Below are 57,671 nucleotides of genomic sequence, written 5' to 3' on the forward strand. Positions count from 1 at the left end.
CCCTGTCACTTACTTATGTAAGCTCCCGGGGACTTACTCACTTGCCGCCTTGCTACAACGCCAATGACTTTGGGTAAATATATCCTTCGCGTTTGATGCTGTAGCTGCGTTGGTTTCGCGAGTGCGCCCCGGTCACTTACTTATGTAAGCTTCTGGGGATTCGCTCTCTTGCCGCCTAACTGCCTCGTCAATTACTTTGGGTATATATCCACATCATGGGTATAATAGCTCGGCCATTAAACGGCTCCTGAATTGCTCAGGGGCCGTTTCGTATTCTAAAAACAGCAAGAATGGTCATTCTTTTTGTTGTAAGAAATTGAATTTTAATGATTTGCATTATGGCGATCGGTTGTTTAATTCCTTTGGGAATCGACACTTGTTGGCTGTAAAAAAATGAGGCTTCAAAAAATGATACCTGTCGTCGCGCTAGTTGGGCGCCCGAATGTGGGTAAATCCACCTTATTTAACCGTTTGACCAAGACGCGTGATGCGTTGGTGGCGGATTTCCCCGGGCTAACGCGTGACCGCAAGTATGGTCGTGCCGAGATCGAGGGTAACGAATTTATTATTGTTGATACCGGTGGTATCGATGGTACCGAAGATGGCGTTGAAACCCGCATGGCGGGGCAATCTTTGCTGGCAATTGAAGAAGCAGACATCGTGCTGTTTATGGTCGATGCCCGTGCAGGCGTGATGCCTGCAGATCAGGGCATTGCCCAGCATCTTCGCAGCCGTGAAAAAGCGACCTTCCTGGTAGCAAACAAAACCGACGGTCTCGATGCAGACAGCGCAACTGCCGATTTTTACTCCCTTGGTCTGGGCGAAGTTTATGCTATCGCCGCTTCCCACGGTCGTGGCGTAACTCAGCTTATCGAGCACGTATTAATTCCATTCGTCGGTGAAAAGCCTGAAGAAGTTGAGCTGAGCGAAGAAGAGGCCAATGCGGCCTATTGGGCAGAGAAGCTTGGCGATGAAGACGCAATCCCGGAAGACGTTGAAGACGACTTCGACCCGACCACTTTGCCAATCAAGCTGGCGATTGTTGGGCGTCCTAACGTAGGTAAGTCAACACTAACCAACCGCATCCTCGGCGAAGACCGCGTTGTGGTTTATGACATGCCTGGCACCACGCGTGACAGTATTTATATCCCGATGGTTCGTGATGAGCGCGAATACGTGCTGATTGATACCGCCGGTGTGCGTAAGCGCGGCAAAGTCACTGAAACCGTCGAGAAATTCTCGGTTATCAAAACCTTGCAAGCTATCGAAGATGCCAACGTAGTTATGTTGGTTATTGACGCACGCGAGGGTATTTCTGATCAGGATCTCTCTCTGCTCGGCTTTATCCTCAATAGTGGGCGCTCACTGGTCATCGTGGTGAATAAATGGGACGGCCTGTCTCAGGAAGCCCGCGATGCCGTGAAAGATGCCCTCGACATGCGTCTGGGCTTCATCGACTTTGCTCGTATCCACTTTATCTCCGCGCTGCACGGCAGCGGCGTAGGTAACCTGTTTGAATCAGTTAACGAAGCCTATAATTGCGCGACCAAGCGCGTTGGTACCTCTTTGCTGACTCGAATCATGCAGATGGCTGCAGAAGATCACCAGCCGCCTCTGGTTAACGGACGTCGCGTTAAGCTGAAATATGCTCACGCCGGGGGTTATAACCCGCCTATCGTGGTCATCCACGGTAATCAGGTAAAAGACTTGGCCGACTCTTACAAACGTTATTTGATGAACTATTTCCGCCGTTCATTAGAAATCATGGGTACGCCAATCCGTATTCAATTCAAAGAGGGTGAAAACCCGTTTGAAGGTAAGCGCAACCCTCTGACGCCAAACCAGATGCGTAAACGTAAGCGTCTGATGTCGCACCTGAAAAAGAAATAAACACCCTAAATTTATGCCGTTCTTTTCAGAGCGGTGTGATGCTTGTTAAAGGCTAGTGCCTTGGTAATAAACTGCATTTTGATTTTTGGACTCTGGTCTGAAACATCGAGATGCAGTTTTTTTTACCGATTTTTACCGCTAAGCCCCCGTTAGTTCGCAAGTTAACCCAGGTGCATCTCCCCGACCAAGGCTCTCCTAAAAGCACTAATGAGTATAGGAACTATAATTTCGCAGTAGTCCCTTTTTTAGTAAGTCTTTTAAGGAGAGTTTTAATGTCGGACCACAAAGATAAAGCAGTAAGCAAACCAGGTGATGGTAATAACCAAGCTGTATCCGCTGAGCCACATCTTAACGATACCGCACCGCAGGGTGCTCCGCTAAAACCTCAGAACAGCATTAGTCCTCCTGGCGCAGAGCCTACCGCGCCAGGCTCAGACAAAAATCCGTCTACTACCAGTGAGAAACTCGAACAGCTCGACGCCTTCCGCGATGATCCACAGGGTCAGGCGTTACGCACCGATCAGGGTATCCGAATTTCCGATAACCAGAATTCCCTAAAAGCGGGTGTCCGCGGCTCTACCTTGCTTGAAGATTTTATGCTGCGGGAAAAAATCACCCATTTTGACCATGAACGTATTCCTGAAAGAGTAGTACATGCACGCGGCGCGGCGGCACACGGTTATTTTCAGGTTTATCAGTCTCTTGAGGCATTAACCAAAGCAGGTTTTCTGGCAGATCCCGGACTTGATACGCCAGTGTTTGTGCGCTTTTCAACCGTGCAGGGTTCAAAAGGCTCTGCTGATTCAGTAAGGGATATCCGCGGGTTTGCCACCAAATTTTACACCCAGGAAGGCAATTTCGACCTGGTCGGTAATAACACGCCGGTATTCTTTATTCAGGATGCGATTAAATTCCCGGATTTCGTTCACGCCGTGAAACCTGAACCTCACAATGAAATTCCGCAAGGCCAAAGCGCGCACGACACCTTCTGGGACTATATTTCGCTGCAGCCTGAAACCCTGCATAACGTGATGTGGGCAATGTCCGATCGCGGTATTCCGCGCAGTTATCGCATGATGGAAGGCTTCGGGATTCATAGCTACAAAATGATCAACGCGGAAGGGAAAAGTCATTTTGTGAGATTTCATTGGAAACCAACCTGCGGCGCGGCTTCACTGATTTGGGATGAAGCCCAGGTATTGACCGGCCGCGACCCTGATTTCCATCGGCGTGAGCTGTGGGAATCTATTGAAGCGGGCGACTTCCCGGAATATGAGCTGGGGCTGCAGATTATCCCGGAAGAGGACGAGGACAAGTTTGACTTCGATATTCTCGATGCCACCAAGCTGATCCCCGAGTCCCTGGTGCCAGTACAAATTGTTGGCAAGATGGTGCTGAACCGCAACCCTGACAACTATTTCAGCGAAACCGAACAGGTAGCATTCTGTCCGGGGAATATTGTCCCAGGTTTAGATTTCTCGGACGATCCTCTGTTACAGGGCCGTTTATTCTCTTATCTGGACACCCAGATCAGCCGTCTTGGTGGGCCTAACTTCCATGAGATCCCGATCAATAAACCCGTTTGTCCGTTCCACAATCACCAGCGTGATGGTATGCATCGGATGGGGATCTCTGGCGCAGCGAACTACGAGCCAAATTCGATTAATAACAACTGGCCGCGAGAAACGCCTCCGGCGAAAAAACACGGTGGTTTCGAGACCTCTCCACAGCCGCTGAACGGTGAGAAGATCCGCCGTCGTAGCGATTCATTTGCGGATTACTATTCGCAGCCGCGACTGTTCTGGCTTAGCCAAACTCCTTACGAGCAGGATCATGTGGTAGGCGCTTTCAGCTTTGAATTAGGCAAGGTTGTACGCCCGTGGATCCGTGAGCGCGTGGTCGATCAACTAAGCTATATTGATCATTCCCTGGCCACTCGGGTAGCAGAGAATCTTGGGATTGAGCTAAGTAAAGCACAGCAAGAGTACGCGTTGCCAAAAGCCGTAAACGGTCTAAGCAAAGATGATGCGCTGAGCCTGTACGGTAATCGTGAACATCCGGTTAAATCACGCCAGGTAGCGCTGCTGGTAGCCGACGGCGTATGCGGTGATTCAGTCGCGACGATTACCACTGAGCTTAATGCCCTGGGGATACACAGCAAAATCTTTGCGCCGCGACTGGGGAAAATTAAAACCCTGCAAGGTAAAGAGATTAATGCGGATGGCACGATTGAAGGCAATCCATCGGTATTGGTTGACGGCGTTATTGTCCCTGCCGGTAAGGCTAGCATCGAGGTGCTGAAAAAAAATGGTAACGCCAAAAACTATATTTTACAGGCCTTTAAGCATCTTAAAGCCATCGGCTTGCAGGGTGAGGCGCTAAGTTTGTATGAAGCGCTGCCGTTGCCAACTCCTGATGAGGGCGTGCTTGTCGATAGTGATGCCAAACTGGTTACTGATAAATTTATCGAAGCCTTGAAAAAGCACCGAGTGTGGTCAAGAGAAACGGCTGCGGCAGAAGTGCCTGCTTAAGGATAATTAATTACAGATGTTTTATAAGCTCCCTCATTACGAGGGAGTACTTTATATCAATCTTTTATTTGTATTGTAAAAGTACAGTTTTCCGGAGCTGTTTTTTCGCAGGTAATTTTCGTTAACCCTAGGCTGGATGTTTCATCTTGCCCAATGGTACCCGTGGTGGTAATTATCAGATGTTTTTGACTATCAATATTTAAACCCATTTCAGAGGGTTTCTCATGCCCGGTTATTTTTTGGGTGCAATACTGAAATTGTGCAACCCCCGTTTTATTATCTTGAACAATAAGTGTCTGTGTAAATGGAATGACTGTTTTACTGTCAGGGTTTTTGCCCGGTAAAATACCTGACCATTCACCTGATTCGGCTGAGGCGCGAAATACAGTATTTTTGGCATCGCCAATACTTGGTGTTGCAGGGCAAGCTTGCTTTTGGCTATGTGCGGCAGCCTGATGCGAGGCGATCGCCAATAAAACAGTTAGTAGAATATACTTAAATCTATTCATTTTTGAGGTTCCTAAAGTAATAAAATTATCTATGATATTGCTCGCTAATAATTAATCTGATTAATTTTGTTTTGTTATTTTTTTTGCTTGGTGGGTTAACGGGAGCACTATACCACTAACATTATCTTGCGGGTTTTAAAAGGAGGGGGGATTGTTTAATGTTATGGGTTTGTTTACTGTAAAAATAATTAATAGACAAAGATATAATGTAATTTAATACTAATTATCTTATATTTAATTAGGTGGTTAATTGTGATGTGTTCAATATAAATTATTACCTCGAAAAGGGCGCAAGGGCGAGAAAACATCAAGCGACATGCTTTATTGATGGTTTTCGCCGCGGGGATCTTTATTGACTAATCCCTGAAATTACCGTCCCTTTCAGAACACCTTACTCGGTTTTTTTTGCCGCAGCCGCGCGTTTACGAGGCTTCTTCTCGGCAGGCTTTTCTTCCAGGTGCAGACTTTTGACTTCGCTTTCTATCCAGCCATCGGCCAGTCGCGTTTTTAACATCTCTCCCGCCGCCGTCTGCGCGGTTTTCTTCAACAATGCGCCCTGAGGGGTCGTGGTGACGCTATAACCGCGAGCCAGCGTTGCCAGAGGGCTTACCGCCTCCAGTTGCGTCACAGCAGTACTAAAATTCTGACGATGTTCCCCAAGCTGCGCTGTCATTGACTGCTGCAGGCGATACTGTAGCTTTTGCACTCGCTGCTGCAACTGGTGGATGCGACGCTGTGGTTGATGCTGATTCAGGCGCTGCTGGAGATTCTGCGCACGGCGCAGCAGGCGACGCAGATGATTTTGCATTGCCTCGTCCATGCGGCTAAGCAGTTTGAACAGCGCGGTTTGCTGGCGCGCCAGACGCAAGTGAGGATGTTGCTGCTGAAGCCGATGATTTAAACGTGTAAAACGCTGGGTCATCTGAGCCAGATAGTAATCCATCGCCATTTCAAGTCGCTGCTGCTGTGACTGAATCTGACGCAGCAGTTCAAGCTGGTTACGGCTGATCAGTTCGGCAGCGGCAGAAGGCGTTGACGCGCGCAGGTCGGCGACAAAATCGGCGATAGTGACGTCAGTTTCATGACCCACGGCGCTGACAATCGGCAAGCGACTGTTATATATCGCTCGTGCAACGCGTTCGTCGTTAAAGCTCCATAAATCTTCCAGCGAACCACCGCCGCGCCCGACTATCAGCACGTCGCATTCCTGACGCTGGTTGGCCAAAGTAATAGCTTTAACAATTTGCAACGGCGCATCGACACCTTGCACCGCCGTCGGGTAAATCACCACCGGCAGAGAAGGATCGCGGCGTTTCAAAACCTGAAGAATATCGTGCAGGGCGGCACCGCTGGCCGAGGTGATGACCCCGACACATTTGGCCGGAGAGGGCAGCGGTTGCTTGTGCTCGATATCAAACAGACCTTCCGCAGACAAGGTTTGTTTCAACTGCTCAAACTGTTGCTGCAACAAGCCATCACCGGCAGGCTGCATGCTTTCGGCGATTAGCTGAAAGTCACCGCGTGGTTCGTACAGAGTGATGGAGGCGCGAACCAATACCTGCTGACCATTTTGCGGACGGAAAGTGGTGCGGCGATTGCTGTTGCGAAACATCGCGCATTTGACCTGGGCGCGCGCGTCTTTTAGCGTGAAATACCAGTGGCCGGAAGAAGGTTGGGAGAAGTTGGAAATTTCGCCGGAGAGCCAGACCTGACCCATTTCGTTTTCCAGCAACTCGCGAACCGTCTGATTTAGGCGGCTTACGGTAAAAATGGGTGGCGAAGAAGGTAGCGGCATGTGACCCAGATCAAATTCGAAAACAGAGACTTAATCAATCGATACTACAGCCGAAAATGAAGTATTCAAGAGTTTTTTTAAAATAATGTGAAATAGTACTAGAGCAAACGATTGAGTGCCTGTATACTCTCGCTGCAATATTTTATCTTTTCCGCATCCACCTTGGTGAGATATTGCCTATGTTACGTTTAAAGAAAGAAGCACTCACGTTTGACGACGTTCTCCTCATTCCAGCTCACTCCACAGTTCTGCCTAACACGGCCGATCTGAGCACGCAGCTGACTCAAAAAATCCGTCTAAATATTCCTATGCTCTCTGCAGCAATGGATACCGTTACCGAAGCGAACCTGGCAATTGCCCTGGCTCAGGAAGGCGGGATGGGGTTCATTCACAAAAACATGTCCATTGAACGTCAGGCCGAAGAAGTTCGCCGCGTTAAGAAACATGAAAGCGGCGTCGTTGCCGATCCAAAAACCGTAACACCTTCCACGACTCTGCGTCAGGTTAAAGAACTCACCGAAATCAACGGCTTTGCCGGTTATCCTGTTGTGACCGAAGGCAACGAACTGGTCGGTATTATTACCGGTCGTGACGTTCGCTTCGTGACCGATTTGGAGCAACCAGTCACCGCGGTTATGACGCCGAAAGAGCGTCTGGTTACCGTTAAAGAAGGCGAAGCGCGCGAAGTTGTTCTGCAGAAAATGCACGAAAAACGCGTCGAGAAAGCTTTGGTTGTCGATAGCCAGTTCCACCTGCTGGGTATGATCACCGTTAAAGATTTCCAGAAAGCAGAGCGTAAACCTAACGCCTGTAAAGACGAAAACGGCAGCCTGCGCGTAGGCGCTGCGGTTGGCGCTGGTGCCGGTAACGAAGAGCGTATCGACGCCCTGGTTGCTGCTGGTGTTGACGTACTGCTGATCGACTCCTCGCATGGTCATTCCGAAGGCGTTCTCGGACGCATCCGCGCAACCCGCGAAAAATATCCTGATCTGCAAATCATCGGCGGCAACGTTGCAACCGGCGAAGGTGCTTTGGCACTGGCTCAGGCTGGCGTGAGCGCAGTTAAAGTGGGTATCGGCCCTGGTTCAATCTGTACGACTCGTATGGTTACCGGCGTTGGCGTTCCACAGATCACTGCAGTTTCCGATGCAGTTGAAGCGCTGGAAGGCACCGGTATTCCGGTTATCGCTGACGGCGGCATTCGTTTCTCTGGCGACATCGCTAAAGCTATCGCTGCTGGCGCAAGCTGCGTGATGGTCGGCGGTATGCTGGCAGGCACCGAAGAGTCCCCGGGTGAAATCGAGCTGTACCAAGGCCGTTCATTCAAATCTTACCGCGGCATGGGTTCTCTGGGCGCGATGTCCAAAGGCTCTTCTGACCGTTACTTCCAGAGCGATAACGCCGCTGACAAACTGGTACCGGAAGGTATCGAAGGTCGCGTTGCCTATAAAGGCCGCCTGAAAGAGATCGTGCACCAGCAAATGGGCGGCCTGCGTTCGTGTATGGGTCTGACCGGCTGTGCTACTATCCAGGATCTTCGCACCAAGGCTGAATTTGTTCGTATCAGCGGTGCCGGTATTCAGGAAAGTCACGTACACGATGTGACGATTACTAAAGAGTCTCCTAACTACCGCATGGGCTCTTGATCTTCTTTCGGAGTTGCTGCGCGTTGGTGATACTGCGTTGAAACCGAACTTAAAATGCTCATTTACTTATGTAAACTGCGCTTTTTCGTCCGCTTCCGCCTTGTCTCACCTTAGCTCGCTGACTCCTTGATTGAGTTCATCGAGTTGATTGATTTGATTGAGTTGGTCGAGTTGATTGAGTCCGTGTTAAACCCGGTTTAGGCCGGGTTATCAGTTTCTTAGTTATTTTCTTTAAAACTTTAACGCTCTGGAAAATCACCCGCATGAGTGAAAATATTCATAAGCATCGCATTCTTATCCTTGATTTCGGTTCCCAGTACACCCAACTGGTAGCACGCCGCGTTCGTGAACTCGGCGTGTATTGCGAACTCTGGGCCTGGGATGTGACTGAAGCTCAAATCCGTGAATTCAATCCGAACGGCATCATTCTGTCTGGCGGCCCGGAAAGCACCACTGAACATGGTAGCCCTCGCGCACCGGATTACGTATTCGAAGCGGGCGTCCCTGTTTTGGGCGTGTGCTACGGCATGCAGACTATGGCAATGCAGTTGGGTGGCCACGTTGAAGGTTCAACCGAACGTGAATTTGGCTATGCACAAGTTGAAGTGCAGACCAACAGCGCCCTGGTTCGCGATATTGAAGACGCTCTGAGCGCCAACAATAAGCCATTGCTTGATGTTTGGATGAGCCATGGCGATAAAGTCACTGCTATTCCTTCTGACTTTGTTACCGTTGCCAGCACCGATAACTGCCCGTTTGCCATTATGGCCAACGAAGAAAAACGCTTCTACGGCGTGCAGTTCCACCCTGAAGTGACGCACACCCGTCAGGGCCTGCGCATTCTGGAACGCTTCATCATGGATATCTGTGAGTGTGAAGCGCTGTGGACCCCGGCAAAAATCATCGAAGACGCGATTGAACGTCTGAAAGTGCAGATTGGCGACGATCACGTAATCCTCGGCCTGTCCGGCGGCGTTGACTCTTCCGTTACCGCGATGCTGCTGCACCGTGCAATTGGCGATCGTTTGACCTGCGTGTTCGTTGATAACGGACTGCTGCGTTTGAACGAAGCCGACCAAGTGTTGGAAATGTTTGGTGACCGCTTTGGTCTGAACATCATCCACGTTGCCGCTGAAGATCGCTTCCTGTCTGCATTGGCTGGCGAAAATGATCCAGAAGCCAAACGCAAAATCATTGGCCGCGTGTTTGTAGAAGTCTTCGACGAAGAAGCCAGTAAGCGTGACGAGTTCAAATGGTTGGCGCAGGGCACAATCTATCCAGACGTTATCGAATCTGCTGCTTCGGCGACGGGTAAAGCACACGTTATCAAGTCTCACCATAACGTTGGCGGCCTGCCAAAAGAGATGAAGCTGGGTCTGGTTGAGCCGCTGAAAGAGCTGTTCAAAGACGAGGTGCGCAAGATCGGTCTGGAACTTGGCCTGCCATACGACATGCTTTACCGTCACCCGTTCCCGGGTCCAGGTTTAGGCGTTCGCGTACTGGGCGAAGTGAAGAAAGAGTACTGTGACCTGCTGCGTCGCGCCGATGCTATCTTCATTGAAGAGCTGCACAAAGCTGACCTGTACAATAAAGTCAGCCAGGCATTCACCGTGTTCTTGCCGGTTCGTTCTGTTGGCGTGATGGGTGATGGCCGTAAATACGATTGGGTTGTTTCACTGCGCGCAGTAGAAACCATCGACTTTATGACCGCACACTGGGCGCATTTGCCATACGATTTCCTTGGCCGCTGCTCTAACCGCATCATCAATGAAGTCGACGGTATTTCCCGCGTTGTTTACGATATCTCTGGTAAACCGCCAGCGACAATCGAGTGGGAATAAATCCCGCGATTTGTTAACGGCTTAGACCGATAGCAAGATCAGAAGCCCTCTGCGAAAGCAGGGGGCTTTTTCTTTTTTACGACTGATAACGAATGCCGAGAGACTCATTTTCGTGACGGTTTAATTCACGGTATCAATATAAAATTTTTACTCTCAGCTCATTGATACCATCACCTGTTTTAATCCTTCAAATGTATTTTCAAGCCTTCTTTATCTGTGGCAAATTCTTCTTTGAGAGTGAGTGCAGGGATATTGTAATCGCCGCCGTTTTGCTGGCGATAGGGGAGCGGCTGAGTTGTGAATAAATCATCAAGGCGTTGGCCGTACTCCTCACAAAGCTGGGCATAACGCAACTCATCGGTTCTACCGGTGCGGTAAAAAACTAACGGAGGCAGCACCGCAAATCCTGGATAATGCAAAACGCCGTGCTGAATCGGGAATAAAATATCGTCGAGAGAGCCATTAATGCCGCGCGGACTATAATGGGATTCCCATCCACCGGTCGTCACTGCCAGCATCGCGCGTTTGCCTGCCATATTTCCTTCACCGTAGCGGTCTCCCCAGTGAGTATCTGAATGCTCACCCACGCCGTAGGCAAATCCGTAAGCATATACCCGCTCAAACCAGCCTTTCATAATTGCTGGCATCGAGAACCACCAAAGAGGAAACTGAAAAATTACTGCATCGGCCTGGCGCAATTTTTGCTGTTCGGTGGCGATATCCGCACTCTGAGTGCCATTCTCAAAGGCCTTTTTAGAATCCAGAGACGGGTTGAATGGCCGATCGCCGCTGTAGGCGCTGCTGTCGTCGGCATCAATCTGTGCTTTCCAGTTCATGGCATAAAGGTCTGAGACTTGAACTGTATGACCCTGACTTTCAAGCCGCTGTACGGCAAAATCTTTAAGCGATCCGTTTAATGACTGGGGTTCTGGATGGGCATAAACAATAAGAATATTCATAGCTAACTCTCCGTTAAGTGATAGGCGCAGAGTAGGGGGGACTAAGGTATAGTAGAAATGAATTTAAAATATAGTAGGTATAGTTATGAGCAATTTCGCCAATATGGACCTCAACCTTTTACTGACGCTCGATGCACTGCTCACCGAGCATAACGTGACGCGCGCGGCGCAGCGTTTGCATCTGTCACAGCCGTCGGTCAGTGTTCAGTTGGCAAAACTGCGGGATATTTTTAACGATCCTTTGCTGCTTCCGGGACCGAGGGGCATGCTGCCTACCGCCAGAGCCGATGAGCTGCGTCAGCCGTTGCGTGACGCCATTGAGCTGCTAAGGCTGGCGGTTTCCCCTGTTAGCCATTTCGACCCGACTAAAAGTGATAAAATCTGGCGCGTTTCGGCGTCTGATTACGGCGAATCTGCAGTACTGCTCCCGGCTTTAAAAGGTTTTCGCATCGCCGCCCCTTTTGCTCGTTTAGCGATATTTGAAACTCAGCCTGCGAAGGTCGGCAGAAAGCTGGAGCTGGGGGAGATTGATTTGCTGTTTCATACAGGGGATGGCATACCTGGCGGGCTGCGTCGTCGAAAACTGTTCGATGAAACCTACCGCTTAGTGAGCCGCGTTGGGCATCCGACGTTGAAAAAGAATCCTGGTCTGGATGAATTTAATCAGCTTGAGCACGTAATGGTTTCACCCGACGGCGGTGGATTTTACGGCATCACCGATAAGGTACTGAGTGAGTGCGGACTTAAGCGTAAGGTGGTGCTTTCAGTACCACATTTCCTGTTTGTTCTCTCGGCGCTGGCCACTACTGATCTGGTCGCGATGTTGCCTGCACGGCTAATTGGTAACAATCCGGCATTACAGATTTTTGAACCGCCGCTTGAAGTTCCGGGCTTTGAAATGGCGATGTTATGGCATGAGCGCTCACATCGCGATCCGGCTCATCAATGGCTAAGAGATTTCTTTGTCTCGGCATTGTGATAAATGGTGAAAATAGGCGATCAGCATCATTAATTCACAGTAAAGCACAGCATTCACAGGATCGTGTTAATTCACGGCAGATAAATATAGTGCATAAATGCACACTGATTCAACGCGATAGTCCTCTTGATTACCCTAATTAAACCCATTGGAACTGTGATAATCATCGTTTCAATGTGAATCTCTATCCTTAATAATAGTGATACTTCATTAATCAAAGCTTGAAGCTGCCCAACTCTAAGAATTAAAAAAAGACCAGCGATAACCGAGTGCCGGAGATTTATCCGTGCCAATAAATCGCTATGTCAAAATAAAAGCTATTTACAGGGGAAAACATCATGTTTATGGATATATTCCAACGCGTGGCCTTTCTTATCGCCGTTTCTTTACTCGGCTGGTATGTCGGCAAGAAATTTAAAATCAGCAGCAAGGATATTTCTTCACTATTAATTTACATTTTCTCGCCCATCGTTAGTTTTGTCTTGATTCTGGATTCGCCTGCAAACGTGGGCTATGTGCTTTATTCTGTTCTATTTTATGTTGTCTCATGCATTGCGGCCGTGCTGGCATTATTTGTTGGACAGCTAATTTGGAAGGATAACCGAGCCAATCTTTTTGCAGCCGCAGGCGGCCAGGGAAACGTCGGTTATTTTGTTTTACCGCTGGCAATTGGCCTGCTTCAGGGAAAAGAGGGCGGTGCAGCAGCGATTGGTATTATTGTGTTCTGTAAAGTTGCATCGACAATTTATGAATTTACCATGGCATTTTATTTAACTGCACGTAGTCATTATTCAGCTAAAAAAAGCTTGCTGATGGTGATAAAAATGCCGACTCTGCATGCGACTATTTTGGCATTAATCGTAAAATATTTTGGCTTTCACTTACCAGGATTCTTATCATCTGGCTTGAGCGGCTTTACTGGCGGCTACAGCATATTAGGTATGATGGTCATAGGACTTTCATTGGCAAGGTATGAGAAATTAATTCCCGACTGGAAATTCACCGCCTATTCCATTATCTGGAAACAAGGTCTTTATACCGTCGTCATCATCTTTATCTTCACCTATTTCTTTAATCTCACCTATGCCGAGAAAATTGTATTGGTAATGCTGGCCTGCAACCCACTGGCGGGGAATATCGCTGCCGTTGCTGCGGCATTGGACGTTCATCCTGAGAAGGCCTCTTTTGCCATCATGGTGAGTACCATTTTGGCACTGATCACCGTACCGCTGACACTATCCTTTGTATTTTAAAGGCTGTGAAGTTAAGTTAATTGTGAAACGAATTTATGAGTTATCAGTAAACTCACAGTCCTGTGTGAATAAAAGTTAAAATGCCTGAATGTTTTTATATTAATAAATTCATTGATTTAAGTTAATTTTTACTTTTTTTGATGACTGTGAAAAATGTGGTATCAGGCATATTTTTGTGAATTATCGTTAAATATAATGTTAAACACACACTCATCTGACAGGTTAAACCCACCTATGAACTCATAGGCAGACTTTACCGGGTGACCTGTAAATCACGAGATAAACAATAATGAGTCAGTCAACGACAGTTCAGGTTATCAGTGCATTAGTGGTTCGTTCCCCTTTTGATGCGGGCATTCTTCCTGCCTGGGAAGAGCAGGGTAACGGCGTAGAAGTTAAATGGAATCCTACCACAGTGATTATGGATAACATTCGCAGCGGTTATCGTACCGATGTCGCGATTGTCACCGTGGCAGCAATGGATGAGCTGATCGAAGCCGGTATTGTCGACGGCAGTACCCGGATCGAGCTGGTGGAATCACGCATTGGTCTGGCGGTCAAAGCGGGTGAACCACACCCGAATATCGCGGATACGGATGCGCTTGTTGAAACTCTGCGCAATGCGCGTTCTGTCGCTTACTCGCTTGGCGGTGCCAGCGGGATTTATTTTAAGACACTGATCGAGAAACTGGGTATTGCCGAGGAAGTTAATAGCAAGGCGAGTACGATTCCCGAAGGTTTTACTGCAGAAAAATTGACCACTGGCGAAGCAAGTCTGGCGGTGCAGCAGATAAGCGAACTGCTGGTAGTTCCTGGTATTGAAGTGATCGGTCCCCTGCCTGAAGCCGTACAAAAGGCGACCTCTTTCTCGGCGGCGGTGTTTAAAGACGCGAAAAATCCTCAGCTGAGTCAGGCCTTCCTGAGTCATTTGCAATCATCGGCTTCTGCCAGTGCTTACCAGGCTCAGGGGCTGGATCCACGTTTTTAATCGCCACACTTCAGGCCTGAAATTTACCAGCATTTTGAAAGGACATCATCGAGAGTGAACATGCTTCCTGTTGAACGACGAGACTATATTTTTCGCTATGTGCACGAAAACCAGGTGGCAGCAATCAATGTGCTTGCCAGCCTGATGAGTGTTTCGCACATGACTATTCGTCGTGACGTAGAAGAGCTGGAAAGAGAAGGGAAAATCACTCGGGTGAGCGGCGGCGTCAGGCTGAATGAAGCGCTACGCCAGGAGCTGGCATACATTGACAAGGCACAGCTTCATCATCGGCAGAAAATATTGCTGGGCAAATACGCCGCGAGCTGTGTTGAAGACGGGCTGGTGGTTTACCTCGATGCAGGAACCACGACTTTTGAAATTGCCCGCTGTCTGGCCGAGCGCTTTCATCTCACAGTGATCACCAACGATTTTTCAATCTCTCAATATTTGATGGACAAGCCTCAGGTCAATCTCTTTCACATCGGTGGCGAGGTGGATAAGCGCAATTACTCGACAGTGGGGATTTGCGCGGCCTCATTTCTAAAGTCGCTAAACATTGATATTGCGTTTATCAGCAGTTCATCCTGGGATTTGAAATACGGGGTGTCGACGCCTTATGAAGGCAAGGCTATCGTCAAACAGGCGGTGCTCAGCGTTTCGCGCCGGAATATTCTGGTCAGCGATAGCAGTAAATACGGCAAGTATGGCAAATATAAAATCTTCCCGCTCGACGAGATAAAAGAAGTGATTACTGATTCACTATTACCGCTGCAAGAGCAAATCAGCATCAGGAACGAGGGGATACAGCTCCACGTTGTTCCGGTGTAATTTTAAAAAGGAAAAGATCATGTCCCTTGAAAGCAAAATCCGTGAAGAAATTTGTCAGACAGGTGTAAGCCTGTACCAGCGGGGATACGTGGTGGGTAGCGCGGGAAATATCAGTGCTCGTCTCGATGATGGTTGGCTGATTACCCCGACGGATGCCTGCCTCGGGCGGCTGGACCCGGCCGCCATTGCCAAGGTTGGCCGCAGCGGTGAATGGCTGTCTGGTGATAAGCCTTCAAAAACTTTGCTGCTGCATCGCCAGGTTTACGACAACAACTCTCAAGTTGGCGCAGTATTGCACACCCATTCTACCGCGCTGGTGGCGTTAACGCTGGCAGGAGTATGGAGCAAAGAGAGCATTCTGCCGCCGATCACCCCCTATCAAGTCATGAAGGTGGGCAAGATTCCGCTGATTGATTACTGCCGTCCGGGGGCTCCGGAAGTCGCTGAGCAAGTTGCTGCGCTGGCGAATCAGGTGCGAGGTGTCATGCTGGAAAGGCTAGGGCCGGTTGTTTGGGAAAGCAGTGTTTCCAAAGCCTGTTTTGCCCTTGAGGAGCTAGAGGAAACAGCGCGCCTGTGGGCGATGCAGTTGAGTAAGCCATTGCCACTGTCACAACACAGCCTTGACGAATTGGCTCAGGTTTTTGGGGCGCAGTGGTGATAAAAAATCAAGCTGATTAAGGCAAAATCATGAAAAAATCAGCTTTATTAACGAGGGGAAAGCACCTAATTATCAGTCTGAGTTATTTTTTACGCAGGACTTTATAGTGAAACAGATAGTATTCACCGGTTGAGCTCTCACCGCTGGAGATAATTTCCCAACCGCGATGAAGATAAAAAGCCACCGCTGATTTATTTTGGGTCAGGCATTTTAATGCGCCAGTGCGGGTAAAATTCTTTTCAACTACGCCAATCAGATAACTACCCACCCCTTGGCCCTGAGCTTCAGGGTCAATAAACAGGTTGTGCAGGAAATTCTCATACAGTTCTATCGAAGCAAATCCGACCACCTTCTCGTTTTGCTCGGCAACAATGATTTTTTCGCCAATCACCGCACGATCAAAATCCTCAAGCCTCCATTCGCTGCTGTCCAACCAGGTCCAGGCCGCTTTGCGAGAGGCGAGATATAGGGTGCGCAAAAAAGGACGATCGGCTTCTTGATAGGGGCGGACCCTGATAGACAAAGGCAACTCCTTGCAAATTGAAATCCCGGCGAATCGGTCGCCGGGATTTAACTACTATTTAAAAATCATATTCTAAAGCTAAGTTGCTTTGCCAGAAGTTTCCAGCGGAATTTGAGGTAGTTTGCACACCGGCGTATTCGGTTATGCTTAGGCCTTTAAGCGTGCCGCCAAAGCTATAAGTACCATAAGCCAGATATTCTGACTGGTTAGTGCTGCTCGCACCGCTGCCTGGCGTCAGGTCCATAAAGGTATAGCGTGCGCCGACAGAAATATTTGAGGTGGCCGCCCAGTCTACTTCAGTGCCGTAAGCATTGCCGCTGCCCAGGTCCTGAGTACTGGTGAAGTAAGGTTGAGCGAAATACGTTCCAGATGAGACATTGTGCGAGTAAGGCGTGACCAGGGCTCCATCACCGTAGGCATTATTGCTGGCGGCAATGTGATCCCAACCCAGGGACCAAACCACCGACGGGGTGAAGTTTATTGTAAATTGCGCGCCGTAAGTGGTGCTGTTGACCTCGCCTGCAACGGCATTGCCCGAGCTAAGACCACGAATCGCCTGCATACCAATTTTAGGCTGATATGGATTATCGGTCCACGACAGGAAGCTGTCCCCATAATACATTTTGGTATAGTTATTATAGTCTTGATACCACAGCTGGCCGGTCAGCTTTTTGTTGTCAAAGGTGACCGCGCGGCCTCCGCCGATAGCCCACATACCGTTAGTTTTCATGCCTTCATTCGTGCCGTCAGCATTGGTATATTCGGTGTCTCTGTGGAAACCCTGATCACCCCATGACTTGTAGCGGGTGACTTTAGTGGCGTGCAGGAAGTTGTCACTGTCACCGTAATTGGCGTCAACGGCACGATACAGCATCGGGGTGATACGCCAGTCGTAATCACCGAGGAACGGGATATTCAGCCGCTGGTCACCGGCAGTAATACTGAAGTCTTTATAATGATATTTAATGTAGGCTTCGCCAACGCCGGTTTCATTTGGGCCAAGTTCTGCAACCAGGTGATCTTCATTGTGGTCGATACCACGCTGCAAGATGCCGCCAAGTGCAAAGCTCAGGCCGTAATACTCGGCACTGGTGTATTTTAGTGTGCCGCCATAGCTAAAGGTATCTTGGCTGTAACCTTTTTCGAAATAGGCGTTATTCGTTGAGTAGTCAAGCGCACGCAGGCTGCCGTGTATCGTTCCGCAGGTAAACATTTGCGTCAGTGAGTCAGCAACACCCGCGCTACAGTCAGACGTAGCCGCCATCGCATGCCCCATAAACATGGCTTGCGTCACCAATAGCGCGCCTAGCTTCAAAGAGAAGCATAATTTTTGTCGTTTCATTCTTTTATCCTGTCGAAAGTAATGTCATTTGCGGGCTATAAAACGGCCTATTTGCTTTTGTCTCTCAAATTTTACGCAAACGGTTGCCAGCTCATTGAGCAAAGGGCGGGGGCATAATAGATATTTTTATAGTTTGGTCAATAAGAACGGATCGTTATCATTTTAAACCGAATACATATTTAGGGTCTAAAAGCACGCTGGGTGTATGTAACTATTTGTTATTTATTTAAATTATTTAGGTGATCCAATTTAGGGATAAACGTTTATTTATTTGTCGTGCTTGATTTTAGAACATCATTAATTGTTTGTTTTTACCACGATGTTGCGAAATATCGGTATTATTTGTCTCATTATTTATTTGATTAAATAATGTGCTTTTACAAGTTACGTACCGTTATATTATCGTGGCTGCCGTACAGTAATTAATAAAATAAATCCCGGCGAATTGAACGCCGGGATTGTAGACCCGGTTAGAAGTCGTATTCCAGACTGATTCGGTTTTGCCAGAAGTTTCCAGCTGAGTTAGAGGTGGTTTGCACGCCGGCAAAATCGGTCACGCTCAGGCCTTTTAGCACACCATCAAAGCTGTATGTGCCGTAAATCAGGTATTCCGACTGATTAGTGCTGCTCGCGCCAGAGCTAGGAGTCAGATCCATAAAGGTATAACGAGTACCGACAGAAATGCTGGAAGTTGCCGTCCAGTTCAGGTCGGTGCCGTAGGCATTGCCGCTGCCCAAGTCCTGAGTGCTGGTGAAGAACGGTTGTGCGAAATACGGGCCTGATGAAGCATTATGCGCATATGGCGTGACCAGTGCGCCGTCGCCGTAGGCATTATTGCTGGCGGCAATGTGATCCCAGTTCAGAGACCAGCGCAGGGACGGAGTAAAGTTCATCGCGAACTGTGCGCCGTAAGTGGTGCTGTTAACTTCGCCCGCGACGGCATTGCCCGAGCTAAGGCCGCGAATAACTTGCAGACCAATTTTTGGCTGGTAAGGGGTATCGGTCCACGACAGGTAGCTGTCGGCATAATACATTTTGGTATAATTATTGTAGTCTTCGTACCACAGCTGGCCGGTCAGCTTTTTATTATCAAAGTTGACTGCGCGACCGCCGCCGATGGCCCACATGCCGTTGGTTTTCATGCCTTCGTTAGTGCCATCTGCATTGGTATAGGCAGTGTCTCTGTGGAAACCTTGATCACCCCAGTTTTTAAAGCGGGTGACTTTAGTGGCGTGCAGGAAGTTATCGGCATCGCCGTAATTGGCATCAACAGCGCGGTACAGCATTGGAGTGATACGCCAGTCGTAATCACCGAGGAATGGAATGCTAAGGCGTTGATCACCGGCAGTAATACTGAAATCTTTATAATGATATTTGATGTAGGCTTCACCGACGCCGGTTTGATTTGAACCGAGCTCAGAGACCAAATGATCCTGATTGTGATCAATACCGCGCTGGAAAATGCCACCGAGACCAAAGCTCAGGCCATAATATTCTGCGGTGGTGTATTTTACGGTGCCGCCGTAACTGAAGGTGTCTTGACTGTAACCTTTTGAGAAATATGCGTTATGTGTCGAGTAATCAAGCGCACGCAGGCTGCCGTGTACTGAACCGCAGGTGAACATTTGGGTCAGTGAGTCGGCAACGCCAGCGTCGCAGTCAGACGTCGCGGCTGTTGCCGCCGCCGCATGACCCATAAACAGTGCCTGTGAAACCAATAGCGCGCCCAGCTTCAATGAGAAGCTTAATTTTTGTTGTTTCATTCATTTCATCCTGTCAAAAGTAATGTCATTTGCGGGCCTTAAAAGCGGCCTATTTGTTTGTGTTTCTCAAATTTGACGCAAACGGTTGCCACCTCGCTAAACAAAGGGCGGGGCGATAATAGTTATTTTTATCGTTCAGTCAATAAGAGTGGATCATTATCAATTTCAAGCTGGTCACGTATTTCCCAGCCACGCAGCTTGCCGGGATTAAGTAATCCATTAGGATCTAATGCATTTTTTACTGAAACTACCTCCGTGCGAACGACTCCTTGCTTACCATCTTCAATTTGAAAAACATGCGGATTGTTTATTTTTACCTCATTCTTGCGGAATATCTCCATTATTTCGTTCAATCGGTCATCGCTGGAATAACGTACTAATTGCAAACCGCTAGCGGTTATATTTCCATCGTTGTCACGGAGGAATTCAATATGTGAAATCACTTCGTCACCGAAATATTCCGCCATGCTGATTATTTGTTCGCGATATTTGGAATAATCAAACGCCGTTTGCAAATAGGTTAAAGTGTTGTCTATTTTTAACGCATGCAGAGTGGTGTGATTCCAGCAATATTCCATCAATGAAGCATTCGCTTCGCGCGCATCTTCTGCCGTCTGGCGAATCGCCGCCTCGCCGTTAAATGTGGCCAATATCCCGTCGCCGAGGCCTTCGCTTTCCTGTGCTACGACGCTGATTACCGCATGCTGGCTGGCCCGGTAATTCCCGTTTAAATGGCTGAAATAGCTCGGGATCGGTGCCGCGAATAGCGCAATCTGACGTTTTACCAGACCTGGAGATCGGGCCAGCGCATTGGCGTAATCCAGCGCGTCGGTGAAATTGTCAAACACGTCCAGCCTTTCAATCCAGCGATGCGCCGGTGCCAACGCCAGCTCGACTTCCAGCACAATGCCGTTACTGCCGTAGGCATGATGGAGCAGTAAGGCCTGTGGAGCCGGAACGGTTAACACTCGCGGTTCGGCTTCCATGGTCATGACTTTGATACCCAACACGTTGCCAGGTGCACCCAGCGGACCATAATTGATCGAGCCGATGCCGCCGAAACCGCCGCCGTAAAGTCCGCCGAGACTTGCCAGACGATAGGTAGAAGGCATGCAGCGCAGCTCCCAGCCGGAAGGCCGGGTCTGGGCTTCAATATCTGCCAGACGAATACCGGCCTGAGCGCGCACCGTGCCGTCGCCCAACTCGCAGACCTGATTAAAGCCGGTCATATCCACCAGAATTCCGCCCTCCAGCGGCACTAACTGACCGTAGTTGCCGGTCGCACCACCGCGCAGGATCAGCGGTAATTTATGTTCTACGCAGGCGGCAACCAGTTGGCGCAGTTGCTCTTGATTGAGCGGTTTTACCACCGCGTCTGCCTGTTTATCTTCCAGCTGCCGTTTTAACACCGGGCTAAACCAGTGAAAATCGCGTGAAAGACGCTTAACCTTGGCTGACTGCAAGGTCCATTCGAGACTCGGTAGTGCCTGTTGTATCAGCGCCACCGCCTGCTTACGTTGTTCACTTTCCATCATTATCCTGCCTGCTAAAGTTATCGAAAAATTATCGACGAGCGATTAATGCGACTGCACAACTTCGCTTTCATGCCAGGCGCTCAGCGCACGGCGGGATATCCACGACATCACCCCAAACAGCGCGATACCGGTGAGAGAAATCAGCAGCAGGGCGGCAAACATCAGCGGAATATCCAGCTGGTAACCGGCCTGCAGGATTTGATAGGCCAGCCCGGTATTATTGCCACCGGTTCCGGCGACAAATTCCGCGACCACTGCGCCAATCAAAGACAGGCCACTGGAAATACGCAGCGCACCAAAGAAATACGGCAGGGCAGAAGGAATGCGCAGGCGGATAAGGATTTGCAGGCGGCTGGCGTGACTGAGCTGGAAATAGCTCAGCAGGCCCGGCGAAACGCTGCGCAGCCCCTGAGTGGTATTGGAAATAATCGGAAACACCGCCATCAGGGTCGAGCATACGACTAGCGACAGGGTGGTATCTTTGACCCAAATGATGATCAGGGGCGCAATCGCGACTATTGGCGTGACCTGTAAAAACACGATGTAAGGAAACAGCGCGGTTTCTACAAAACGGTTTTGCACCAGTACGAAGGCCACCAGCGAGCCGATAATGATCGACAGCAAAAATGAGATCAGCGTAATTTTTAGCGTGTAGAGCAGCGACATCATCAATGAGCCCAGATTCGTCCACAGACTTTCGAGCATCGCCATCGGTGATGGCACGAGAAATTGCGGAATTTTGAAATAGCTGACCCAGCCCTGCCACAGCAGGATCATGGCTATCGCAACCAGTGTCGGATAGAGAATTTTGCGAAATTTCGGGCTGCTCATCAGCGGCGAACTGTTTGAGGTTTTCATGGCTTTACTCCATACCCGATTGGCTGGCTTGCAGCAGGCTATCTTGTAACTGCTTGGCATAGCTTGAAAAAGTGGGGCTGACGCGGAAATCGTCATCGCGCGGGAAAGGCTCGTTAATAGCGATATCTTCTACCACCCGTCCCGGTCGTGCTGCCATCATAATCACCCGCTGTGAAAGGAAGACAGCCTCGTGGATCGAGTGAGTGACGAAAACAACCGTTAGCCCCTGTTCGCGCCATAATCGCAGCAGATCGCTGTCGAGTTTGTTACGGGTGATTTCATCCAGTGCGCCGAAAGGCTCATCCATCAGCAGCAGTTTTGGCCGTGTCACCAGCCCGCGAGCAATAGAAACGCGCATTTGCATACCGCCTGAAAGCTCGCGCGGCAAGACCTTGGCGAATTTGCCAAGCCCGACCAGCTCCAACGCCTCGCTGACTCGAGTATTGGCCTCTGCGCGCGGTACTCCGGCCAAATCCAGCGGCAGGCGGACATTGCTTTGCACGTTGCTCCACGGCATCAGTGTGGCTTCCTGAAACACAAATGACAGCGGGATTTGCGCCTTTTCGCGGCTGTCGCGTCGCCATAGCATCAGCTTGCCGTCGCTAGGCTCAATCAGCCCGGCAACCATTTTCAATAGCGTACTTTTGCCACAGCCGGAAGGGCCCAGCAGGGTGACAAACTCTCCCTGATTAATCGTCAGATTGACCGGCAGCAGTGCGCGGGTACCGTTGCTGTAAATTTTCTCGGCCGATAGCACCTCAATTGCCGGAGACGCCGCGGCAGGTGCAGGGCTTTCTTCGCCAATCACCGTAAATTTGGGGGCTGTGTTCATGGCATGACCTTCGCGTCTTTAACCAGATCCAGGGTATAAGTCTGATCAAACGGTACCTTATTGGCATCAATCAGCTTGTTCTTGACCAGCATGTCCCAGGTTTCTTTCAGGCGAGGCTCGGTAATAATGCCGATACCGCCGGTCTGCGCGTCACCGCCGGTCACCAGCTGGTATTTTTTCATCTGCGCGATACCGAAGGCTATCTGGTCAGCGCCCATGCGAGGATTATCTTTGCGAATCAGCTCGTTGCCCGCAGCCGGATCTTGCAGATAGTCTTTCCATCCCTGCATCGAGGCTTTGATAAAGGCTGCCAGCACCGCAGGACGTTTCTGAACGGTATCTGCCATACAGATGATCGAATTACCGTAAGGCGGGTAACCCCAGTCGCTCAGTGGATAGACGTAAAACGGCTTGCCGCCTTTCTGCACCGAGAACGGTTCTGAAGTCACGTAACCCTGTTGCACCAGATTGTTGTCGGCGAGGAAGGGCTGCACACTGAAGGTGTAAGGGCGAATCTTGGTATTGCCGTAACCTAGCGTGCTCTTGGCCCACGGCCAGAATGAGGTATAGGCTTCGGTAGCCAGCAGGAAGGTTTTATCCTTGAGCTCTTCAGGTTTAGTCACCTTATCGTGGCTGATAAACACCGTTGGCGAATGTTGGAATACTGTCGCGACGGTCATTGCATGCACGCCAGATTGCCACATTTCCAGCGCCTGTCCGTTGTCACCAATTGTGCAATCGGCCTGACCGGCAGCCAGCAACTGCATGACGTTGACCTGAGGGCCGCCCATTTTTATGGTCATATCCAGCCCGGCCTGCTTGTAGAGCCCTTTGGCCTGTGCCTCGTAAAAACCGCCGTGTTCGGCCTGCGCATACCAGTTAGTCAGCAGTGTAAACTTTTCCTCGGCATAACTGGCGGTAGATGTGCCAATCAACAGCAGGGCAAGCGCGGTATAGGTCGGGGTACGCAATGTTTTCATCACCAAAATTCCTTTATTCAGAGGCCAAAGAGGAAGGAGGAGTAAACGTAGATTGCACAAAACCGTTCCAGTGGTGTTTGCCCCACGTCGGTTCGCTGCGCACCATCCATTCCATGTGATGGATTTCAGTGATCGCCTGCGCCCAGCTAACGGCGAGCGAGTCCAGAATGGCATGTCCCTGTTCGGCGGTGGCTTCAGTGGGGTCGCCAATTACGCCGCTCGGGCCAAAATCGTAAGAAGCCCAGGCCGCAGCAGGACGGCCGCTCGACAGGGTTGGGCACGGGAATTCCGGCGGATAGTTAGCGACGGCGTGCTCCATCTTCACGCACTCCGGGGCCAGAGCCAGCATCACTGCAGTCTCGCTGTGACCAGCATGCATCGCCATTTTTTGCTCCTGCGCCGAGAGGTACTGATTTTCGACATTCGGCACGCGAAACACGTCGTGGGGGATCATTATCATATCGCCGTGGCGCAGGCGCATTTCGCGCGAAGCCATCTGGAGCACCTGTGGTTGCCCGCCGTGGCCATTGATCATCAGTAATTTGCGGAAACCGGCGCGATACAGCGATTCGGCAATTTCCAGAATGGTTTGCAGCAGCGTGTCACCGGTCAGGGTCAGCGTGCCGGGGAAATTCAGGTGTTCGTCTGATTTACCATAAGTAATCGGCGCAATGGCGTAGGCCGGGATATCCGCGGGTAAACGGGCGAGGGCGTGCCCGGTAACGCCAGATGAAATCACGCTATCGACCGAGCACGGCAGGTGTGGGCCATGCTGTTCAATCGCGCCGGTTGGCAACACGATCACGGTGTTGGCCTTGTCTGGCAGGGCCGCAATCGCCGTCCAGCTTAGAAAAGGAAGAAAGCGCGTGGCGGGAATATAACCGTTAATCATGTTGTGCCTCATCGTAAAAAAGACTTACCGGGATTGTGGGAGCCATGCTGTCGCTTCGACTTCAATCAACACCTCGGCGCTGGGCAGCATTTCACTGACCTGCACCACGGTAGAAACGGGCGGTTGGCCGGGATAAAACATTTTTCGTACCCGGCTGTAATACGGGAAGTGGTCGAGATTGCGAAAATACTGCACCAGCTTGATTACGTCGCTCATCTGCCCACCGGCTTCTTCAATGGTGTGGCGGATACTTTCGAGCACGTACCAGCTTTGCGCCAGAATCGGCCCCTGCTTGGCATCGGTGGAGAATTCGCCGGTTTCACCGAGCAGCAGTCTTGCCTCGGCGGGAATATCCTGAAAGCCGCGCACGATGGTGGCCGTCTGTGGATTCACCGGAATAATGCCGGAAAGAAAGATGTAATCACCTGCACGACGCCAGGCGGCGTATTTGGCGAGCGGTTTGCCCGCACCGGCTTCAAGACTCATGGCTTAACTCCTGCTTCCACGTCCGTTGATGAGTCAGCCTGCCGCGGTTAATGACCAGACGGGCAGCGCTGTTAAGAGGCCAGGTAACGCTGTCGCTACCGGGGAAAATCACCAGGCTGGCCGGACTGCCTGGTGCCAGCGGTGAAACTGCAGCAAGCTTGCCGGTCAGGGCCGAAAGGTCGCAAATTAGCCGTGAATGCTGGTCGAAAACGCTGTCCAGCTGGGCGGTAAATAGCATGCAGGTCAGAGTATCCAGCGGGTCATAGCTGCCTGCGGGGCAGAACGCGTCCTGCACGTTATCGCAGCCGATTAATACTGGAATGCCCGCCGTTTGGGCTTCTTTAATCAGGGTGATCCCACGCTGGCGCGGCGTGCGGCCGACCACTGCATCCTGCAATAGCAAATTGGTCATCGGCAGTGAGATAAGGGTAACCCGATGTTTTGCCAGCACTTCAAGCACCTGTTTTGACTGCTGCTCACTGCCGGAGGCCAGCGCACAGCCGTGGCTACAGCAGATATGACCGGGAAATGGGTGTTGGCTGAGATAGTCGGCTAGCCACACCAGACCATTAGCCAGCGGCGACAGCTCTTCATCAATGTGTAAATCGAGATCCAACTGCCAACGCGTTGCGCTGTGCAGCAAATTGCTCATCGCCGCAGGGTCCCAGTTGGAGGAATGGATAAATCCGCCAAGAAGACTGTGTTCACCGCTTTGTGCCACGGCCTGCGCTATAGCATTGGCGTTATCGGCGTCGGCAAACAGCCCGAGCGGAGCCAAGGCTACGCGCTCCAGCGTGATGCCCGGCTGTTGCAGGTTATTCATTTCCAGCCACGCAAGCGGCGGCGTTGCCGCAAACCAGTCGATATGAGTACGTAAATGGGTGACGCCATTGGCCGCCGCCCAGGTCACACCTTTGGCCGCGCGTTGGCGGAGATCTTCTGCTGTCCAGTATTGACGGTCCTGATGCATTGCCTCGATGGCGGCCAGCAGGCCCGGCGCAGCTGGGCGGCTGCGGGTCAGGGTAAAGGTTTTATCCAGATGAGCGTGTGGCTCGATCAGCGCAGGCAACGCCAGCGCGCCTTGCAGATCCCATAAATCACTGTGCTGCGAGCTGCTCGGCTTAAGTGACGCAATAAGCCCTTGATTAAAAATGATATCGGCATTGACTGGCTCGCCGGCCTGCTGCGGCCAGTCGGCAGGCAGCGCCCATAGAGGCAGTCGCACATTGCTCAGGCCATTGAGCCGTTTAGCGAATTCAGGGATGGGCGCAGTTTGGTTCGGCATCGTCATCATAGATCCAGAACCAAAAGTGGGCTTTTCGAGCGCGAACAGCATACGGTAATTTGCGTATTTTCCTCGCGCTCCTCTTCGGTCAACACGCAGTCGCGATGATCGGGAATGCCGTCAATCACGTCGGTAATACAGGACCCACAAATACCCTGTTCACAGGACAGCATAATATCCGCACCGGCACTGAATAAAACTTCGGCGATAGTCTGACTCGGGCCAACTAAAAAACGCTGGCCGCTGGAATTTAGCTGGATATAAAATGATTGATTATCATTTTGATGACTTAATTTCGCATTGGTGAAACGCTCGAAAGATAATTGCGTCGGCTGCCAATGAAATTCTTGCATAATATCCTGCAGGCGTTGAATAAAACCATCTGGCCCACAGGCGATAATGGCCGTGTCTTGATGAGGATTGCTTAAACAGCACGGGGTGTTACGACGCAGGGAATCGTTTGCGTCGCTGTAATGCAGAAACAGATTATTGGCCAGCAAAGGGGCTGTGCAACGGCTGATATAGGCAGCTTCCTTTTGGCTGGAAACATAATAATGAAGTTCAAAATCAATATCTTGACTGGCTATCTCTTCTGCCATGGCGAGCAGTGGAGTAATGCCAATACCCCCGGCAAACAGCAGGTAATGTTTAGCCTGCGGCAACGGGAAATGATTGCGCGGTGCGGAAATAGTTATTACGTCGCCCTGTTGCAGAGTTTGGTGAATATAGTGCGACCCGCCCGACGAAAGTGAAGCCAGTTTTACGCAGACCTCATAATATTTCCCATCGCTGCTTTCAGTGCATAGAGAATATTGCCGCGCACCGAGTTCGGGTATGAAAAGGTCAATATGAGCGCCTGCAGAATAAGTCGGTAAATATCCGCCATTTTGGGCGATAAGCTGTAATGAAATATTCCCTGAGCCGTTATTACTCAGCTTGTTAACAATAACCGGAATCAATTCTAGATCTTTCATTATCTTTTACCGTTTTCGCCAGCAGGGGCAGAATGATCCCGCTTAAGTTCACTGTGATTAATTTTTGGACATTGAAACGATTGTTCCCGCCGCACGAAAACTACGTTATTGTGATAAAACTGTTGCGTCCAGCGCTTTGATTCGCACAACCCGTTGCATAAAAGAGAGCACTCAGGATATGTTCGCATTCTCTCGGTTTCTGCTGTATTTCACCGAAGTGGCCCGCCAGGGATCATTTCGTAAAGCCTCTGAAACGCTGCACGTCGCGGCTTCTTCAATCGATCGCCAAATTCTGCGCGTCGAGAAAGAGTTGGCGATGCCGTTGTTTGAGCGTCATCCCACCGGTTTAAAGCTCACTGCAGCAGGAGAATTGCTGTTACATGCTGCCAATAACTGGAAAAAAGATTTTTCAAGGGTGTGCGAGCAGCTTGACGATTTACGTGGTTTAAGGCGCGGGCACGTGCGCATCGCCACCATTGACGCGATAAATCGGCAATTCTTTTCGTCGATGCTCAAGAAGGTGCATCTCGAATATCCCAACATCTCATTTACTCTTACCACTATGAATAATATCGATATTCAGCAGGCGCTGATGTCGGGTGATGCCGACTTTGGCATTATGCTTAATCCACAAACCTCGCGTGAGTTGCAGGTCAGGGCATTTGCCGAAATCAATTTGGGCATCGTGGTCCCTAAAAATCATCCGCTGGCCGTAAGAAGCGGGGTGAGATTTAATCAGTGTCTGGAATATCCGTTTATTATTCCGTCTGCGCCGCTAATGCTGTCCGGTCCGGTCGAGGCGTTGCTGAATATTAACGGCGGGATGGTGAAAGAGGTCGCCGTTTCCAACAATATCCATATGATTCGTTCGTTGATTAAAGAGCAGATTGGCATCGGTATTCTCTGCTGGCTGGATATCATGGATGAAGTGATTAGCGGAGAGTTGGCGTTTATTCCCCTTACCGATCCACAACTTAAGACATTTACCCTGTCGCTGTGTGTTGCCCCGGCGCGACAGCTTTCTTTGGCTGCATCGATGATGCTCAAGCAACTCGAGATGCTGTTTAGTCAGATTCAGACCCAGGGACTGAATGCTGGATCTTTTGCACCGTAATGGCGCACTGTGCTCTGCTTTGAATCAAAGGTTGCAGAATTAAATGGCGGTATTTTAGCCGCTATTCACCCATAAAGCGCATGGATAGGGCTTTCCACAAGTTGGCATCGTTTTTGTATAACTCACAGTGAGTAGAAGCGGTCAGTGCAGACAGCTGCATGGGACATTGCTCAGCAACCATTTCGCAATTCAAACTTTGCGCCGAATGGGAGGCTGAGCCGCATTTGCTTGCCCTCTCTTCGGCTTTGATAAGGAGAGGAGCAATGAAATTGAGTTTCGGGTTTCCCCTGTCGCGTTGTGCGTTAGGCACGCTGTTGCTGGGAAGTATTTCCCTGACCGCTCATGCCGATGAAAAAATCACTTTGTTGACGTCTTGGTACGCGCAGGCTGAACAAGGGGGCTATTATCAGGCATTAGCCACGGGTATTTACAAACGTTACGGGCTGGATGTCACCCTTCAATCCGGCGGGCCGCAGGTCAACGGCATGCAGTTGCTGCTGGCAAAACGCGCCGATGTGATAATCGGTTACGACCTGCAACTGCTTGACGCCGTGCAGCGCGGATTCCCGGCCAAAGCCATCGCCGCCCCGTTCCAATACGATCCGCAAGGCCTGTTGACGCACGCTTCAGTTACCTCACTTAATGGCCTGCAAGGCAAAACCATTCTGGTGTCCAGTTCCGGGCAATCTACCTGGTGGCCGTGGCTGAAAGAGCAATACCACCTCAGCGATTCACAGGCTCGCACTTACACCTTCAATATCCAACCGTTTGTCGCCGATGACAATGTCGCTCAGCAGGCCTATGTCAGCTCCGAAGTGTTTCAGGCCAAAAAGGCCGGGGTCAAATCCAACTTTTTCCTGTTTTCGGAACACGGCTATCCGCCCTATGGCGGCATCCTGATCACCCGCGATGACTTGATTGCCAGCCGCAAAGAGGCAATGGCTAAATTCGTCAAGGCGTCGATGGAAGGTTGGGTCAGCTATCTTGATAATCCGGCACCGGGTAACGCGCTGATTAAAAAGGATAACCCCAAAATGGAAGACGATCTTTTGGCCTGGGCTGTTGCACAAATCAAACAGCACCACCTGATTGACGGCGGAGATGCGACAGCGCAGGGCTGGGGCACGATGACCGATGCGCGCTGGCAGAAAACCCGCGATTTCATGGTTAACGCGAAATTGCTGAAAGCCGACACCGACTGGAAGCAGGCGTACACCACTGAATTCGTGAAGAATCTGCACGTCGAACCTTAAGGGGATTGCTATGTCACTGCTAATCAAAAATGCCCACGCCATCCTTACTGGTTTGCACGGTGAGCAAGCACGCCGTGCAGGACCCGATATTCGTGTGCGCGACGGGGTAATCGAGGCCATCGGGCATCTTGCGCCGCTGGCCGATGAACGATTGATCGACGCGCGCGATTGCGTGATTTATCCAGCCTGGGTAAACACTCATCATCACCTTTTTCAATCGCTGCTGAAAGGCGAACCGCAAGGGCTGAACCAGAGTTTAACAGCCTGGCTGAGCGCTACGCCGTATCGTTTTCGCGCCGCTTTTGACGAGCCGACTTTTCGTCTGGCGGTGCGTATTGGCCTGATTGAACTGCTGCGTTCCGGCTGCGCTACCGTGGCCGATCACAACTATCTCTACTGGCCCGACATGCCTTTCGACACTTCGCAAATCATCTTCGAAGAGGGGGAAGCGCTGGGCATGCGCATAGTGCTGTGTCGTGGCGGGGCGACCCAGTCGCGGGCTATCGAACAGAACCTACCGTTGGCGCTGCGACCAGAAAGTTATGAACATTACATGGCCGATATCGAACGTCTGGTCAGCCGTTATCACGACGCGCGGCCAACCTCGATGAGGCGGGTGGTGATGGCGCCTACCACGCTGCTGCACTCTGCGCCACCTTCACAGCTGCGAGAAATGGCGGCATTGGCGCGGCGTTTGGGCATTCGTATGCACAGCCATCTTTCTGAAACCGTCGATTATCTCGATGCGGCACGGGCCAGGTTCAATATGACGCCGGTACAGTTTTGTGCCGAGCACGACTGGCTGGGTGAAGATGTCTGGTTCGCGCATCTGGTAAAACTGCTACCGGAAGAAATTACTCTTTTGGGCAAAACCGGCACCGGCATCGCGCACTGTCCGCAAAGCAACGGGCGGCTGGGAAGTGGGATCGCCGATCTGTTGGCATTAGAGCTGGCGGGTGTGCCGGTTTCACTTGGCGTTGACGGCGCGGCTTCAAACGAAGCGGCAGATATGCAGAGCGAGGCCCATGCGGCCTGGCTGTTGCAACGGGCGCGTAAAGGGATGCAGGCGCAGCCGCGCTATGACGGTGGAACTTTTGAAGGCGGCGGCGATGCCGTCAGCATTGAGGACGTGGTGCGCTGGGGAAGCGCGGGCGGGGCGAATATCCTTGGATTACCCCGCAGCGGCACGATTGAGGTCGGTATGCAGGCGGATATCGCCGTTTATCGCCTCGACGATCCGCGCTACTTCGGGCTGCACGACATGGCCATTGGGCCGGTAGCCTGCGGCGGGCGGGCTTCGCTCAAGGCGCTGATGGTCAATGGTCGGCCGATCGTTGAAGACGACACCGTGCCGGGAGTCGATCTTGAGACCATGCGCCGTGACGCGATGGCAGCAGTCCGTACCTTACAGCAGCGTGCAAACGCCTAAAATTACTGGATTCGAACAGGATAAAAATTATGAACAACCTAAATGAAAACAACGGTTATGCCTTACAGGAATTGGAAAAAGAAGCCCGGATGGGCGCGATGGGAGAAGAAACTTTTAGCCGCGAGGTGCGCTGCATCGATCTCAGTGACTTTGAACATCGTAAAAGTGAGATTGCCGACCAACTGTGGCAGGCGGCGGTCGAAATAGGCTTTTTCCAGGTCAGTAATCACGGTATTGAGCTGGCCGATATCCGCAATGCCTTCGGCATGACCGAGCAATTTTTCGCGCTGCCCAATGAGGTGAAGGCGCAATATCCGTTGGCGCGCAATGCCGGTTGGGAGAACAAATCGCAGGTGCGCCCTTCAACAAAAACGCCGGACCAGAAAGAGTCATACCAGATAACTCGCCCTTTAATGAACGGCCTGTGGCCGAGCCAGCAGGAGTTGCCTGAGTTCAAAAGCACCATGTTGACGTTTGAGTCACAGTGTTGGCAGCTAGGTATGAAACTGCTCTCATGTTTCGCGCTTAAACTGGGCTTCCCCGAGCCTTTCTTCGAGCAGGCGCATAATCCGGATCAGCAGACTTATCAAAGCACGTTGCGGATGCTGCACTATTACGCGACCGAACAGTCACAGCAAGGGATGTGGCGAGCCGGCGCGCATACTGATTTTGACTGTCTGACGTTACTGTTCCAGCGTCCGGGGCAGGGTGGTTTGCAGGTTTGTCCGGGTAAAGACCATGAGAGCCAGCAGTGGACGAGTATCGAGCCGCGCGAAGAGGTGATCACCTGTAATATCGGCGACATGCTGATGCGCTGGAGCGACGACCAACTGCCGTCGAACTTCCATCGTGTCCGCAGCCCGCTGCCGGGGGAATATCAGGGCGCGCGCTACAGTCTGGCATTTTTCTGTCAGGCTAACAAAGACGTCGAAATTCTTGGCCCGCAGGCTAAATACCCCGCTATTAGCGCAGCGGATTATTTGCAACAGCGTATTCAGGCGAATTTTGCCAAAGGATAAAGGTCGGATTTAGTTTGCTGAATATATAAAACACAGCCTTTGAGGCTGTGTTTTTGCAGCTAGGTGCAGGTAATGTTCAATCAGGTCAAGCGGCTTCCCACCGTGAGAGCATCATAATTTTATGCTCAGTCAGAAGATTTATAATATTTTACCATCTCTGGTCTGTTCAATAGTCTTGAATCCTACAAGCGGGTGAAAGTTATCTCACTCACGCCATTCACAGGACGCAGACATGACAGACGAAATAACAAAAATTGATACGTTGGTGGTCGGTGCAGGGCAGGCCGGAGTCGCGATGAGTGAGCACTTGACTCGGCTCGGTATCCCGCATCTGGTTTTGGAAAAAAATCGTATCGCCGAAGCCTGGATCAGCGGCCGCTGGGATTCTCTGGTCGCCAACGGACCCGCCTGGCACGATCGTTTTCCGGGCATGGAATTCAAAGACACCGGCCCTGACGGCTTCGTGCCGAAAGATCAGGTTGCCGAGTATTTCGCTGATTATGCTGACAAATTTAATGCGCCGATCCGCACGGGAGTTGAAGTCAAAAAGGTTGAACGTAACCTGGGCCGTGTGGGGTTTAGGGTTGAAACCTCCGAGGGCGTGATCGAAGCCCTGCGCGTGGTGGCAGCCACGGGTCCGTTCCAGCGCCCGGTGATCCCACCAATCGCTCCGCAACAAAGCAGCCTGCATCAGATTCACTCGGCCAATTACCATAATCCACAACAGTTGCCCGAAGGCGGCGTGCTGGTGGTCGGAGCAGGATCTTCTGGCGTGCAGATTGCCGATGAACTGCAACGGGCGGGCAAAAAAGTCTATCTTTCCGTGGGGCCTCATGATCGCCCGCCACGCGCCTATCGCAACCGTGATTTCTGCTGGTGGCTCGGCGTACTGGGCCTGTGGGACGTTGCCGCCAGCCAGCCGGGCAGAGAGCACGTGACTATTGCCGTCAGCGGCGCGCGCGGCGGTCACACTGTTGATTTCCGCCGTCTGGCCAATCAGGGTGTAAATTTGGTGGGATTAACCAAAGATTTCCAAAATGACGTGGTAACTTTCCAGTCAGATCTCAGTGATAACGTTAATCGCGGTGATGAAAATTACCTCTCATTGCTCGACGCCGCCGATGCCTATATCGCCCGCAATGGCCTTGAACTTCCTGAAGAACCTGAAGCGCGACATTTTATCGCTGACCCTGCATGCATGACCCATCCCACCCTTCAGCTTGATCTGGTCGCTGCCGGCGTTACCTCGATTATCTGGGCGACAGGCTATGTGGCGGATTACAGCTGGCTCAAGGTCAACGCGTTTGATGAAAATAACAAACCTAAGCACCAGCGCGGTGTTTCCAGCGAAGCGGGCGTTTATTTCCTCGGGCTGCCGTGGTTGTCACGTCGCGGATCGACCTTTATCTGGGGCGTATGGCACGACGCGAAATTCATTGCCGACCAAATCGCTATCCAGCGTCAGTACAGTGAATATCGCGCAGCAGACTCTGGCTCTTTGAAATGATTCATCAACAGCAGGAATAAATCGATGCCAACACATACTCGTATTCGCATGTTTAATACCAAAGAAACCTATCCGAATCAGACGCTGGATAACGATCTTTGCCAGGCCGTTCGCGCAGGCAATACTGTGTACGTGCGTGGGCAGGTCGGAACCGATTTTGAAGGCAATCTGATTGGATTGGGGGATCCGCGCGCGCAGGCCGAGCAGGCGATGAAAAATGCCAAACAGCTGCTTGAAGAAGCCGGTAGCGAGCTGTCGCATATCGTCAAAACCACGACCTATCTTATCGACCCGCGCTATCGCGAGCCGGTATATCAGGAAGTGGGCAAATGGCTGAAAGGCGTATTCCCGATTTCAACGGGTCTGGTGGTTTCGGCGCTGGGCCAGCCACAGTGGCTGATGGAAATCGATATTATCGCGGTGATCCCCGATGATTATGTCGCCAGGGGGGCTGAATGACTTTTTCTATCGCCGCCCGCTGCCCCGAAACCGGGCAGTTGGGGATTGCCCTTAGTTCCTCAAGCATTGCCGTGGGGGCGCGATGCCCCTGGCTGCAGCCCGGCGTCGGAGCTGTATCGAGCCAGAACATTACTTTACCCGCGCTGGGCCAGTTTGTTCTAAGCGAACTCAGCCTTGGTACGAATCCCCCGCAGGCGCTTGAAAAGGCGCTGGCGGGTAATGTGTTTAGTGAGTATCGACAGCTTACGGCGATCAATGTTCACGGTGAAAGTGCGGTATTCAGCGGTGAAAAAACGCTGGGACTGAACCACGCGGTGCAGGGCAAAGACTGTGTCGCCGCGGGGAATATGTTGGCTGACAAAGCAGTAATCAGTGCCATGGTGACGGCCTTTGAAGGTGCTACGGGGCAACTGGCCAATCGATTACTGGCGGCGATGCAGGCAGCCGTAGTTGCCGGCGGTGAAGCCGGGCCGGTGCATTCGGCGGCGATGAAGATCGTTGGCAGTCACAGCTGGCCGATTGTCGATCTGCGGGTTGACTGGACCGAGCAGGATCCTATCACCGAACTTTGCGCGCTGTGGCAAGCCTATGAACCGCAGATGCAGGCATATATTACCCGTGCGCTGGATCCTCGCGAGGCGCCGAGCTATGGCGTGCCGGGTGATGAATAACCGGGTGCGTGGGTTGCTGGATTCGCTGCTAAAGTTTGACACCACAAGCCGCGAATCCAACCTCGAGCTGATTGATTTCATCCAGAAATACCTAGCGAGTTTTGGCATCGAGACACAGCTTTTTCACGATCAAACGGGTGCAAAAGCGAATCTTTTTGCCCGCATCGGACCGGCAGGAAACGGCGGGGTTATGCTCTCTGGCCATACCGACGTGGTGCCGGTTGACGGCCAGCGCTGGGCCTATCCGGCCTTTGCGCTCACCGAGCACCAAGGGCGTTACTATGGCCGTGGCACCGCAGATATGAAGGGTTTTCTGGCTTGCGTATTGGCAGCGGTCCCCGGTTTTATCGCCCAGCCTTTACGTATGCCGCTGTATCTGGCGTTCTCTTATGATGAAGAGGTCGGATGCCTCGGCGTCCGCAGTCTGGTTGAACATCTCAAGGCCTCGGCAGAGCGGCCAGCAATGTGTATTGTCGGCGAGCCCACCGGCATGCAGCCGGTGTATGGGCATAAAGGCAAGCTGGCGATGCGTTGTCATGTTAAAGGCCACGCCTGTCATTCGGCTTATGCGCCGTTGGGGGTTAACGCGATTGCCTATGCAGCCAAACTGGTTAATAAACTGTCGGAACTGGGTGAGGCGCTGAGCGAACAGCAGGACAGCCGCTTTGATCCCTCTTTCAGTACTTTGCAGGTGGGAACTCTTTGCGGCGGCACGGCGCTAAATATTGTGCCGCAGGACTGCCAGTTTGATTTCGAAATTCGTCATCTTCCTGATTCGCAAGTAGATTCGGTGGTTAGCGAGTTGCAGCAGTACGCTGAGGAAAAATTATTGCCAGAGATGAAGCTTCGCGCGCAGGATTGCGATATCAGTTTTCAGCCCTTGAGCGGATATCCCGGATTATTGACCGATCCTCAGTCTGATTTCGCACAGTGGCTGGCACAGTGGTGCGGCAGTGGCGCGTTTTCTACTGTGGCTTTTGGCACGGAAGGTGGACTTTTTGACGAGGCTGGCGTCGCGACACTGGTCTGTGGTCCGGGAAGTATGGAGCAAGGGCATAAACCGGATGAATTCGTCAGCATTGAACAATTAGAAAGCTGTATATTCATGTTGGATAATTTATGTGCATGGATGAAAGCGTAGAAAAATCGGTTAAATAGTTACTCACTAAAATGAATTATATTCTCTAATCAGTTTTTATTATTGATTAATTCATTGCTGATTAATCACTCAGTTTAATTTTTGCTCCTGCCAAAAATGCTTGTCAATAATTGCTTAAAAGAGATTTATTTCCTTTTAGATGCCCGTTTAATGCGCAAATTAATTTTGTCATAATTGCAAATAAGGTATGCTTGGCCTCTGGAAAAAGGGGTTTCCAGATTGGCTTTTTATACATTTATATAACAAATCGCTTTTATACCAATAAGACAGGGTTAATTTACCGTGAAAAAAATTTTGCCATTAACGCTTTTGGCAGCGCTTTGTGCGCAGTCTGCCTACGCCGACACTACACCCTCACAGGCTAGCAACAACGGCTTTATAGCAGACAGTCATCTTGACCTTTTGTTCCGCAATGCCTTTATTGATCGCAATTACCGTGGAAATACCGAGACTCGGGATGAGTGGGGTCAGGCTGCAATCCTCAACTTTACCTCAGGCTTTACTCAGGGTCCGGTAGGTTTTGGTTTTGACGCGCTGGGACAATATGCGGTTCGCCTCGACGGTGGTTGGGGGCAGGGCGGCGGCGCGGGTATCGATTTCTTCTCGCAGAATCAGGACGGCCAGTCCAAAAATGATCTCGAGAAAATTGGCGGCAGAGCCAAAATGCGCGTATCAAAAACCGTTCTAAGCTACGGTACGCAAGCTCCTGTATTGCCAATTCTTAATGCTGACAGCTCTCGCCTGCTGGATGAGACTTACACGGGTGTCATGCTCGACTCGCAGGAAATCGACGGGCTTGATGTTACTGCCGGTCATTTCACCGCCGAGCAGCAGAAAAGCAGCAACAAGTACAACAGCGGGCTGCATGCTCTGACCTTTGGCGGCGCTAGCTACCAGTTCAACGATCGTTTAAGCGGCTCGATTTACGCCTCAAACGTTGAAAGTGTTCTCAGCAAACAATATCTGGGCATGACTTATACCCAACCTTTGGCTCCTGAGCATTCTCTGATTTTTGATTTCAACGGCTATAACTCTCACCTTAACAAAGGCTATGCCGAAAGCCAGGACACTGGTCGCCACAATGATATCTGGAGCTTTGCGACCAGCTACGTTGCGGGAATGCACACCTTTAAAATTGCTTACCAGCAAAGCACCGGCAGCACCGGTTATAACTACGGTGGTTATGGCAAAAATGGCGGCGTGGGTGACGGCGGCAACTCCATTTATGTCTCCAACTCCTACTGGTCAGATTTCAACGGTAAAGGCGAGCGTTCGATTCAGTTGGCCTACTCCGCTGACCTTGGTAAAGTCGGTCTGCCAGGTTTGACCTACGACGTGGCTTACGTGACGGCGGATAACATTGAAACCGCAGAAACCAATAACGGTCACGAGCATGAGTTGTTTAACCAGATCCAATATAAAGTGCCATCTGGTGTTGCCAAAAACCTGAAAATCAAACTGCGCTACTCTATTCTGCGCGTTTCTGCCGATGCATCCTCATATAATGTCGGCGGTAATGAAGTTCGCGTATTCGTAGAATACCCGTTGTCGATTTTCTAATTGATTCTGCCCATTTCGGGTGAGCACCCCCTCAGTGCTTGCCCTGGCAGGTAATTACGGGCAGTTATTGCTGATTAACAGCAGGAATAACTGCCGATTTGCTGCAGGATCCCATCTTTCGTACAGAAAAATAGTCATAATCCTTCATGATCAACTGCATCATAGTGTAGATGACAGGATTTTAGCATGCAGGAAGTTTTAAACCTTTGGAACTGGATTTACGCCAACCAGATTGCCTTCTCTTTAGTCTCCGTTCTGTTGATGTTAATTGCCGGCTTTATTTCATCGCTGGTGTGCAAAGTTTTCCTGCGAGGCATTGTTCGTCGCTTTATTCTTCATTCTCATAAACAAACCGATCACGTTAAAGAACAACGAATTAGCCGACGTCTGGCAAACGTGGTGCCAGTAGTGACCATCTATTTTATGTTGCAGCTGATCAATGGATTGCCTAATCCATTGGTTGAAGCGATTCGAACCATTTGCGGCGTTTTGTTTATTATTAATATTACGATGCTGATTAACGAATTGCTGGATACCACCATCAATGCCTACACCAGAAGACATGGCGCAAAAGCCGGGTCTATTAAAGGCTATGTGCAAATCGGCAAGATTGTTGTCTCTTCCATTGCCACTATTCTGGTAATTGCCACGCTGTCGGATAAATCGCCAGGGATTATTATTTCAAGCCTAGGTGCCGTGGCCGCCGTGCTGATGCTGGTATTTCAGCACACGCTCATTTCGCTGGTAGCTAATATCCAGGTATCGTCATCTCACGTGGTTCAATTAGGTGATTGGATTGATATGCCTGCGGGAAATATTAGTGGTGAAGTGACCGATATTGCCTTGCATTCAGTGAGTGTGCGCAATTGGGACAATACGCTATCACAGGTGCCGACCAAGAATTTTATTACCGAGACCTATACTAACTGGCAACCGATGTTTGAGTCCGGCGGTCGCCGAATCAAGCGCAGTATATTTATCGACCAGTCGAGTATTGCCTTTGCCTCTAGAGAATTGCTGGAAAGTTTAGAGTCTACAGAAAGCGGAAAAATAACCAGCATGGCCAAGTATCTTGAGCAGCGGGTGGGGACTGGCTCAAACCAGCAGCTTATTGATCATGGCCTGACTAACCTTGGGCTGTTCCGTGGCTATATTCTTGATTATCTGAAACAGCGTGAAGATATCCGCAATGATATGTACGTAATCGTGCGCCAGTTGAGCCCAACTGCGGAAGGTTTGCCGATTGAGATTTACTGTTTTACGTCTAACGTTTTTTGGGCGGAATATGAAGAAACGCAGTCGGATATTTTTGAGTTTATGTATGCCACTGCGGGGTATTTCAAACTGGGGATATATCAGAAGCCGTCGGGTATTGATGTGAGTAATACCTGGCCACAGAGCAGAAAGCGAGCGGTATAGCGCCGGAGCAGCCATACCGCGAACTTTGGTCAGTGATGTTTATCGAAGCGATACACCAGAGTTAGAGCAATGGCCAGCATTAACACCGGCGGGGCAAGGGTGGTGAGCTGGACATTGAGATTAAATAATAATCCCAGATTGACGATGATTTGATAACTGATATAGGTCAGTAACCCAATGATTACGCCAACAGCCAAACGGCTGCCCAAACCTGGAGCACGCGGATTGCTAAAGGTAAACGGCACAGTTAAAAGAATCATCGCCAGGATTAATATTGGCCTTCCCAGTTTTTGCCACAAGGCCAGCTTAAATTCGGTACTCGGCTGATTGGTATTCTGCAGATAGTTAATGTAATGGCTCAGCTGTTTAATGGAAAAACTGTCGCTGGGCATGCTGAGCTCTTTAAGGCTGGTATCCGTGAAGATAGATTGCCATTGCAAACTGTCTTTTATCGCCACGGTTTCCTGCCCGTTGACCCAGGTTTTTTGATTTACGCCATGCAGCTCCCACATTCCTTTATCCAGAACGGTAGCATTTTTGGCGTAAATATAAGACTCCAAAGAAAGGTCAGGCTTGTAGTTGAATATCTCGATTCCAATCGGTTGATTATTAACATCCAGCGCATTTACCGTGACAAATTCATCATTGTGCCTTGCCCATAGCGCGTTGCCATTGTTGGAACTATTCTCCGCCTCGGCCATGGCCGTGTCTTTAATTTGCAGCGCATGCTGTTGCAGGGGAGAAGCGACCCATTCATCCAGTGCGCCCAGCCCCACGATCAAAATTAGCCCTGCAGTGAGTGCGACTTTGGCGATTCTAAAAATCGAGAATCCGGCAGTGCGCATCGCCGTCAATTCCATGCTTTTAGACAACTGCCCCAGCCCGACAATACCGCCAAGCAGGGCGACAAAAGGCCCCAGATCGATTAACCATCTAGGCACTCTCATTAATACTACCAGCAGCGCCTGACTCCAACGGTATCCGCCTGAGCTGACATCATCCAGCTCATTGATAAAATCGAAGGTGGTAAATAGCGGGATCAACAATGCGGCCGCGGCTGCGAAACCGATAAATAAGTTCCGAATTATGTAACGACTGAAGATATTCATCGAGAAAGTTTCTGCAGTAACGAAGATTCACGAGCTATCAAAATCAATAACCCAATAAACATGATTATAGGAACTAACCATACGCCGGGGATAACAGGAAGGGTGTTATTGGCAACCAGCGTGCGGCAGATATTTCCACCGTAAAAAATGGCAGTAAATAACACCGCCAGCGGAAGTAGCTTCGCAAAACGGCCCTGTCGTGGTCTGGTACGGCTTAGAGAAACGGCCAGCATTGCCATTAAAATAGCCGTTACTCCACGGCTTTCTCGCCACTGAAGCTCTGCCTTGTCTGCGGGATCGGTTGAATGTGTCAATGCAGCCATCGAGGCCGACTTGCTCTTGTTATCGGCACTCTGGGCCATCGGCTTAAAGTGCAGATTAAAATTATTATAAATCTGTTGGCTGTCATCTTTCCCTTTATGGTCCAGATGATAAGCCGTACCTGAATGCAGCATCACAGAAGGGTTGGTCGGTGAGGGATCAATGACGTTGACTGTTTGAGCTCTGAACAGATAAGTTTTGTCACCATTGGGGGCAAAAATCAGCGCGTCGGTCAGATTATTTGAGGCTGAATCAATATGTCGAGCCAAAACCATGCGGCCATTGTCGTTAAGGTTAAATTTGTTGGCCTGCAAATGACTGACATCCAGTTCAGATTGCGACTGATCTCTTAACTCATAGATTTTTGCGTAGGCCCAGGGTCTGCCATACATCGAAAGTATTGTTACCAATATTCCTAACGGGATGGCAAGGTAAAGTATCGCTTTATAAAGTTTTAGCGGACTCGCCCCACCGGCAGAAATGGCCGTTATTTCAGAGTCGTGATAGAGCTGACCCAAAGCGACAGCAACCGACACATAAAGGCCGACCGGCAATAGCATCTCTAATGCAATCAGCACCTTGAAAAAAACAATATAGAACACTGCTTCCAGGGCCAAGGTGCCATTGGCCGCATCAGTCAAATAGCGTTGGGCTGAATAACTAGCAAAAATGAAGATTAGAAAACCCACGATGATCATCACAAGCCGACGGGTCTCGCCCATGATGTAGCGCTCAATCAAGTGCATATATTACGAACATCCAACATATCTAAGATAGCGTATAGAGTATCTGTTAAATAACATATGATCACCCCCCTCGAGATGGAGAGTTGTGAAAGTATTTAACGGACTTGAGTGACTGGACAATCTGGCCAATACCGTTGCTGCCGGGCAGTTTTGGCCACATGCATGCTTTCAGTGAGCTTACCGGCTTTTCATACCAGGGAGACGCAGGCTGAATTCGGACCTTTTTATTAATGCTGGTTTTTCACGTACGTCGGCCACTAGTTTAGCGTTTCCTAAACGTGACGCTTGTCCAATAATGCTGGACAGTAGCAAAAGCCTTTAGGTTGGCCTGAATTTGATTTATCCTACCGCCCACTTGTAATGGGGGCTAATCGATTTTAGCTCAGATGTCGTTAAGAGAACACTGCCAGTTTTGGCTTTAATTCCATGGACATCCATGGAGCAAGGCGCGTCCAGGCTCATATCTTGGGTTTGTCGTGCCTGATATATACGTGGCAGGCAGTGCCCTGTCGGGTGATTAATATCCGAGTCTGGCTGAAGTGGCTAGTATGGCTGGTTTTAAACATGAAGCAATGGTTTTCAGATGGCGCTTTTCGCACCATCATACGTAACAGTGCCTATTTAGGCTCCGGCAATGTGGCGAGTGCCATACTCGGTTTAATTGCGCTTTCTTGCGCCGGCAAAGGCATGTCACCCGCAATGTTTGGGGTACTGATCGTTATTCAGGCCTACACCAAAGCGGTCAGCGATTTTATCAAGTTCCAGACTTGGCAATTCGTGGTCCAATTTGGCACACCGGCACTGGAAAGCAAAAACATTCAGCGTTTCCGTGATGTGGTCTCTTTTTCTTTCGGCCTGGATATTGCGAGCGGAGCCGTTGCAATTCTGGGGGGGATGGCATTGCTGCCGTTTCTTTCGCACTCTTTGGGACTCGACGCGGGCAGTTTTAAACTCGCGCTGCTTTACTGCACCTTAATTCCTTCCATGACATCGTCGACTCCTACCGGTATTTTGAGGGCGTTTGATCGTTTTGACTTAATTGCCATCCAGCAGGCCGTCAAGCCTTTACTGATTGCCATTGGTAGTGTGATTGCCTATTTCGGCAATTTTGGATTCGAAGGCTTTGTTATCACCTGGTATGTCTCAAACCTGTTTGGCGGCACGCTATTTTGGTGGTTTGCAAGACGCGAACTGGCCCGCCGAGATATCCACAATGCGTTAAAACCGAGCCTGTTCAAGGCCGCGCGTAATATTGAAGGCTCTTGGAACTTTGTCTGGGCAACTAACATTTCGCATTCTATCTGGGCTGCCCGCAACTCATGCAGCACGGTATTAGTCGGTATTATTCTTGGCCCGGCAGCGGCTGGTCTGTTCAAAATTGCGATGACTTTCTTTGATGCGGCCGGAGCACCAGCCAAGTTACTGGAAAAAAGCTTCTATCCTGAAATTATGCGTCTTGATCCGCGCACTAAAAGGCCTTGGATACTGGGACTGCGCTCGGCAGTATTAGCCGGTGGTGTCGGTATTTTAGTAGCCGTATTGGTGATTAGCGTAGGCAAGCCATTAATTTCGGTGGTGTTTGGGCATAAATATCTCGAAGCCTATAGTTTGATTCAAATTATGCTGACCGCGATTATTGTCTCAATGGTGGGCTTCCCGCAGGAAGCATTGCTGTTGATGGCCGGTAAGCAGAAAGCTTATTTAACGGCGCAGATCGTCGCATCAGTTTCATATATCGTACTGCTCGTTGGACTGTCTCACGCTTTTGGCGTGGAAGGTTCGGCATGGGGCTACTTTGGGGGGCAATGTTTAGACGTGCTATTGTCCCTCATCCCGACTTTATGGGTTTACCGTCACCGCTATTCACTGGGCTTTAGCGCCCCCGTAGAGACTACTAAATGACAAGCAGTAAGAAGTGGAAAAAGTTTTCACCAGAAACGTTGCAACTATTATTTACTGCGGTAGATGAAGATGACATCGTCAATCAAGATGCCACCCTGCCGGAAGTTATTGATTTTAATTGTACCCAGGAAAATATTAACGATAACTATGCATTGTGCCTGCAGTTTTGGGAGGACGGTTTTGACCGCCCGGAGCTGCTGGGACTGGTGCGTAAGCTAGCCAAAGGCAACGGATTCACCGAGGCAGAACGGATGCAGTACAAATATATCCGTGCTCGCTACAAGCATCTGCGCTTCGCCCAGCGGTTGTACAGCAAAAGTCATATGTCTAGCTCAATGTTCCGCCAGACCACTGTTTTTCTTGGACATTTTCAGGATGCTTTCCGCAACCGCAACAAGGAGAATATCTCGCGTTACAGTATGATCCTGTATATGTATCTGAGCTTTCCGTGCTGGAAGCTGGTGCATTATGGGCTACGTCATCCTGAACTGGATACGGTCAGTGGCTTTATTGCCGACCGCCAGCAGCAAATCCTTACGCTGCGCCAGCTGATTGCCAAGCCATTGCTGACTGGGACAGAATTCCACGATGTGCGCAAGATTATTAGCCAGCAAGTATCGTATTACGACACGCTGAGATCTATCGATCCAGGCAATCTGGATGCCTACAAAATATCCCGATTCTTGTCTAATATTAATGGATTAATGGGCGATCGGCATGATGTGATGGTGGCAGACAAACTCTCGGGGCGTAGGCCTTATGAGGAACCGGCGCTGTTGGATGACAACATCCGACAACCGTTGGAGCTGCTTCTCGAACGTTGCCCGGTATAAGTTTGAAAGTCGATTAAAGAGCCGGGGGATTTTTTCCCCTGCTTTTAGCGTTAAGAAGACTAGATAGTCGGAACACCTGCAAAAGGAAATATTATGACTTTACGTAGATTACTGACCGTTTCACTTTTCCTGTTACCCATGATGGCATCAGCCAATGACTTGGTTGACGGCCAACGAGTCCCACCGTTAAAAATTGCCGACATGGGTGAGTTAATACTCGGCAGCAATGACGATATCAGTTATAAAAGTTGGGATAGCTCGCAGTTTGACGGAAAAGTTCGTATCGTTCAGTACATCGCTGGGCGCAGCTCGGCTAAAAAAAAATTCACTCCTGATTAAAGCCGTTGAGGCTGCCAATCTTCCTACCGATCGTTTTCAACCCACCACTATCGTCAACTCTGGCGACGCCGTTTTAGGCACCGGTATTTTCGTTCGCGGTAAAATCGAAAAAAACAAACGACATTATCCCTGGGCGCAATTTATCATCGACAGCAATGGCCTTGGCCTTAAAACCTGGCAGCTGGATGAGGATACTTCTGTTTTTGTGCTGGATAAAGACGGGCGCGTTCAGTGGTCAAAAGATGGGGCTCTTAGCCCGAAAGAAGTGGTGCAGGTGATCACGCTGCTGCATAAACTGCTTAATGACAGCAAGTCTGGTACCTGATAAAGACTGAAAATTCTGCCGACTCTCGAGGTTTTGCTGCAAAAAGCATAATGGGAAGATGAGGGGAATACCCGGAAGGCATGCTGCTCATTGTGAATCAATGAGCAGCATGAAGAATACTTTTATCGCTATTACTTTTCAGGTCATTACTTTTTCAGGTCAGCAAAAGCCTGAATGATGGTATCGATCTCTTCATCACTGTGTGCTGCATTGACACTGCAACGCAGCAGTGTGATGCCTGCCGGTGCTGCGGGTGGCAATACCAAATTCACATAGACGCCGTTGGCGATCAGGTCACGCCACAGGCGCAAACCGTCTTCTTTTGAGCCGATCATCACTGGGACTACCGGGCTGATGCGCGGACCCAATTCATAGCCAAGTGCCGCAAGACCTTTATAAAGGCGATTCGCATTGCTCCAGAGCTTGTCACGCAAGCCTGGGTTCTCCTTGATGCTTTTCAGGGATGAACGCACAGAAGCGATGCTTGCGGGAGAAGGTGAGGCGGTGAAGATGTAAGGACGGCTGCTGTAGCGCAGCACTTCCATATCTTCGCCACCCACTGCAAAGCCGCCAATAGAAGCCAGGCTTTTGCTGAAAGTGCCGAGAATGATATCGACGTCTTTCTCAACGCCAAGCTCTTCAGCCAGACCGCGACCGGTTGCGCCCATCACGCCAAAGGAGTGCGCTTCATCAACCAGCAAATAGCCACCGAGGCGACGTTTGATGTCAACGATTTCGACCAAAGGAGCGACGTCACCGAGCATGCTGTAGATGCCTTCAACAATGATGATTGCGTCTTTGGCACGTTCGCCCAGGCGCACCATGCGGCGCTCTAAATCTTTGGCGTCGTTGTGACGAAAGCGAATAATTTGCGCGCCACCCAAAGCACAGGCGTCATAGATGCTTGCGTGGGAGTCTTCGTCAATCAATACCACGGCGTCAGGGCCAGCCAGCGTGCTGATAACACCCAGGTTAGCCGTGTAGCCGGTAGAAAATACGATGGCAGTAGGGCGGTCGAAATATTCTGATAACTCTTGCTCTAACGCAAGGTGGGAACCGTAGCTACCGTTAGCCATACGCGATCCGGTAGTACCCGTGCCCTGGGCATCCAATGCAGCTTTGCTGTCGGCAATAGCTTGTTCATTGAAGGTCATGCCCAGATAGTTATTGGTGCCGGCCAGAACGATTTTCTTATCGCCAATGCGCCCTTGTGTTGCCGAGTAAATCTCATCAATACAAGTGCCAAACGGATTCAGACCTGAGTCCTGAAACTGTTTACGCTCGCCTACCAGGCGGGCAAATTTATCATAAAGACCCATTGGTGCTCTCCAGATGTGGCATCAGCGCGTCCAGCAGCTGTTCAGGAGTTCTGACGTTAAGTAAGATATTGATAGGAATCGAAATATCCAGCTTGTCTTCCAACATCATCAGCAGGCTCATCACCTTTATGGACTCTAGGCCAAGATCATTGACGAGATCACTTTCAGGCTTTATCTCTGGATTGCCTGAGACCATACCCTGTAAGCACTCCAGAATATAGTCCATCAAAACTTCACGATTTAGCATAGAAACTCTTACATACCTTTAGTCAAGATAATCAATATAGTCCATCACGCAGCGCGCGCTCTAAACTAATCTTGGGAAACCAATTAATAGATTCGGAAAGGCCAGTGTTGCTTGCTGACCAGTCCTGATGGGTTAATTCGCGGATTTTGCTGTGGGTTAGCATCGGTTCTTTTCTTGCTAACCGGCTTAAAAGCATGCTGATATCGGCGATGCCTTTAAGCAAAGGTAAAGGAATTCCGATTACGCGTACTTTACCCTTACGCACCGCTGCGCCTATTTCTTGCAGGCGCGTCCAATTATAACCACCAGAGACGCCGTCGCATAGTTCATAAGATTGATTATGTGATTGTTCGACTGTTAACCATTGGCCAACAGCCTCGGCGAGATCGCTCACGTGAATAAACGAGAGTTGAGCGTCAGGGGCACCGAGGCGGGGGAGAATGCCGCGCAAGAGCCAGCTAAATAGCGGTTTTAGCTCTTTGTCGCCGGGTCCATAAACAGCCGTTGGACGGAAAATACCCAGGGAGATGTCAGAGGAGATAGCCATAAGTTGCTGTTCGGCAACATGTTTTGAGTTGGCGTACCAGGAAAGCTCGGGGTGGCGTGCAGCAAGAGAGGACATGAACAGAAAACGCTTACAGCTGCCGCTTTCTTTGGCAGCCTGCATCAGGCGAAGGCTGCCTGTTACGTTGCAATCAGTAAAGGTTTGCTCAGTACTACCGCGCACCATGCCCGCTAAATGCACGACATCTTCAGCGCCGTTAACCAGCGCCGAGAGAGAATCTTTATCTTCCAGAGAACCATGAACCCAAACCAGATTAGGGGTTGCAGATGTTCGTGGTTTTCTGGTTAAAGCTCGCACGATATAACCGCGCGAGAGAAGATCCTCAACGATGTGCTTGCCGATAAACCCGGTCACACCTGTTACTGCGACCGTTTTTGTCATTGAGCGTAGCCTGCTAATCGAAGGTCCGGAGCGCCGATAAGTTCAGTAAGATAACGTTTCTTGGCTTCGGCACGGGCTGGCTTCCCGGACGAGGTACGCGGGATGCTGTGCGGTGGCAGCAGAACGATATCAACAGCGACGCTGAATTCACTCTGAATACGCGAGGTCAGTGAGTGAATGATTTGCTCACGACGCTCTTCAGAGCTAACGCGGCACTGGATCTGCAAAATAATCTTCGCGCCTTCATCGTGTTCCTGAGTGGTCACGAAAGCAATGGCGTCTCCAGAGCGAATCTCTGGCTCTGATTCTGCAACGTATTCAATATCCTGCGGCCAGATATTACGCCCGCGAATAATGATCAGATCCTTTTTACGACCCGTGACGTACAGATTGCCGTCGAGCAGATAGCCCAAATCACCAGTATCCATCCATCCCTGTGCCTGAATTTGCTGCTGCGAAGCATCGTCGCGGAAATATCCGCTCATCAGGCTCGGCCCGGAAATACAGATATGTCCCACTTCGCGCTCTGGCAATGGAGAGCCAGATTCGCTGCGGATCTCGATATTGTGACCAGGAAGCGCCTTGCCGCAGTTTACGAAGGTGACTGTTGCACGAGTATTTTTAGTCGGTGCAACCGCTTTACCTTTGTACTCTAAAATATCACGGTCGATTTCATTGGCTTTCGGGCCAGTGGTGTCATCAAAGAAGCTAACTGCCAGCGTGTTCTCTGCGAGGCCGTAGCATGGCATAAAGGCCTTGCTGCTGAACTTGACTTGACCAAAATGTTCACTGAATTGATTCAGCAATTCTGACGGGATAGGTTCTGCACCCACACCGGCTACACGCCAGCTGGAAAGATCCAGTTCAGCCAATTCTTTCTCATTGCTGCGACGCAGGCAGATATCGTAACCAAACGGCGGAGCTACCGACACAGTGCCACGGTTTTTGGTGATCAGTTTCAGCCATTGCATTGGGCGCATTGCAAAATCTTGGGTACGCAGATAATCCACAGACAGCTGGGTTGCCATTGGAGTCAGCACAAAACCAACCAGGCCCATGTCGTGATAGAACGGCAACCAGGAGACGCAACGATCGCCTGCGCGTAATTTGATTCCGTCGTGGCTAATAACTTTCAGGTTAGCCATGGCAGACCCTTGAGTAATTATTACGCCACGAGGGAAGCGCGTGCTGCCAGAGGTATATTGCAAATACGCAATATTGTCTGGAGAGGGCTTTTGCAATTCAATTTCTTTCTCTGGCAAGGCATTAAAATCTGCATTGCTGAGGATATGAATAGGGGAAGAATCCTCACTGCGAGCAGTACTAATTAGCGGCAACCATTCATCACTGCTAATAATTGCAGCAGGCTTGCAGCTCTTTAATAAGCCCTGGAGTTTTTCAATATATGTAGCGCTTTGCCCAATACCCATTGGAATGGCCAGCGGCACGGCAACCAGGCCGGCATATTGGCAGGCAAAGAAGGCTTCTACGAATCCAACACTCGTTTCTGCAATGAGCGCAACACGGTCACCTTTATTAAGGTTCAGTGATAACAGACGTCTTGCTCCGGTAATCGCGCGTTCTTTAAGCGTGCGATATTCCAGCGCGGCAACGAGCTGATTGCGTCGATCGTAGAAATTCATCCCAGTATTTCCCAGGGCTGCGTAATCTAAAGCATCCACTAAGGTTGGGAAATCTGCGTAGCGCATGGGAAGAGCGTGGGTAGAGCTTGTTGGGGACATATACAACGCTTCCATATATTTAAAACACCTGATAATACATGTAACTTTTCGTGTAAGAGATATGGTTTTTGAAACAATTTGTATGGAATCGTGATTGATTTATCATTCTATGTCCCAAATTATTCAAAACCATAGATAAAAATGAGTTGCTGACAGTTCCTGTCGAGATCACTAATGTGACTGCATCTCTAGGTCCTTGAGAAGATGCAAATTGCGCCAGCACCATTGCTGCATTGAGCGGGTACTTTCAGATAAACATAGTTCAGCTTAAAAATTTGCACGAAAAATTTCTTCATGGCTCTATTTCGAGACTGAGTTTTGGCGCTGAAAACCTGATTAACCCCAACGTGGATGTCAGTAAACGCATGGTTTCAGCCATGGAAACCGCCGTTGGTGATTAGACGAATAATTAAGACTATATCGAATTTAAAGATTGTTCTATTCTTATTGTGTGGTTTCAAGGGGTCAGGATAGAAAAGTTCCATTCTTTACATCGATAGAGCATTAAGTGCTAAACGATAGTAATGCTTTTCTAGTTAATGTCACTAAGATATTTATTGTTTTTAGTGTTTCCAATTGGCGCGCCAAGCGTCCCCCATTCGTGCTTTGCATAATAATGCTAAGCATAATATGCCTAACGTGCAGATATGCGTGTTAGGCATTATGCCCCTTTTTAGTTGCCTTTATGGGCGCGAGACCAATTATAACAGGGATTCAATTTGGGCCATGCCTGTCTAAAAAATAATTATTTTTTGCCGGTAGACGGGTGTGTAAATGTTAAGCATCAATAGATCCCAAACTGGATAATATTGGCTGGTTTATTGTGTGTTTTTATAGCAAATTCTGAGATTTAGTGGTGATTATGATTCGTATCGAAAAAGTCATTGATAAGCGTGAGTTAAAGCAATTTATTGTTTTTCCTTCGACTCTATTCCAAGACGATCCTAACTGGATTGATCCGCTTAATTTAGAGCGTGAGGAGCATCTTTCCAAGAAAAATCCTGGTACTGAACATATCGAATGGCAGGCATGGATCGCTAAAAAAGACGATAAAGTTGTGGGTCGTATCACTGCGCAAATTGACAGCTTACACCGCGAACTTTATGGCCAGGATACTGGCCATTTTGGAATGATTGACGCTATTGATGACCCTGAAGTATTCAGTGCGTTATTTGCTGCGGCGGAAGATTGGTTAAAGTCAAAAGGCGCGACAAAGATTACCGGACCTTTTAGTCTGAATATCAATCAGGAAAGCGGCCTGCTTATCGATGGCTTCGATACTCCACCTTCTGCAATGATGACTCACGGCAAACCTTATTACGGCGACCGTGTAGAGCAGCAGGGATATACTCAAGGTATAGATTTGCTGGCTTATTGGATGAAGCGTACTGACCTGCATTTCACTCCATCATTAAACAAGTTGATGGCGAACGTGCGTAAAAAAGTCACTGTTCGTCAGGTCAACCGCAAGAACTTTAGCCAGGAAATGCAGGTCTTGCGCGATATCTTTAACTCCGGATGGCAGAACAACTGGGGCTTTGTGCCGTTTACCGAGCATGAGTTTTCTACCATGGGTGATCAGCTAAAATATCTGGTGCCTGACGACCTGATTTATATCGCAGAGATTGACGCCGTTCCTGTCGCCTTTATTGTAGGTTTGCCAAATATCAATGAGGCAATTACCGGCCTTAAAGGTAGTTTATTACCTTTCGGCTGGGCGAAGCTGTTATGGCGCCTGAAAGTGAGTGGTACACGTACCGCTCGAGTGCCATTGATGGGCGTTCGTCAGGAGCATCACTTCAGCCGAATGGGGCCGATTATCGCGCTGCTGTTAATTGAAGCGTTACATGACCCGTTTGAGCGCCGCAAAATTGAAGCGTTAGAAATGTCCTGGATCCTTGAGACTAATACCGGCATGCGCACCATTCTTGAAAAAATTGGCGCTGTCCCGTATAAACGCTACCGCCTGTACGAGAAACAACTCTAAACCATACCTGCAGGGTAGCGGTCATAAACTTACTGTGTGAGTCTATTGGAAAGTGGCTTTGACTAATTACAAGTCAAGGCCACATAATGTATGGCCGATGGTCGGTTTAAGTACTATGTTTAAGAACACAAAAAAATTAGAATATCAAAACTGCTTATTAGTTGAGAAACTATTGGTCATTTTGGTTGTTACAAGAGCAAATATTGATGGCATTGGAAAAGAAGACTGGAATCAAGCGATTAACAACCAGTATAAAAAATTCTCTGGATGGTCTTGTTGATGCTTTGTTAACAGAAAATGCATTTCGTGAGCTGTTTATTATTAGCTCGGCATTTGTGGTTATTGCGCTATTTTTAGACGTCACCAAGATGGAGCGGCTGATCTTAATTTCCAGCTGTTTCTTTTTGCTGGTCGTTGAGTTGCTTAATACGGCTATCGAAACTGTGGTAGACCGCATTTCATTCGAGCTTCACCCTTTATCCAAGCGAGCAAAAGATATCGGCGGCGCGGCGCAGTTAGTCGCCATAGTCATGACGATAATAATTTGGTTAACGATTTTACTTTGATGCACGATGCATAAATAATTTATGCATGAAAAAATGGCACTCAACGCGGATTAAGTGCCATTTAGAAGGGAAGTTTAAGCAGGCTGGTTTGGTTGATTACTTGCAACTTGTTGCGCGCGCTGTGAATCGATAGCCACAGCAGTCACTGCATTCATCGCTTTTTCCAACACTTCTTTATATGGCGCTCTGGAGTCCAAATCTAGAATTTTGGTCCCGTTGTAATTGAGCTTAACCATAATCTCGATTTTGTCCTGTAACTCTTGATAGCTGTGGTCAGGTTTACGAGAAAAAGCAGTATCTGCATCGATATCAAGACGAATGATTAATTCAGGACGACACTTGGCCATCTCTTGATATAGCTTGCGCTCCCTTTTTGCCAGGCGAGCCATAAACCAGCCCGTCACCCTTTCCACGCCAATGCCAGGCCCATCATAGTGAAAACCTGAAATCTCGTCCTGCGGGTAACGATCGCCAATCACCAACACACCACTTTCTGCCAAAAGCTTTGCTTTATGCAAATTGCCCTTACGCCAGAATGAAAGCGCGTACATAATCAATGCCGCATAGAGTGCTGGAGCTTTACTGCTCATGCTCTGAGTTTTGGCGGATTTTGTTGCCAGGCGACGTTCCAGCCAGACACCAATAATTGGCAGGCGCTTGATTTTATCGCCATCTTCGCCGGAAATTGTGCCTAAATAACGGCGCTCAGTCTTAAATTGCTGTTGCAGGTTTTTTACCAGGTCTGCAGTCAGCGTAGACTTTCCGGTGCCGTCACAGCCTACTACCGCAATAAATCCAGGAATATAGGCCGGTGACTTTTCGCTTTCAGTGTTTAATCTATCTGTTTGCATTTACTTTAGTATTAAAAGGTAATCACCAGCCTGAACTCGTGACTACGTAAGAGAGGATTGAATCGCAATTAACGATTCATCGAGGATCTTACTTGCGGGCTCTCGACCATCCAAGTCCAGGATCTTCGCACCATTAAAAGTAAGACCAGGTATAACCCTAATCTTGTCACGCAATGCTTCAAGCTTGTGATCGGGCTTGCGTGAATGTGCCGTTTGTTCATCGATATCGAGTCGAATCAATAACAGAGGCGGATAAGAGGCCATCCATTGATACAGTTCTTGCTCACGCTTTCTTAAAGCGCAGACCCAGGCATTACCCCCCATGACTTTAGGAAGCTGCGGTCCATCAAAACGGAAACCGGCAACTTCGGCCTGAGGATAGCGATCGGTAACCAGCAAAAGACCCTGTTTGCTCTTCTTCAACATCTTACGGAACTTGTAAGCTCGCCAGCAGGAAAGTGAGTAGATCACCAGCGCGGTTACATTACCTGGAGGAGCAGAAGGGCGGTCGTTAACTTTTTCAGACTTCTTTAGCAAATAACGGCCAAAAGGAGCACCAATAATCGGAAGTTCGCTAATCCATTCACCGATACGTCCTGAGGACTGACCAAGGTAAAGTGATTCCGTTGGGTATTGCGAAGAAAGTTGGCTTACCAAGCTGGCTGCTAAAGTCGATTTACCTGAACCATCACAACCTGTTATCGCTATCACTCGCACAGGGGGATGATTAGCAATGGCTCTAATCTGTTGACTCACATCAAAAACCTAATTTTTTAAAAAAACTATTCTATGCTAATCGACCGGCCCTTCAAAATATTTTTTCCCCTTGCTATTAGCTATAAGAGCTACCTTCAGCGACATCCTTGTTTACCAATGGTATATTATTGGGAGTATATTCTGGAGAGATTATTTTTATGCACTCTAAGCTTCCACCGCTAATATCGGTGATTGGCAGCGATGGTTCTGGTAAATCCACTGTCTGTGAACATCTTATTACCTGCGTTGAAAAATATGGCCCGGCTGAAATGGTTCACCTGGGAAAACAGGCGGGTAATGTCGAACGCGTAGTTGTCAAGTTTCCCTTCATGGGACGTTTTCTTAAAAAGTCGATTGCGAATAATAAAGTCAAGGTTGATAAGGCCGCGCCAGGCCCGTTGGCTGCTTCGGTAATCATGATTTTTGTTATACGTCGACTATTGCGCTTTCGTCGTATGCTGGCGTTACGCCAGCAGGGTAACATCATATTATCTGACCGTTTTCCACAAGTTGAAATTCCAAGCGCCTTTGATGGTCCTACCATTCCTGAAAAGATAAAGGGTAATCGTTTTGTACAGTGGATTGCCCAGCGTGAATGGAAAGCTTTTGAATGGATGACTCAGCAGAAGCCTGACCTGGTCATCAAACTTAATGTTGACCTTGATGTTGCCTGTGCGCGCAAGCCGGATCACAGCCGTAACTCGCTGGCTAAAAAAATTGCAGTCGTTCCTTTACTGAACTTTGTTGGTTCAGAAGTTGTAAATATCGATGCTAATTTGCCGCTTGCAGAAGTGATTTCTACTGCTGAATTAGCGGTATCAAAATTCATGGAAGCCCATGGATATAGTTATGTTGGCGAAGGTCATACCGTCGCTGCTCCATAATTATCAAGTACTGCATAATTATTTAGTACTATAAGCATTAATGACTCGGGGTGCCCTTCTTCGTGAAGGCTGAGAAATACCCGTATTACCTGATCTGGATAATGCCAGCGTAGGGAAGTCGTGGTATCCCCCTCCGGTACCCCTTCTTTGTCGCCGGTGGGGAAATTTATGACCACTCGACCTTCAGCCTTTCCCGGTGAAAAAGCCGCGGATGCCTTAAACCAGCTTCGTCAGGCCTCGCCTTTGGTACATTGCATGACCAATGACGTGGTGCAGTCGATAACGGCCAATGTGCTTTTAGCCCTCGGTGCTTCACCTGCGATGGTGATTGACTCCCGCGAGGCCGCGCAGTTCAGTGCAATCTCCAGCGCCCTGCTGGTAAACGTCGGCACCTTGACCGACTCTCGCGCCCAATCCATGCTAGCCGCCATCCACGCCGCCAATAATGCGGGTAAACCATGGGTGCTTGACCCCGTAGCGGTGGGCGCACTCAGCTGGCGCTCAGAGTTTTGTCAGGAAATTATCAGACTCCGTCCTGCGGCAATCCGGGGTAATGCTTCTGAAATCATGGCCCTCAGCGGGCTGGCAGCTTCTGGTCGCGGCGTCGACAGTGCCGATACTTCATTAGCCGCATTACCCGCCGCGCAAAGCCTGGCTCTGCAGACCGGAGCGATAGTCGCGGTAACAGGTGAGATCGATTATATCTGCGACGGCGAAAATACCTGCGCGGTTTCTGGTGGCGACGCGTTGATGACAAAGGTCGTTGGCACCGGCTGTGCGCTATCGGCGGTAGTTGCGGCCTTTGTTTCTCTGCCGGGCGACAGGTTATCCAATGTTGCGGCGGCCTGTCGGGTGATGTCCTGTGCAGGAGAAATTGCCAGCCAGGGAGCCAAAGGACCCGGCAGCTTCCAGCCAGCTTTCCTTGACGCGCTTTATTCCCTCGACGCCAAACGGCTCACTGCTAAAAATTTCAGGGCAGGTGAGGCATGAGTCAGCGCATCAACGCATTAACCATTGCGGGTACCGATCCTAGCGGTGGAGCAGGGATTCAGGCAGATTTGAAAACCTTTTCGGCGTTGGAGGCCTACGGCACCAGTGTTATCACCGCGTTAGTGGCGCAAAATACCCGTGGCGTGCAGTCGGTTTATAACATTGAACCTTGCTTTGTTGGCGCGCAGCTCGATTCAGTATTAAGCGACGTGCGCATCGACAGCGCCAAAATTGGCATGCTGGCCAATACTGCGGTGGTGGAAGTCGTGGCGGAGCGTTTGCGCTATTATCGCATGCTGGAAAAAGCCCCGGCCTTTGTGGTGTTGGATACGGTCATGCTGGCGAAAAGTGGCGACCCGCTGCTGACGCCTGATGCCGTTGAAGCGCTGCGCAAATGGCTGCTGCCGCAGGTTTCGCTGATTACGCCTAATCTTCCTGAAGCTGCGGCGCTGCTGGATTGTGAAATGGCCACAACCGAGCAAGAAATGTGCCGTCAGGGTGAAGCGCTGCTGGAGCTGGGCTGTGAAGCGGTATTAATGAAAGGTGGGCATTTAAGCGATAATGAAAGTCCAGACTGGCTAATGACCGCTCACTATCACCAACGGTTTACCGCACCGCGCGTAGCAACCCGTCATACTCATGGCACCGGTTGTACCTTGAGCGCTGCGCTTGCCGCACTCAGACCTAGAAATGCCAACTGGATTGACACTGTCAGCGCCGCGAAAGCATATCTGCAACAGGCGCTACAGCAGGCGGATTCACTCGAGGTCGGTGAAGGTATTGGCCCGGTACATCATTTTCATCGTTGGTGGTAAGACTTTTGCTCAAGGATGCCTAGGGCACCTTCGGCGCGTTCAAACATCTGCATCGCGTCATATAAGTGTTGCGCGTCAAACGGGTTGAGCGGGTAGAACTTTTCCTGTTTGCCCGGTCTGAGCGAAAGCCGCAGTCGGGTAGGGCCAGTGTCTTTCTTTAAGATCTCGAAAAGATAGCTGGCCACCTCCTGCGTTTGCGTATTTTGCCATGACAACAGCAATGCAGCCGCACCGTCGCCGCGACGGGCAATAAACAGGCCCCTATGCCACAACCCTTCAAAATCTCCCTCTTTTTGCAGCCTGCTGTGAGTGAAAAAATGGCTCTGACAAAGTTTTAAGATCCTTTCTGGCGAGACGTTTTTCTGCAACGCATTCCACAAAGGTTGGCCGTTTTCTCGCTGCCAGCAGGCTAAACCAAGATAGTCATTCAGCTCGCGCCAATCCGCCTCCAGCTGTTGTTTTAATTCTTCTTCCTGAATATTATCAAACTGTTGCAGGCTATCTTGCTGGCTGCCCAAGCGATTGTAAGTAATCACTTTCATGGTCCGTGGACGGCGGCGGAAAGTCACCCAGAGCAAGGGTTTAGGAATGCGGAACATCACCGATTGCACGCTAAGGCGATATTTATTGGCGCGGGTGAAGACCAGACCATCGGCGCTGCCTCGGTTGTTTTGGTAACGGCGAATCAGCACCACGGAATTAAGTGCCATCCAGCCTGTGACATAGTGCTCTTCATCACTGCTGGCGCTATCAAGGTCGCGGGCTATCTGGCTGATTTTTTCTTCATCAAGATCTGATAAAGCCAGGGTATTCTGAGCGTTGTAATAAAGTTTTTGCAGCGGTGAGGCTAAAGCATCGATCGCGGTCATAGCACGTTACCAGCCTGAGAAACATGGTTTACAGCTTACTCCAGGCTGTCATACAGGTTGCGATGAACTGCAAAAATCGTGGCGCAGATCGCACTCTTTTACGCTTATTCCACCTCAAACCATTCACTGTTCTGCTCGGCAATGGGGGTTATCGAGAAGATCATTTCCTGCAAATGGGCTCGCAAAGCCTGCTCGGCTGCATCGGGATTTCTTGCCTGCAAGGCGGCGTAAATATTGTAGTGCTGCGCGATCAGATTCTCTGGCGGCGAGACCTTGCTAAGCGAGAAGAAGCGCACTCGGTCCATGGTGGCCTTGATATTCTCGATGGTTTCCCAGGCCAGTCGGCAGTCGATAATTTGCGCAATCAGACGGTGAAACTCGTCGTCGAGCTGCAAAAATTCCTGTGCCTGATTGCTCTTGGCCGCCAGCTCTTGTCGCTGAAGATTGTGTGCGAGCAGTGATAAATCCTGTTCGGTTACCACGCTGGCGGCGCGGCGGATGACTGCTGTTTCCAGCGCTTCGCGGATAAACCGGCCATCGGCCACGCGTTTGGCGGAGATTTTCATCACAAAAGTACCGCGCTGTGGCAGCACCTGTACCAGTCCGGCTTCCGCCAGCTTGATAAAAGCTTCACGAACCGGCTGCCGTGAGACATTGAATCGTGCTGAAATTTCCTTTTCCGAAAGAAATGCACCCGGCGCTATCACACAGGCGACAATGTCCTGTCGCAAAGTGCGATAAATTTGCTGATTTACCGGTACATTACCGCTCAATTCATAAGATTCTGTCATAGCGAAGGGCGCGATTTGAATGGGTGATAACTCCATAATAGCATGAGTTTCCAACAGGTTTTGCAATCGATATTGGCCTTGAATGTGTGGTTCGGGCGCCGGTAAATTCCATTGCCCGTCCAGCTTCAGCGTTTTTCACCCCAGCTATGATATTCACTGCCGCGCACGCCGGGGGCGGTTTCCGGCATCATCATCAGTCCAATAATCGAGATGACCCCCAGCACCATCATGTAAATCGCCAGCCCGTGGTAATCGCCGCCGGTGACTTGCAGAATTTTGACCGCCAAAAGCCCAAGCACGCCACTGCCGATAAGCGAGCCAATCTGCCAGATAAGCGCGATGCCGCTGCAGCGGATGCGAGTGGGAAACAGCTCTGGAAAATACGATGCTTGCGGC

General features: G+C 49.9%; 51 protein-coding genes, 1 pseudogene and 1 riboswitch (1 of these 53 running past the window's edge). Of the genes and pseudogenes, 27 read left to right on the top strand and 25 right to left on the bottom strand.

Annotated elements, in window-relative coordinates; translation table 11 throughout:
- Positions 1 to 408 precede the first annotated feature (408 nt).
- Positions 409 to 1,890, top strand: a complete 1,482-nt coding sequence (gene der / locus SPM24T3_RS17285; protein ID WP_009638085.1) for a ribosome biogenesis GTPase Der — start codon at positions 409 to 411, stop codon at positions 1,888 to 1,890.
- Positions 1,891 to 2,162: 272 nt separating this feature from the next.
- Positions 2,163 to 4,421, top strand: a complete 2,259-nt coding sequence (gene katE / locus SPM24T3_RS17290; RefSeq protein WP_009638086.1) for a catalase HPII — start codon at positions 2,163 to 2,165, stop codon at positions 4,419 to 4,421.
- Between the two features lie 56 nt (positions 4,422 to 4,477).
- Here the strand turns inward: katE and SPM24T3_RS24325 are convergent, their stop codons facing one another.
- Positions 4,478 to 4,930, bottom strand: coding sequence for a DUF3757 domain-containing protein (locus SPM24T3_RS24325; protein WP_009638087.1), 453 nt, complete (start codon positions 4,928 to 4,930; stop codon positions 4,478 to 4,480).
- Positions 4,931 to 5,321: 391 nt separating this feature from the next.
- Positions 5,322 to 6,725 carry an exodeoxyribonuclease VII large subunit gene (xseA, locus tag SPM24T3_RS17300; RefSeq protein WP_009638088.1) on the bottom strand — a complete coding sequence of 468 codons (1,404 nt, stop codon included), beginning with the start codon at positions 6,723 to 6,725 and terminating at the stop codon, positions 5,322 to 5,324.
- A 179-nt stretch (positions 6,726 to 6,904) separates the two neighbouring features.
- Here xseA and guaB point away from each other — a divergent pair, with 179 nt between their 5' ends.
- Both guaB and guaA read left to right on the top strand, forming a co-directional pair.
- On the top strand, positions 6,905 to 8,371 hold the full coding sequence (gene guaB / locus SPM24T3_RS17305; RefSeq protein WP_009638089.1) for an IMP dehydrogenase: 1,467 nt from the start codon (positions 6,905 to 6,907) through the stop codon (positions 8,369 to 8,371).
- A gap of 263 nt (positions 8,372 to 8,634) precedes the next feature.
- On the top strand, positions 8,635 to 10,212 hold the full coding sequence (gene guaA / locus SPM24T3_RS17310) for a glutamine-hydrolyzing GMP synthase (protein ID WP_009638090.1): 1,578 nt from the start codon (positions 8,635 to 8,637) through the stop codon (positions 10,210 to 10,212).
- Between the two features lie 179 nt (positions 10,213 to 10,391).
- On the opposite strand, the gene SPM24T3_RS17315 is transcribed toward guaA, so the two are convergent.
- A complete protein-coding gene (locus SPM24T3_RS17315) occupies positions 10,392 to 11,171 on the bottom strand; it encodes an NAD(P)H-dependent oxidoreductase (RefSeq protein ID WP_009638091.1) in 780 nt (259 codons plus the stop codon).
- 85 nt (positions 11,172 to 11,256) lie between these two features.
- On the opposite strand from SPM24T3_RS17315, the gene SPM24T3_RS17320 reads away from it, so the two are divergent.
- The 5 genes from SPM24T3_RS17320 (at position 11,257) to SPM24T3_RS17340 (ending at position 15,877) form a co-directional block, all read left to right on the top strand.
- A complete protein-coding gene (locus SPM24T3_RS17320) occupies positions 11,257 to 12,150 on the top strand; it encodes a LysR family transcriptional regulator (protein ID WP_009638092.1) in 894 nt (297 codons plus the stop codon).
- Positions 12,151 to 12,488: 338 nt separating this feature from the next.
- Positions 12,489 to 13,403: an AEC family transporter gene (locus SPM24T3_RS17325; RefSeq protein ID WP_009638093.1), complete on the top strand. Its 915-nt coding sequence runs from the start codon at positions 12,489 to 12,491 to the stop codon at positions 13,401 to 13,403.
- Between the two features lie 289 nt (positions 13,404 to 13,692).
- Positions 13,693 to 14,391, top strand: a complete 699-nt coding sequence (locus tag SPM24T3_RS17330) for a substrate-binding domain-containing protein (protein WP_009638094.1) — start codon at positions 13,693 to 13,695, stop codon at positions 14,389 to 14,391.
- A 60-nt stretch (positions 14,392 to 14,451) separates the two neighbouring features.
- Positions 14,452 to 15,219: a DeoR/GlpR family DNA-binding transcription regulator gene (locus tag SPM24T3_RS17335; protein ID WP_009638095.1), complete on the top strand. Its 768-nt coding sequence runs from the start codon at positions 14,452 to 14,454 to the stop codon at positions 15,217 to 15,219.
- 19 nt (positions 15,220 to 15,238) lie between these two features.
- Positions 15,239 to 15,877, top strand: a complete 639-nt coding sequence (locus tag SPM24T3_RS17340) for an aldolase (RefSeq protein ID WP_009638096.1) — start codon at positions 15,239 to 15,241, stop codon at positions 15,875 to 15,877.
- Positions 15,878 to 15,959: 82 nt separating this feature from the next.
- Here the strand turns inward: SPM24T3_RS17340 and SPM24T3_RS17345 are convergent, their stop codons facing one another.
- The 11 genes from SPM24T3_RS17345 to SPM24T3_RS17395 form a co-directional block, all read right to left on the bottom strand.
- Positions 15,960 to 16,400, bottom strand: coding sequence for a GNAT family N-acetyltransferase (locus tag SPM24T3_RS17345; RefSeq protein ID WP_009638097.1), 441 nt, complete (start codon positions 16,398 to 16,400; stop codon positions 15,960 to 15,962).
- 58 nt (positions 16,401 to 16,458) lie between these two features.
- Positions 16,459 to 17,742: a hypothetical protein gene (locus SPM24T3_RS17350; RefSeq protein WP_009638098.1), complete on the bottom strand. Its 1,284-nt coding sequence runs from the start codon at positions 17,740 to 17,742 to the stop codon at positions 16,459 to 16,461.
- A 470-nt stretch (positions 17,743 to 18,212) separates the two neighbouring features.
- Entirely contained in the window at positions 18,213 to 19,505 is a 1,293-nt protein-coding gene (locus SPM24T3_RS17355; protein WP_009638099.1) for a hypothetical protein, read from the bottom strand.
- Positions 19,506 to 19,633: 128 nt separating this feature from the next.
- Positions 19,634 to 21,037, bottom strand: coding sequence for an FAD-binding oxidoreductase (locus SPM24T3_RS17360; RefSeq protein ID WP_009638100.1), 1,404 nt, complete (start codon positions 21,035 to 21,037; stop codon positions 19,634 to 19,636).
- A 45-nt stretch (positions 21,038 to 21,082) separates the two neighbouring features.
- Positions 21,083 to 21,898 carry an ABC transporter permease gene (locus tag SPM24T3_RS17365; protein ID WP_009638101.1) on the bottom strand — a complete coding sequence of 272 codons (816 nt, stop codon included), beginning with the start codon at positions 21,896 to 21,898 and terminating at the stop codon, positions 21,083 to 21,085.
- A 4-nt stretch (positions 21,899 to 21,902) separates the two neighbouring features.
- Positions 21,903 to 22,730 carry an ABC transporter ATP-binding protein gene (locus SPM24T3_RS17370; protein WP_009638102.1) on the bottom strand — a complete coding sequence of 276 codons (828 nt, stop codon included), beginning with the start codon at positions 22,728 to 22,730 and terminating at the stop codon, positions 21,903 to 21,905.
- A complete protein-coding gene (locus tag SPM24T3_RS17375; protein ID WP_009638103.1) occupies positions 22,727 to 23,710 on the bottom strand; it encodes an ABC transporter substrate-binding protein in 984 nt (327 codons plus the stop codon). The genes SPM24T3_RS17370 and SPM24T3_RS17375 overlap by 4 nt, the downstream gene beginning before the upstream one ends.
- A 13-nt stretch (positions 23,711 to 23,723) precedes the next feature.
- Positions 23,724 to 24,602, bottom strand: coding sequence for a creatininase family protein (locus tag SPM24T3_RS17380; protein WP_009638104.1), 879 nt, complete (start codon positions 24,600 to 24,602; stop codon positions 23,724 to 23,726).
- A 24-nt stretch (positions 24,603 to 24,626) separates the two neighbouring features.
- Entirely contained in the window at positions 24,627 to 25,088 is a 462-nt protein-coding gene (locus tag SPM24T3_RS17385; RefSeq protein WP_009638105.1) for a RidA family protein, read from the bottom strand.
- Positions 25,078 to 26,379: an amidohydrolase family protein gene (locus SPM24T3_RS17390; protein WP_009638106.1), complete on the bottom strand. Its 1,302-nt coding sequence runs from the start codon at positions 26,377 to 26,379 to the stop codon at positions 25,078 to 25,080. Before SPM24T3_RS17390 ends, SPM24T3_RS17385 begins: the two co-directional genes overlap by 11 nt.
- Positions 26,379 to 27,347: a PDR/VanB family oxidoreductase gene (locus SPM24T3_RS17395; protein ID WP_009638107.1), complete on the bottom strand. Its 969-nt coding sequence runs from the start codon at positions 27,345 to 27,347 to the stop codon at positions 26,379 to 26,381. The genes SPM24T3_RS17390 and SPM24T3_RS17395 overlap by 1 nt, the downstream gene beginning before the upstream one ends.
- Positions 27,348 to 27,525: 178 nt before the next feature.
- Here SPM24T3_RS17395 and SPM24T3_RS17400 point away from each other — a divergent pair, with 178 nt between their 5' ends.
- From SPM24T3_RS17400 to SPM24T3_RS17445, 10 genes are all read left to right on the top strand, one after another.
- Positions 27,526 to 28,461: a LysR family transcriptional regulator gene (locus tag SPM24T3_RS17400; protein ID WP_009638108.1), complete on the top strand. Its 936-nt coding sequence runs from the start codon at positions 27,526 to 27,528 to the stop codon at positions 28,459 to 28,461.
- Between the two features lie 263 nt (positions 28,462 to 28,724).
- Complete coding sequence (locus SPM24T3_RS17405) at positions 28,725 to 29,714, top strand: ABC transporter substrate-binding protein (RefSeq protein ID WP_009638109.1); 990 nt, start codon at positions 28,725 to 28,727, stop codon at positions 29,712 to 29,714.
- Between the two features lie 10 nt (positions 29,715 to 29,724).
- Positions 29,725 to 31,143 (top strand): amidohydrolase family protein, encoded by a 1,419-nt coding sequence (locus tag SPM24T3_RS17410; protein ID WP_009638110.1) that lies wholly within the window; start codon positions 29,725 to 29,727, stop codon positions 31,141 to 31,143.
- Between the two features lie 29 nt (positions 31,144 to 31,172).
- Positions 31,173 to 32,162, top strand: coding sequence for an isopenicillin N synthase family oxygenase (locus tag SPM24T3_RS17415; RefSeq protein ID WP_009638111.1), 990 nt, complete (start codon positions 31,173 to 31,175; stop codon positions 32,160 to 32,162).
- Positions 32,163 to 32,394: 232 nt separating this feature from the next.
- A complete protein-coding gene (locus SPM24T3_RS17420; RefSeq protein ID WP_009638112.1) occupies positions 32,395 to 33,669 on the top strand; it encodes an NAD(P)/FAD-dependent oxidoreductase in 1,275 nt (424 codons plus the stop codon).
- A gap of 24 nt (positions 33,670 to 33,693) precedes the next feature.
- A complete protein-coding gene (locus SPM24T3_RS17425; RefSeq protein ID WP_009638113.1) occupies positions 33,694 to 34,128 on the top strand; it encodes a RidA family protein in 435 nt (144 codons plus the stop codon).
- Positions 34,125 to 34,799 (top strand): DUF1028 domain-containing protein, encoded by a 675-nt coding sequence (locus SPM24T3_RS17430; RefSeq protein WP_009638114.1) that lies wholly within the window; start codon positions 34,125 to 34,127, stop codon positions 34,797 to 34,799. The genes SPM24T3_RS17425 and SPM24T3_RS17430 overlap by 4 nt, the downstream gene beginning before the upstream one ends.
- Positions 34,792 to 35,940, top strand: a complete 1,149-nt coding sequence (gene argE, locus SPM24T3_RS17435) for an acetylornithine deacetylase (RefSeq protein WP_009638115.1) — start codon at positions 34,792 to 34,794, stop codon at positions 35,938 to 35,940. The genes SPM24T3_RS17430 and argE overlap by 8 nt, the downstream gene beginning before the upstream one ends.
- A 300-nt stretch (positions 35,941 to 36,240) precedes the next feature.
- Complete coding sequence (locus SPM24T3_RS17440) at positions 36,241 to 37,518, top strand: OprD family outer membrane porin (protein ID WP_009638116.1); 1,278 nt, start codon at positions 36,241 to 36,243, stop codon at positions 37,516 to 37,518.
- A gap of 186 nt (positions 37,519 to 37,704) precedes the next feature.
- A complete protein-coding gene (locus SPM24T3_RS17445) occupies positions 37,705 to 38,937 on the top strand; it encodes a mechanosensitive ion channel family protein (protein ID WP_009638117.1) in 1,233 nt (410 codons plus the stop codon).
- A gap of 29 nt (positions 38,938 to 38,966) precedes the next feature.
- On the opposite strand, the gene lptG is transcribed toward SPM24T3_RS17445, so the two are convergent.
- Entirely contained in the window at positions 38,967 to 40,046 is a 1,080-nt protein-coding gene (lptG, locus tag SPM24T3_RS17450) for an LPS export ABC transporter permease LptG (RefSeq protein ID WP_009638118.1), read from the bottom strand.
- Positions 40,043 to 41,113, bottom strand: coding sequence for an LPS export ABC transporter permease LptF (gene lptF / locus SPM24T3_RS17455; RefSeq protein ID WP_009638119.1), 1,071 nt, complete (start codon positions 41,111 to 41,113; stop codon positions 40,043 to 40,045). The genes lptG and lptF overlap by 4 nt, the downstream gene beginning before the upstream one ends.
- A gap of 564 nt (positions 41,114 to 41,677) precedes the next feature.
- Here lptF and SPM24T3_RS17460 point away from each other — a divergent pair.
- The 3 genes and pseudogenes from SPM24T3_RS17460 (at position 41,678) to SPM24T3_RS17470 (ending at position 44,512) form a co-directional block, all read left to right on the top strand.
- Entirely contained in the window at positions 41,678 to 43,015 is a 1,338-nt protein-coding gene (locus SPM24T3_RS17460) for a lipopolysaccharide biosynthesis protein (protein ID WP_037379037.1), read from the top strand.
- Positions 43,012 to 43,848, top strand: a complete 837-nt coding sequence (locus SPM24T3_RS17465; protein WP_009638121.1) for a hypothetical protein — start codon at positions 43,012 to 43,014, stop codon at positions 43,846 to 43,848. Before SPM24T3_RS17460 ends, SPM24T3_RS17465 begins: the two co-directional genes overlap by 4 nt.
- A gap of 93 nt (positions 43,849 to 43,941) precedes the next feature.
- Positions 43,942 to 44,512: pseudogene (locus SPM24T3_RS17470) on the top strand (YtfJ family protein).
- A gap of 146 nt (positions 44,513 to 44,658) precedes the next feature.
- On the opposite strand, the gene SPM24T3_RS17475 reads toward SPM24T3_RS17470, so the two are convergent.
- Genes SPM24T3_RS17475 through SPM24T3_RS17490 form a run of 4 tightly spaced genes read right to left on the bottom strand, consistent with a single transcriptional unit; the run spans position 44,659 to position 48,766 of the window.
- The gene (locus SPM24T3_RS17475) at positions 44,659 to 45,831 is read right to left on the bottom strand and encodes an aminotransferase class I/II-fold pyridoxal phosphate-dependent enzyme (protein ID WP_009638124.1); all 1,173 of its coding nucleotides are present in this window, start codon (positions 45,829 to 45,831) and stop codon (positions 44,659 to 44,661) included.
- Positions 45,818 to 46,078 (bottom strand): acyl carrier protein, encoded by a 261-nt coding sequence (locus SPM24T3_RS17480; RefSeq protein WP_009638125.1) that lies wholly within the window; start codon positions 46,076 to 46,078, stop codon positions 45,818 to 45,820. The genes SPM24T3_RS17475 and SPM24T3_RS17480 overlap by 14 nt, the downstream gene beginning before the upstream one ends.
- A 31-nt stretch (positions 46,079 to 46,109) precedes the next feature.
- Positions 46,110 to 47,024, bottom strand: coding sequence for an NAD(P)-dependent oxidoreductase (locus SPM24T3_RS17485; RefSeq protein ID WP_009638126.1), 915 nt, complete (start codon positions 47,022 to 47,024; stop codon positions 46,110 to 46,112).
- The gene (locus tag SPM24T3_RS17490; protein WP_237713110.1) at positions 47,021 to 48,766 is read right to left on the bottom strand and encodes a fatty acyl-AMP ligase; all 1,746 of its coding nucleotides are present in this window, start codon (positions 48,764 to 48,766) and stop codon (positions 47,021 to 47,023) included. Before SPM24T3_RS17490 ends, SPM24T3_RS17485 begins: the two co-directional genes overlap by 4 nt.
- Positions 48,767 to 49,628: 862 nt before the next feature.
- Here SPM24T3_RS17490 and SPM24T3_RS17495 point away from each other — a divergent pair.
- Both SPM24T3_RS17495 and SPM24T3_RS17500 read left to right on the top strand, forming a co-directional pair.
- The gene (locus SPM24T3_RS17495) at positions 49,629 to 50,753 is read left to right on the top strand and encodes a hypothetical protein (RefSeq protein ID WP_009638128.1); all 1,125 of its coding nucleotides are present in this window, start codon (positions 49,629 to 49,631) and stop codon (positions 50,751 to 50,753) included.
- A gap of 206 nt (positions 50,754 to 50,959) precedes the next feature.
- The gene (locus SPM24T3_RS17500; protein ID WP_009638129.1) at positions 50,960 to 51,319 is read left to right on the top strand and encodes a diacylglycerol kinase; all 360 of its coding nucleotides are present in this window, start codon (positions 50,960 to 50,962) and stop codon (positions 51,317 to 51,319) included.
- Between the two features lie 74 nt (positions 51,320 to 51,393).
- On the opposite strand, the gene SPM24T3_RS17505 is transcribed toward SPM24T3_RS17500, so the two are convergent.
- Positions 51,394 to 52,170, bottom strand: a complete 777-nt coding sequence (locus SPM24T3_RS17505; protein WP_009638130.1) for a hypothetical protein — start codon at positions 52,168 to 52,170, stop codon at positions 51,394 to 51,396.
- Positions 52,171 to 52,212: 42 nt separating this feature from the next.
- Positions 52,213 to 52,926 carry a hypothetical protein gene (locus SPM24T3_RS17510; protein WP_009638131.1) on the bottom strand — a complete coding sequence of 238 codons (714 nt, stop codon included), beginning with the start codon at positions 52,924 to 52,926 and terminating at the stop codon, positions 52,213 to 52,215.
- Between the two features lie 158 nt (positions 52,927 to 53,084).
- On the opposite strand from SPM24T3_RS17510, the gene SPM24T3_RS17515 reads away from it, so the two are divergent.
- From SPM24T3_RS17515 to thiD, 3 genes are all read left to right on the top strand, one after another.
- Positions 53,085 to 53,810 (top strand): ATP-binding protein, encoded by a 726-nt coding sequence (locus SPM24T3_RS17515; RefSeq protein WP_009638132.1) that lies wholly within the window; start codon positions 53,085 to 53,087, stop codon positions 53,808 to 53,810.
- 36 nt (positions 53,811 to 53,846) lie between these two features.
- Positions 53,847 to 53,943, top strand: a riboswitch (TPP riboswitch).
- Between the two features lie 35 nt (positions 53,944 to 53,978).
- Positions 53,979 to 54,800: a hydroxyethylthiazole kinase gene (gene thiM, locus SPM24T3_RS17520; RefSeq protein WP_009638133.1), complete on the top strand. Its 822-nt coding sequence runs from the start codon at positions 53,979 to 53,981 to the stop codon at positions 54,798 to 54,800.
- Positions 54,797 to 55,615, top strand: coding sequence for a bifunctional hydroxymethylpyrimidine kinase/phosphomethylpyrimidine kinase (thiD, locus tag SPM24T3_RS17525; protein ID WP_009638134.1), 819 nt, complete (start codon positions 54,797 to 54,799; stop codon positions 55,613 to 55,615). The genes thiM and thiD overlap by 4 nt, the downstream gene beginning before the upstream one ends.
- On the opposite strand, the gene SPM24T3_RS17530 is transcribed toward thiD, so the two are convergent.
- The 3 genes from SPM24T3_RS17530 to SPM24T3_RS17540 all read right to left on the bottom strand — a co-directional run.
- A complete protein-coding gene (locus tag SPM24T3_RS17530) occupies positions 55,600 to 56,484 on the bottom strand; it encodes a hypothetical protein (RefSeq protein WP_009638135.1) in 885 nt (294 codons plus the stop codon). The two genes, thiD and SPM24T3_RS17530, sit on opposite strands and share 16 nt — an antisense overlap.
- 104 nt (positions 56,485 to 56,588) lie before the next feature.
- Positions 56,589 to 57,275 carry a GntR family transcriptional regulator gene (locus tag SPM24T3_RS17535; RefSeq protein ID WP_009638136.1) on the bottom strand — a complete coding sequence of 229 codons (687 nt, stop codon included), beginning with the start codon at positions 57,273 to 57,275 and terminating at the stop codon, positions 56,589 to 56,591.
- Positions 57,276 to 57,400: 125 nt separating this feature from the next.
- A protein-coding gene (locus SPM24T3_RS17540; RefSeq protein WP_009638137.1) for an MFS transporter crosses the window boundary here: on the bottom strand, positions 57,401 to 57,671 show its end. Its footprint extends 1,076 nt past the window's final position; the window shows 271 of its 1,347 coding nt (coding positions 1,077-1,347); the start codon falls outside the window, past its right edge; the stop codon is at positions 57,401 to 57,403.

The organism is Serratia sp. M24T3 (genome assembly GCF_000257645.1).
Lineage (GTDB): Bacteria > Pseudomonadota > Gammaproteobacteria > Enterobacterales > Enterobacteriaceae > Rouxiella.

Excerpts from the sequence above, each read along its gene's own strand:
- SPM24T3_RS17460 (WP_037379037.1), top strand. The coding sequence starts at position 41,678 with ATGAAGCAATGGTTTTCAGATGGCGCTTTTCGCACCATCATACGTAAC.
- SPM24T3_RS17505 (WP_009638130.1), bottom strand. The coding sequence starts at position 52,170 with ATGCAAACAGATAGATTAAACACTGAAAGCGAAAAGTCACCGGCCTAT.
- SPM24T3_RS24325 (WP_009638087.1), bottom strand. The coding sequence starts at position 4,930 with ATGAATAGATTTAAGTATATTCTACTAACTGTTTTATTGGCGATCGCC.
- der (WP_009638085.1), top strand. The coding sequence starts at position 409 with ATGATACCTGTCGTCGCGCTAGTTGGGCGCCCGAATGTGGGTAAATCC.
- SPM24T3_RS17370 (WP_009638102.1), bottom strand. The coding sequence starts at position 22,730 with ATGAACACAGCCCCCAAATTTACGGTGATTGGCGAAGAAAGCCCTGCA.
- SPM24T3_RS17320 (WP_009638092.1), top strand. The coding sequence starts at position 11,257 with ATGAGCAATTTCGCCAATATGGACCTCAACCTTTTACTGACGCTCGAT.
- SPM24T3_RS17420 (WP_009638112.1), top strand. The coding sequence starts at position 32,395 with ATGACAGACGAAATAACAAAAATTGATACGTTGGTGGTCGGTGCAGGG.
- SPM24T3_RS17380 (WP_009638104.1), bottom strand. The coding sequence starts at position 24,602 with ATGATTAACGGTTATATTCCCGCCACGCGCTTTCTTCCTTTTCTAAGC.
- guaA (WP_009638090.1), top strand. The coding sequence starts at position 8,635 with ATGAGTGAAAATATTCATAAGCATCGCATTCTTATCCTTGATTTCGGT.
- SPM24T3_RS17490 (WP_237713110.1), bottom strand. The coding sequence starts at position 48,766 with ATGTCCCCAACAAGCTCTACCCACGCTCTTCCCATGCGCTACGCAGAT.
- SPM24T3_RS17500 (WP_009638129.1), top strand. The coding sequence starts at position 50,960 with ATGGCATTGGAAAAGAAGACTGGAATCAAGCGATTAACAACCAGTATA.
- SPM24T3_RS17400 (WP_009638108.1), top strand. The coding sequence starts at position 27,526 with ATGTTCGCATTCTCTCGGTTTCTGCTGTATTTCACCGAAGTGGCCCGC.
- SPM24T3_RS17395 (WP_009638107.1), bottom strand. The coding sequence starts at position 27,347 with ATGAAAGATCTAGAATTGATTCCGGTTATTGTTAACAAGCTGAGTAAT.
- SPM24T3_RS17445 (WP_009638117.1), top strand. The coding sequence starts at position 37,705 with ATGCAGGAAGTTTTAAACCTTTGGAACTGGATTTACGCCAACCAGATT.
- thiM (WP_009638133.1), top strand. The coding sequence starts at position 53,979 with ATGACCACTCGACCTTCAGCCTTTCCCGGTGAAAAAGCCGCGGATGCC.
- SPM24T3_RS17335 (WP_009638095.1), top strand. The coding sequence starts at position 14,452 with ATGCTTCCTGTTGAACGACGAGACTATATTTTTCGCTATGTGCACGAA.
- SPM24T3_RS17385 (WP_009638105.1), bottom strand. The coding sequence starts at position 25,088 with ATGAGTCTTGAAGCCGGTGCGGGCAAACCGCTCGCCAAATACGCCGCC.
- SPM24T3_RS17475 (WP_009638124.1), bottom strand. The coding sequence starts at position 45,831 with ATGGGTCTTTATGATAAATTTGCCCGCCTGGTAGGCGAGCGTAAACAG.
- katE (WP_009638086.1), top strand. The coding sequence starts at position 2,163 with ATGTCGGACCACAAAGATAAAGCAGTAAGCAAACCAGGTGATGGTAAT.
- SPM24T3_RS17350 (WP_009638098.1), bottom strand. The coding sequence starts at position 17,742 with ATGAAACGACAAAAATTATGCTTCTCTTTGAAGCTAGGCGCGCTATTG.
- SPM24T3_RS17375 (WP_009638103.1), bottom strand. The coding sequence starts at position 23,710 with ATGAAAACATTGCGTACCCCGACCTATACCGCGCTTGCCCTGCTGTTG.
- xseA (WP_009638088.1), bottom strand. The coding sequence starts at position 6,725 with ATGCCGCTACCTTCTTCGCCACCCATTTTTACCGTAAGCCGCCTAAAT.
- thiD (WP_009638134.1), top strand. The coding sequence starts at position 54,797 with ATGAGTCAGCGCATCAACGCATTAACCATTGCGGGTACCGATCCTAGC.
- SPM24T3_RS17405 (WP_009638109.1), top strand. The coding sequence starts at position 28,725 with ATGAAATTGAGTTTCGGGTTTCCCCTGTCGCGTTGTGCGTTAGGCACG.
- SPM24T3_RS17365 (WP_009638101.1), bottom strand. The coding sequence starts at position 21,898 with ATGAAAACCTCAAACAGTTCGCCGCTGATGAGCAGCCCGAAATTTCGC.
- SPM24T3_RS17360 (WP_009638100.1), bottom strand. The coding sequence starts at position 21,037 with ATGGAAAGTGAACAACGTAAGCAGGCGGTGGCGCTGATACAACAGGCA.
- SPM24T3_RS17355 (WP_009638099.1), bottom strand. The coding sequence starts at position 19,505 with ATGAAACAACAAAAATTAAGCTTCTCATTGAAGCTGGGCGCGCTATTG.
- SPM24T3_RS17315 (WP_009638091.1), bottom strand. The coding sequence starts at position 11,171 with ATGAATATTCTTATTGTTTATGCCCATCCAGAACCCCAGTCATTAAAC.
- SPM24T3_RS17465 (WP_009638121.1), top strand. The coding sequence starts at position 43,012 with ATGACAAGCAGTAAGAAGTGGAAAAAGTTTTCACCAGAAACGTTGCAA.
- SPM24T3_RS17430 (WP_009638114.1), top strand. The coding sequence starts at position 34,125 with ATGACTTTTTCTATCGCCGCCCGCTGCCCCGAAACCGGGCAGTTGGGG.
- SPM24T3_RS17495 (WP_009638128.1), top strand. The coding sequence starts at position 49,629 with ATGATTCGTATCGAAAAAGTCATTGATAAGCGTGAGTTAAAGCAATTT.
- lptF (WP_009638119.1), bottom strand. The coding sequence starts at position 41,113 with ATGCACTTGATTGAGCGCTACATCATGGGCGAGACCCGTCGGCTTGTG.
- SPM24T3_RS17330 (WP_009638094.1), top strand. The coding sequence starts at position 13,693 with ATGAGTCAGTCAACGACAGTTCAGGTTATCAGTGCATTAGTGGTTCGT.
- SPM24T3_RS17480 (WP_009638125.1), bottom strand. The coding sequence starts at position 46,078 with ATGCTAAATCGTGAAGTTTTGATGGACTATATTCTGGAGTGCTTACAG.
- SPM24T3_RS17340 (WP_009638096.1), top strand. The coding sequence starts at position 15,239 with ATGTCCCTTGAAAGCAAAATCCGTGAAGAAATTTGTCAGACAGGTGTA.
- SPM24T3_RS17515 (WP_009638132.1), top strand. The coding sequence starts at position 53,085 with ATGCACTCTAAGCTTCCACCGCTAATATCGGTGATTGGCAGCGATGGT.
- SPM24T3_RS17410 (WP_009638110.1), top strand. The coding sequence starts at position 29,725 with ATGTCACTGCTAATCAAAAATGCCCACGCCATCCTTACTGGTTTGCAC.
- SPM24T3_RS17390 (WP_009638106.1), bottom strand. The coding sequence starts at position 26,379 with ATGACGATGCCGAACCAAACTGCGCCCATCCCTGAATTCGCTAAACGG.
- SPM24T3_RS17535 (WP_009638136.1), bottom strand. The coding sequence starts at position 57,275 with ATGACAGAATCTTATGAATTGAGCGGTAATGTACCGGTAAATCAGCAA.
- argE (WP_009638115.1), top strand. The coding sequence starts at position 34,792 with ATGAATAACCGGGTGCGTGGGTTGCTGGATTCGCTGCTAAAGTTTGAC.
- SPM24T3_RS17325 (WP_009638093.1), top strand. The coding sequence starts at position 12,489 with ATGTTTATGGATATATTCCAACGCGTGGCCTTTCTTATCGCCGTTTCT.
- lptG (WP_009638118.1), bottom strand. The coding sequence starts at position 40,046 with ATGAATATCTTCAGTCGTTACATAATTCGGAACTTATTTATCGGTTTC.
- guaB (WP_009638089.1), top strand. The coding sequence starts at position 6,905 with ATGTTACGTTTAAAGAAAGAAGCACTCACGTTTGACGACGTTCTCCTC.
- SPM24T3_RS17415 (WP_009638111.1), top strand. The coding sequence starts at position 31,173 with ATGAACAACCTAAATGAAAACAACGGTTATGCCTTACAGGAATTGGAA.
- SPM24T3_RS17425 (WP_009638113.1), top strand. The coding sequence starts at position 33,694 with ATGCCAACACATACTCGTATTCGCATGTTTAATACCAAAGAAACCTAT.
- SPM24T3_RS17530 (WP_009638135.1), bottom strand. The coding sequence starts at position 56,484 with ATGACCGCGATCGATGCTTTAGCCTCACCGCTGCAAAAACTTTATTAC.
- SPM24T3_RS17485 (WP_009638126.1), bottom strand. The coding sequence starts at position 47,024 with ATGACAAAAACGGTCGCAGTAACAGGTGTGACCGGGTTTATCGGCAAG.